Origin of the sequence: Streptomyces sp. NPDC008121, assembly GCF_042957155.1 — a bacterium.
GTDB lineage: Bacteria > Actinomycetota > Actinomycetes > Streptomycetales > Streptomycetaceae > Streptomyces.
The window spans coordinates 1-57,671 of record NZ_JBIBHT010000011.1; the positions used below are offsets into that span (position 1 = coordinate 1).

The 57,671-nt window shown below is 67.4% G+C and carries 33 protein-coding genes and 4 pseudogenes (1 of these 37 running past the window's edge); 13 read left to right on the forward strand and 24 right to left on the reverse strand.

Features of this window, described 5'->3' with window-relative positions; translation table 11 throughout:
* Window positions 1–2,895: RHS repeat-associated core domain-containing protein (locus ACFZBD_RS31040; protein ID WP_391146159.1), on the forward strand; the 2,895-nt coding region annotated here is incomplete at its 5' end.
* Window positions 2,896–3,138: 243 nt separating this feature from the next.
* Complete coding sequence (locus tag ACFZBD_RS31045; protein WP_391146162.1) at window positions 3,139–3,480, forward strand: STAS domain-containing protein; 342 nt, start codon at window positions 3,139–3,141, stop codon at window positions 3,478–3,480.
* Between the two features lie 280 nt (window positions 3,481–3,760).
* Here ACFZBD_RS31045 and ACFZBD_RS31050 read toward each other — a convergent pair whose 3' ends face one another.
* Window positions 3,761–4,207, reverse strand: coding sequence for a hypothetical protein (locus tag ACFZBD_RS31050; protein ID WP_391146164.1), 447 nt, complete (start codon window positions 4,205–4,207; stop codon window positions 3,761–3,763).
* Between the two features lie 658 nt (window positions 4,208–4,865).
* Between ACFZBD_RS31050 and ACFZBD_RS31055 the strand changes: the two genes are divergently transcribed.
* Window positions 4,866–5,921: a serine hydrolase gene (locus ACFZBD_RS31055; protein ID WP_391146254.1), complete on the forward strand. Its 1,056-nt coding sequence runs from the start codon at window positions 4,866–4,868 to the stop codon at window positions 5,919–5,921.
* 271 nt (window positions 5,922–6,192) lie between these two features.
* On the opposite strand, the gene ACFZBD_RS31060 is transcribed toward ACFZBD_RS31055, so the two are convergent.
* Entirely contained in the window at window positions 6,193–6,627 is a 435-nt protein-coding gene (locus tag ACFZBD_RS31060; protein ID WP_391146166.1) for a peptidase inhibitor family I36 protein, read from the reverse strand.
* A 573-nt stretch (window positions 6,628–7,200) separates the two neighbouring features.
* On the opposite strand from ACFZBD_RS31060, the gene ACFZBD_RS31065 reads away from it, so the two are divergent.
* On the forward strand, window positions 7,201–7,428 hold the full coding sequence (locus ACFZBD_RS31065; RefSeq protein ID WP_391146169.1) for a hypothetical protein: 228 nt from the start codon (window positions 7,201–7,203) through the stop codon (window positions 7,426–7,428).
* Window positions 7,429–8,139: 711 nt separating this feature from the next.
* Here the strand turns inward: ACFZBD_RS31065 and ACFZBD_RS31070 are convergent.
* From ACFZBD_RS31070 to ACFZBD_RS31110, 9 genes are all read right to left on the reverse strand, one after another.
* Window positions 8,140–8,661, reverse strand: coding sequence for a VOC family protein (locus ACFZBD_RS31070; protein ID WP_391146171.1), 522 nt, complete (start codon window positions 8,659–8,661; stop codon window positions 8,140–8,142).
* 75 nt (window positions 8,662–8,736) lie between these two features.
* On the reverse strand, window positions 8,737–10,107 hold the full coding sequence (locus tag ACFZBD_RS31075; RefSeq protein WP_391146175.1) for a tryptophan 2,3-dioxygenase family protein: 1,371 nt from the start codon (window positions 10,105–10,107) through the stop codon (window positions 8,737–8,739).
* Window positions 10,104–11,339 (reverse strand): beta-ketoacyl synthase N-terminal-like domain-containing protein, encoded by a 1,236-nt coding sequence (locus ACFZBD_RS31080; RefSeq protein WP_391146178.1) that lies wholly within the window; start codon window positions 11,337–11,339, stop codon window positions 10,104–10,106. The genes ACFZBD_RS31075 and ACFZBD_RS31080 overlap by 4 nt, the downstream gene beginning before the upstream one ends.
* Window positions 11,336–12,652: a beta-ketoacyl synthase N-terminal-like domain-containing protein gene (locus ACFZBD_RS31085; RefSeq protein WP_391146181.1), complete on the reverse strand. Its 1,317-nt coding sequence runs from the start codon at window positions 12,650–12,652 to the stop codon at window positions 11,336–11,338. Before ACFZBD_RS31085 ends, ACFZBD_RS31080 begins: the two co-directional genes overlap by 4 nt.
* Window positions 12,598–14,010 carry an FAD-binding protein gene (locus ACFZBD_RS31090; RefSeq protein WP_391146183.1) on the reverse strand — a complete coding sequence of 471 codons (1,413 nt, stop codon included), beginning with the start codon at window positions 14,008–14,010 and terminating at the stop codon, window positions 12,598–12,600. Before ACFZBD_RS31090 ends, ACFZBD_RS31085 begins: the two co-directional genes overlap by 55 nt.
* A 157-nt stretch (window positions 14,011–14,167) precedes the next feature.
* The gene (locus ACFZBD_RS31095; protein WP_391146185.1) at window positions 14,168–15,505 is read right to left on the reverse strand and encodes an aminotransferase class III-fold pyridoxal phosphate-dependent enzyme; all 1,338 of its coding nucleotides are present in this window, start codon (window positions 15,503–15,505) and stop codon (window positions 14,168–14,170) included.
* Window positions 15,502–17,844: a cupin domain-containing protein gene (locus ACFZBD_RS31100; protein WP_391146188.1), complete on the reverse strand. Its 2,343-nt coding sequence runs from the start codon at window positions 17,842–17,844 to the stop codon at window positions 15,502–15,504. Before ACFZBD_RS31100 ends, ACFZBD_RS31095 begins: the two co-directional genes overlap by 4 nt.
* Before the next feature lie 53 nt (window positions 17,845–17,897).
* Window positions 17,898–18,062 carry a hypothetical protein gene (locus ACFZBD_RS31105; RefSeq protein ID WP_391146191.1) on the reverse strand — a complete coding sequence of 55 codons (165 nt, stop codon included), beginning with the start codon at window positions 18,060–18,062 and terminating at the stop codon, window positions 17,898–17,900.
* A gap of 50 nt (window positions 18,063–18,112) precedes the next feature.
* Window positions 18,113–19,456, reverse strand: coding sequence for a phenylacetate--CoA ligase family protein (locus tag ACFZBD_RS31110; RefSeq protein ID WP_391146194.1), 1,344 nt, complete (start codon window positions 19,454–19,456; stop codon window positions 18,113–18,115).
* Between the two features lie 129 nt (window positions 19,457–19,585).
* Here ACFZBD_RS31110 and ACFZBD_RS31115 point away from each other — a divergent pair, with 129 nt between their 5' ends.
* Complete coding sequence (locus ACFZBD_RS31115; protein ID WP_391146197.1) at window positions 19,586–21,013, forward strand: FAD-binding protein; 1,428 nt, start codon at window positions 19,586–19,588, stop codon at window positions 21,011–21,013.
* The gene (locus tag ACFZBD_RS31120; protein ID WP_391146200.1) at window positions 21,010–21,864 is read left to right on the forward strand and encodes an alpha/beta fold hydrolase; all 855 of its coding nucleotides are present in this window, start codon (window positions 21,010–21,012) and stop codon (window positions 21,862–21,864) included. The genes ACFZBD_RS31115 and ACFZBD_RS31120 overlap by 4 nt, the downstream gene beginning before the upstream one ends.
* 524 nt (window positions 21,865–22,388) lie before the next feature.
* Here the strand turns inward: ACFZBD_RS31120 and ACFZBD_RS31125 are convergent.
* The gene (locus ACFZBD_RS31125) at window positions 22,389–22,934 is read right to left on the reverse strand and encodes a hypothetical protein (RefSeq protein ID WP_391146202.1); all 546 of its coding nucleotides are present in this window, start codon (window positions 22,932–22,934) and stop codon (window positions 22,389–22,391) included.
* Between the two features lie 1,258 nt (window positions 22,935–24,192).
* Here ACFZBD_RS31125 and ACFZBD_RS31130 point away from each other — a divergent pair.
* Together ACFZBD_RS31130 and ACFZBD_RS31135 are read left to right on the forward strand one after the other, a co-directional pair.
* The gene (locus ACFZBD_RS31130) at window positions 24,193–24,648 is read left to right on the forward strand and encodes a hypothetical protein (RefSeq protein WP_391146206.1); all 456 of its coding nucleotides are present in this window, start codon (window positions 24,193–24,195) and stop codon (window positions 24,646–24,648) included.
* Window positions 24,649–25,114: 466 nt separating this feature from the next.
* Window positions 25,115–25,201: pseudogene (locus ACFZBD_RS31135) on the forward strand (IS200/IS605 family transposase); the annotation flags it as partial.
* 390 nt (window positions 25,202–25,591) lie between these two features.
* On the opposite strand, the gene ACFZBD_RS31140 reads toward ACFZBD_RS31135, so the two are convergent.
* The 3 genes from ACFZBD_RS31140 to ACFZBD_RS31150 are packed head-to-tail and all read right to left on the reverse strand — an operon-like array spanning window position 25,592 to window position 28,201.
* Window positions 25,592–27,106, reverse strand: a complete 1,515-nt coding sequence (locus tag ACFZBD_RS31140) for a hypothetical protein (RefSeq protein WP_391146209.1) — start codon at window positions 27,104–27,106, stop codon at window positions 25,592–25,594.
* On the reverse strand, window positions 27,000–27,818 hold the full coding sequence (locus ACFZBD_RS31145; protein WP_391146255.1) for a group II intron maturase-specific domain-containing protein: 819 nt from the start codon (window positions 27,816–27,818) through the stop codon (window positions 27,000–27,002). Before ACFZBD_RS31145 ends, ACFZBD_RS31140 begins: the two co-directional genes overlap by 107 nt.
* Before the next feature lie 17 nt (window positions 27,819–27,835).
* Window positions 27,836–28,201, reverse strand: a complete 366-nt coding sequence (locus ACFZBD_RS31150; RefSeq protein WP_391146211.1) for a reverse transcriptase domain-containing protein — start codon at window positions 28,199–28,201, stop codon at window positions 27,836–27,838.
* A gap of 637 nt (window positions 28,202–28,838) precedes the next feature.
* Between ACFZBD_RS31150 and ACFZBD_RS31155 the strand changes: the two genes are divergently transcribed.
* Window positions 28,839–29,315, forward strand: a complete 477-nt coding sequence (locus tag ACFZBD_RS31155; protein ID WP_391146214.1) for a hypothetical protein — start codon at window positions 28,839–28,841, stop codon at window positions 29,313–29,315.
* A gap of 177 nt (window positions 29,316–29,492) precedes the next feature.
* Here ACFZBD_RS31155 and ACFZBD_RS31160 read toward each other — a convergent pair whose 3' ends face one another.
* The 3 genes from ACFZBD_RS31160 to ACFZBD_RS31170 all read right to left on the reverse strand — a co-directional run bounded on the left by ACFZBD_RS31160 (window position 29,493) and on the right by ACFZBD_RS31170 (window position 32,597).
* A complete protein-coding gene (locus tag ACFZBD_RS31160) occupies window positions 29,493–29,759 on the reverse strand; it encodes a hypothetical protein (RefSeq protein ID WP_391146216.1) in 267 nt (88 codons plus the stop codon).
* Between the two features lie 1,121 nt (window positions 29,760–30,880).
* Entirely contained in the window at window positions 30,881–31,243 is a 363-nt protein-coding gene (locus ACFZBD_RS31165; protein WP_391146217.1) for a nuclear transport factor 2 family protein, read from the reverse strand.
* Window positions 31,244–32,054: 811 nt separating this feature from the next.
* Entirely contained in the window at window positions 32,055–32,597 is a 543-nt protein-coding gene (locus tag ACFZBD_RS31170) for a DapH/DapD/GlmU-related protein (protein WP_391146218.1), read from the reverse strand.
* 101 nt (window positions 32,598–32,698) lie between these two features.
* Here ACFZBD_RS31170 and ACFZBD_RS31175 point away from each other — a divergent pair.
* Window positions 32,699–33,594, forward strand: a pseudogene (locus ACFZBD_RS31175) (IS982 family transposase).
* A 2,373-nt stretch (window positions 33,595–35,967) separates the two neighbouring features.
* Window positions 35,968–36,339 carry a recombinase family protein gene (locus ACFZBD_RS31180; RefSeq protein ID WP_391146220.1) on the forward strand — a complete coding sequence of 124 codons (372 nt, stop codon included), beginning with the start codon at window positions 35,968–35,970 and terminating at the stop codon, window positions 36,337–36,339.
* Window positions 36,340–36,622: 283 nt separating this feature from the next.
* On the opposite strand, the gene ACFZBD_RS31185 is transcribed toward ACFZBD_RS31180, so the two are convergent.
* Window positions 36,623–41,695 (reverse strand): RHS repeat-associated core domain-containing protein, encoded by a 5,073-nt coding sequence (locus tag ACFZBD_RS31185; RefSeq protein WP_391146222.1) that lies wholly within the window; start codon window positions 41,693–41,695, stop codon window positions 36,623–36,625.
* Between the two features lie 1,750 nt (window positions 41,696–43,445).
* Between ACFZBD_RS31185 and ACFZBD_RS31190 the strand changes: the two genes are divergently transcribed.
* Window positions 43,446–48,104: an RHS repeat-associated core domain-containing protein gene (locus ACFZBD_RS31190; RefSeq protein WP_391146225.1), complete on the forward strand. Its 4,659-nt coding sequence runs from the start codon at window positions 43,446–43,448 to the stop codon at window positions 48,102–48,104.
* A 431-nt stretch (window positions 48,105–48,535) separates the two neighbouring features.
* Window positions 48,536–48,845 (forward strand): annotated as a pseudogene (locus ACFZBD_RS31195) (glycosyltransferase); the annotation flags it as partial.
* A gap of 996 nt (window positions 48,846–49,841) precedes the next feature.
* Here the strand turns inward: ACFZBD_RS31195 and ACFZBD_RS31200 are convergent.
* The 5 genes and pseudogenes from ACFZBD_RS31200 to ACFZBD_RS31220 form a co-directional block, all read right to left on the reverse strand.
* Window positions 49,842–52,739: a hypothetical protein gene (locus ACFZBD_RS31200; RefSeq protein WP_391146228.1), complete on the reverse strand. Its 2,898-nt coding sequence runs from the start codon at window positions 52,737–52,739 to the stop codon at window positions 49,842–49,844.
* 480 nt (window positions 52,740–53,219) lie between these two features.
* The gene (locus ACFZBD_RS31205; RefSeq protein ID WP_391146231.1) at window positions 53,220–53,693 is read right to left on the reverse strand and encodes an integrase core domain-containing protein; all 474 of its coding nucleotides are present in this window, start codon (window positions 53,691–53,693) and stop codon (window positions 53,220–53,222) included.
* Between the two features lie 306 nt (window positions 53,694–53,999).
* Entirely contained in the window at window positions 54,000–54,176 is a 177-nt protein-coding gene (locus tag ACFZBD_RS31210) for a hypothetical protein (RefSeq protein WP_391146234.1), read from the reverse strand.
* Between the two features lie 127 nt (window positions 54,177–54,303).
* Window positions 54,304–55,077, reverse strand: a pseudogene (locus ACFZBD_RS31215) (IS5/IS1182 family transposase).
* A gap of 93 nt (window positions 55,078–55,170) precedes the next feature.
* Window positions 55,171–57,671 carry the 3' portion of a hypothetical protein gene (locus tag ACFZBD_RS31220; protein WP_391146235.1) on the reverse strand. The gene runs 391 nt beyond the window's last position, so only the last 2,501 of its 2,892 coding nucleotides appear in the window; its start codon lies beyond the right edge, outside the window; it ends in the stop codon at window positions 55,171–55,173.

The following is a 57,671-nucleotide window of genomic DNA, read 5'->3' on the forward strand; positions in this document are numbered from 1 at the left end:
TCGGTGTCGCAGGATGTGGCGGTCACCCCGTCTTACGGCACGGCGGGTGCGGTGGAGAGCACCACCCTCACCCCGAAGGACACCGCCGCTTTCCCGGGGGGGCCGGTCACCGCCACCAGCCCCCGCGACCTGACCGGCGCACCCGTGGTCAAAACCCTCACCCCCGGACAGGACCGTGAGGCAGGCCGCTCGGGGACCACTGTGGTCCGCGACGCCGCCGGCCGGGTGAGTGAGGAATACCGTCCTGACGGGAAGAAGACCGTGTTCTCCTACACCCCGTCCGGACAGGTCAAAGAGGCCGTCTCCCCCGGCGGCATAAAGACCTCCTACCGGTATGACGACAAGACCGGCCACGTCCTTGAAGTGGCTGTCACCTCCGCGGACGGGAAGACGACGGAGAAGACCGGCTACAGCTACGACCCGCACACCGGCGCCGTCACCGAAGTGTTCAGCCCCGGCGACCGGGACGCCACGCTGATCAGCTACGCCTATGACGCCGACGGCAACACCACCTCCGTCACTTACCCTGACGGCAAGACCGTCCGGCAGGAATACGGCGACCACGGCCTGCTGGCAAAGTCCACCGACACCGCCGGGCTGACCACCTTCTACACCTACCACCCTGACGGCACCATCCGCGAGGCCGTCCAGCACGAACGCGACGACAGCGAAAGCCCGGTCAGAGCGAAGGTTGCTTACACCTACGACGGCCTCGGCCGGATCATCAAGACCGACCGCGGCAACGGGGTGGTCACCGAAACCGAGTTCACCGGCGCCCACCAGATCCGGCACGAGAAAACCACCCGCGACGGCCACCTGGTCACCGAGGCCGCCTACACCTACGACGCCCACGGCAGCCTCACCCAGCGCACCGACACCCGCCCCCAGGCCGGCCCCGGCGGTGCCCCCGGCCCTGCGGTGACCACGACCACCCGCTACACCTACGACGCCTACAACCGCCTCACCGGATCAGAAATCCTCGGCGCGGGCGGGGAAAAGCTCACCACCAGCCGCTATGAGCTGAACGTCTCCGGCGACGTCGTGAAAACCGAGACCACCCCCCACACCGGAGACCAGGCAGGCAAGACAGAAGTCACCGGGCACGGCATCGACAACAGCGGCCGGCTCACCACCCTCACCGTCGGCGGCCGGGAACACACGCAGGCTTTCGACACCGACGGCAACCTCACCACCGCACACGACGGCACCACCTGGACCTACAACCTCCACGGCCAGCCCGCCACCTCCACCACCCCCGACGGCACCCACACCCGCTACACCTACTGGGCCGACGGCACCCGCGCCACCACCACCGAAACTACCGGGAGCCCCGGGACGGCACACGGAAACACCAGCGGTGGCGGAACCGGCAGCACCACCACGGCCCCGCAGGAACACACCACCCGCCTCTACTACACCCCCGACGGCACCATCCTCAACGACACCCACACCAGTGGGGGCACAGGTGAAGCAGGCACCGGTACAGAGGATGCCCCTACAGGCGAAAACGGAGGCGAAGGCTCTCAGGCGGCGGTGACGGCGTCGTATCTGATGGCCGGCACCCGCCAGGCCCGCACCCTCACCGGCCAGGGCGCAGACACCGCCTCCCCGACCGGCGCCGGATACCTCATCCAGGACCGGCACGGAAACACCACCGCCCTCACCACCAGCGACGGCCAGGTATCCCAGGCCTGGCAGTACACCGACTACGGCCAGCACACCAGCCCCGGCAGCCTGCCCCAGACCCCCGGCAGCACAGCCGGCACAGCACCGGCAGGCCCGGCCGGTGCCGCACGTAATCCCTTCACCTACGCCGGCGAATACACCAGCCCCGACGGCACCCAGTACCTCAAGGCACGCCTCTACGACACCTCCACCGGACGCTTCACCACCCCCGACCCCGCCCCCCAGCACAACCGCTACCAGGCCTTCGGCGCCAACCCCGTCACCAACATCGACCCCGAAGGCACCACCGAAATCCCCGACTGGGGCGGCTACCTCATCATGGGCCTCACCCTCGCCGCCGCCGTCATCACCACCGCCATCACCGTCGCCACCGCAGGCGCCGGCACCCCCCTCGCCATCGCCCTCATCGGCGCAGCCCTCGACCTCGCCTCCACCGCCCTCGACACCGCCGCCATGGCCACCGGACGCACCCAGATCAACGACCCCCTCAACATCGCATCCATCACCCTCGGTACCGCAGGCCTCACCCTCGGCGTCGGAAGCGCCCTGCACAAACCGTTACGGAAAATGCTGTCCGATGCCAGTAAGGCCGCAAAAGCAACCAGAGAGACAGAGAAGGCAGTGGCACGCATGGAGGTGCGGATCAGAATTAACTCCGGAGTCGAGGAAGCTGGAAACGAGTTTTTCATGCTTCCGGAAACCGGAGGTGGAGGTTTTGGCAGGCAAGCGTGGGCAGCGATTAGACGAGGGACGAGAGAAAGGGGGATCTCGGGTCCGTGCCAGGTGATAGCAGCAGCCCTTGTCTCCACGTTCTCCGGGGCGGGAGCCCGCCCGAGGAAGAGTGTAATGGTCACAAGTAAAGATCTGATGGATTTCGGGGAACGCACCCTGGTGAGGGGAGGGAGCGAGCGCGACGTTCTTACGGCTATGGAATCACAGCCAAAGAGAAGGCTATTCGCACTCGCGATGACCCGCGAGAAACCAGACGGTATATCCGGGCATGTCGAATTAATATGGAAAGGGAAGGATTACACTGCACGCAATCGCATATTCAAGACTGCGGGCGGAGGCTACGCCGCCCTGGGATCACTCCCAAGAGAGTACTCCCACGGACTGCTATCGCCCCCGCAATACTGGCTTATTGACACCGGAATTGAAAAGCTCCCGAAGGAAGACTTCCGGGCGGCAATTCTAGGGAATGCGGTATAGCGCAGGAAGTTTTACTGGCGGCGTATCGCGCGGGCAGGCCGGTCTGGCGCTCTGGGCGCGTGCGTGACACGCTCTTGGATAGAGCCTGGGGCTGACGGGGCAGCCCCAGCGCTGCCGACGGCCCTCCCGCGAGGTGGACGCTCGGATGGTCCCAGTCGTTACTGCATCCGCTCGTGTGCCAGACCGTTCCCGCGATACTGAGAAAGCGCCCGCGGCGGACCTCGATCCGAACGGCGGACAGCCATGCACTCCCTCCACATCGACGTCACCGCACAGCCTGGCCGGGTTGTTGTGACTGTGGCCGGCGAACTCGACACGTCCGCATGCCTTCATATCACCGAGGTCACCGACGCCCTCGACATACGCGGCCAGACACTAACTCTGGACCTGTCGTGTGTGCCCTTCATGCACTCCAGCGCCCTCGACATGCTTCTTGACCTGCGCCGCCGCGCTCGCGCCGAGGGCGCGACGCTGGAACTGTTCGGCATCCCCGCGCAGGCGGCACGCCTGCTGGACAGCACCGGCACGCGCCACCTGTTCACCGTGCGCGCTCCCACCTGGCCTAGTGACTCCTCCCCTTCCTGAAGGACTCCGTTGGAGGAGGGGGTGTCCCGCTGTGCCTGGTTGGCGTTGCGACGGATAGCCCGGCCCGTAGAACGTGAGTGCCCCGACGACGTCGGCGTGCGCTGGCGGCCGCAGCTAGCGGCGAGCCGATGGCATGGTGCGGGCACTGTTGCCTGGCCGGACGGAAGGCGTAGAACCTACGTCCAGCCGCACCGGGACCCGCCCGCGCACCTTACCCCTCCACAAATACCCCGCGGCCGGGCTACCGGGCGGCTTTCGGCACCGGAGGTTAAGGAACAAGCTAAGGGATGAGCTTGCTGACGGAGGCGATGAAGTCGCCGTCCCACGGGTTGAGCGGGTCGCCGTACATAACCAGTATGAAACGCTGCTCGGAGGTAAGGCGGAAGCCGACGTCACGCCAGTTCTCCACAGAGGGCTTCCCGCTCATGGGAATTACACGGTTCTCCAGGACGTCGAGGAGGTAAAATTCGCCGCCGGCGCAGTTCTGCGGCTCGGACCAGAGCTCGTAATTCGCGGTGGTGTTGCTCTCCGGCCGCTCTGTGCGGTAAATGGCCGCAATGTCTGTGAGGGCGTAGCCCTCGTCCGTGGTGATGACGTGCTTCGTTTCTATCGCGCAGGCAGGAGCTGCATGGGTGGCGGGGACGGCTTGGGCTGCCTGGACGCCCAGCGTGCCGGTAGCCGCGACAGCTGCGACAGTTGCGGCGAAGGTGGCCAGCTTGTGTGTCATCCGCATGGGCACCTCGTTGTATTCGTGAAGTGAAGGGCGCTGTCCCGCCCGAGACGGCACTCTCTTTGCGGCGGCATCGTGGCACGTCCGCTTTTCGGCTTTTCCACCGGACTATTTTCCACAGGTCCTTGCAAGGTCGGGTTGATCTTGTGCGGCGGCTGGTAGGCGGGTATGTGCCGTTCGGGCGTGCGGGGCCGGGACTTCCCTGCGTTGTACAGGCGGTGGATGTCCTCCGGCATCCCACCGTTCTGAATTCCGGCGAAGGTCACCCGGTATGTCATGACCAACCTGCGTACGCGAAGGCGCTGCCTCAGCTCACCGGCCGTACCGCCAGAGCAATTTCGGGTGCCGGCCGTACGTGCCCGGGCAGCCGGAGCCGGGCGCGTGGGCGGTTGCGGTCTTTCCGCCTGGGGGCGGGTACTGTCCCCGCTTGCGGGGACAAAAGCGGGGATACACCGTTGTATGACAGCGGCAGCGCAGTACCGGGTGGTGCCGCGTACCCCCGTGAGGTGGACACAGTATGCGACCCCTGCTCCGCAGCACCGCTGTCCTGCATGCCTGTGCGGTCCGCGCCGCGGCTGTGCCTGTGGCGCTGGTTATGGCAAGTGGTCTCCTTACGGCAGCAGCGGGGGCAGAGGAGACGCCGGGTGTGGACCGGATGCTGCAGCAGCGGCTGCGTGAGCTGGTGAACGGGCCTCAGGCACCGCCGGGAGCTATTGCGGTCCTGGACCGGAACGGAAGTGTCCAGGTCTATCAGGCAGGGACGGCGCAGCGCGGGACCAAGCAGCCTCTGCGTACCGGTGACTATATGAGGATTGCCGGCATCTCGAAGGCGTTCAGCGGGGCGGTGGCTCTGGGGCTGGTCAGCCAGGGCAGACTGGGGCTTGACGATACGCTCGGCAAGCGCGTGCCCGCTTTGCCGAAGGCGTGGCACCAGGTGACGCTGAGGCAGCTTCTCAGCCATACAAGCGGGCTGCCCGAGTATTCACAGTCGCCCGAATTCCAGCGCATCTTCGGTGAAAACCCCCGGCACACTTTCAATTCACAGCAGCTTCTGAAGTTCGCCGCAAAACAGCCTCTCCGGTTCCCGCCCGGAACGAAATACGCTTATTCTAATTCGGACAATGTGGCTGCTGCTCTGATCAGCGAAGCCGCGTCAGGGGCCCGCTACGATGCCCTTCTGAAGAAGTATGTGTACCAGCCGCTCGGCCTGAAGAACACAAGCCTGCCGTCCGGATACCGTATTCTGCATCCTTACATGCACGGCTATGATCCCGCCGATAGCGGTTCGGGGGCGCCTCGTGATGTAAGCGAACTGTTCTCCATGTCCGGGCCATGGGCGGCCGCGGGCATGGTATCCACTCCCCGGGACCTCACCGCTTTCATCCGCGCCTACGCCAGGGGCAGCCTGCTCAGCCCGGCGATCCGCAGCCAGCAGCTGGCCTTCGTCCCGGGCAGGAAGGCTGACACCCCTGGTCCGGGCGCCAACGCCGCCGGCCTGGGCCTGTACCAGTACACCACCCGGTGCGGGACGGTCTACGGGCACACCGGAAGTCTTTTCGGCTATACCCAGCTCGCAGCGGCCACACCGGACGGGAAGCGTTCCATCACGTTCACTATCACCGCCCGGGCGAATGAGAACACCAGGCCCTCCATTCTGAAGAAGCTCCGGCAAACGCAGGAGGAAGCCGTCTGTGCCCTGCTGCGGGGCTGAGGAGAGCTCACCGCCGGGGCAGCAGGCCTTCCGGAGGCGTGGCCGCTGTCCGGTCTCAGGGTCCAGTGCCCGACAGTTTCAGCAGAATGGGTGCGGACTGCTTCACGGACGGGCGGGCTGGTTCCAGCTCGGTGACGGTCTTCTCGGCCGTCGCCTTGTGGCGGGACGGATGGTCACCTGGCCGCGGTGCGCAGGGCTCTGCCCGTGCCCCGGGCAGCAGCCGCGGGTACGCGCCGCCCGGCGCCCTTCCCCTTCAGCGCGGGGGCTCTGGTCAACAGGATGATACGGACGACGCCAGGTCGTTCTCATCCGCGGCCACCGCAGAAACGTCGCTTTCCGGTCTCATTACACGGGCGATCCCCGCAAAATTGGGGTCGGGGTACCAGCAGTACCGCTCGGTGCTCATGTTCCGCCACGACGACATCTGATCGTCTATACCGAGACTTCCGCCCAGGTTATTCAGATCGAACCCGGCCCGTACAGCGATTCCTCCGCCCAGAAAATTGATTTCCCGGTAGAAGCATATATGCTTCGGGAAGCAGGACGTCTGCGTGACAGGTATGTGAAGCACTTCGGGTGAGGCCGCAGTCGAGGCCGGGGCAAGGAACATACCTGCGACAGAAACGGCTGCAGCAACGGAAACCCTGAAAAGGGTCACGGATCCCTCCGGATGAAGTCGTTTGTGCCGGAATCCCGGCAAGGTCATTGTGTATTCACCTCGGCAGGGAGAGCGACGCAGGTGAGCTGATGGAGTGAATTCAGCCGCTGTCTGCTGGTCAGGCAGCCGGCTGGCCCGGCCCGTGAAAGGCCGGGCTGAGATACCGGCCGTCCTGCTGGCCGGCGGGCAGACCCCGATGGGGTGGGTGGGCGCCTGGCGCACGCCTGCAGTCCGCACTCCGTTGTTGTGACATGGTGTCAGCAGCGCCCGGCAGCGGGCCGCGTCACCGCTGATACGCCGTCGGCGGCCGGGGCGCGCGGCGGGCAGTGTCCGCAATCGCGGCACCCACGCTGCTCCTCGGGAGAGGGCTGCTGCGGCCCCGCCAGCACTGGCTGGGCCTGCCCCGGTGTGTCATCAGGGAGCCGGCCGGTCAGACCTCACGCACAGCGGGTGCGGCCGGCAGGGCATAGGCGGGCGCCACCGGGGCCGCGGCACAGGCCGGGCAGCTCTGCTGCAGCCTCCTGCAGGCACAGCGCAGTGCCTGCAGGCCGGAGAATGGGCTGCTGTGCGCGGGGGAGCCCGCCGTGGCGGAGAGGCGCCGGCGGCGGGATGGTGGGGGGGATGGCAGCACTAATCATGGTGGACGAGCCCTCGGAGACTGGTGGGCGGCGGGTGAGTGTGATGCGCCAGGGCCGTGAAGAGTGTTTGGGGACGGCTTTCTCCGATCACGACGTGATCGTCTTCCTGCAGGCGGCGGGGCTGAGCGATCCGGACGAGATACTGGATGATCCGCGCTGGGTCCAGTGGCTCGGGGGCCGGGTCTGGAATCCGTCGCATCGCCGGGGCTGAAGCATGAGGGCGGGGGCTCTGGCATCCAGAGCCCCCGCACAGGCGGCCGCGTGTCTCCGTCGTGACAGAGGTGCACCTCACGCGTCCGGCCTCTATAACGAGTGGTCTGCTGCTGTGTTACGCCCGGCGGCCGGGCGGGGCGGTCGTTCAGTGCGGCAGTGCTGGGCCGCTTCTTACCGGACAGCAGCGAGGACGGCCCTGCCCCGGTGGCAGGGGGTGTTGCGGAACTTGTTCCGGCCGGCGGATGCGGCCCTCTCCCGGCGGGCAGGATGCTCAGCGTGGCGGCTCTTGCCGGCCGCCGGGAGGTGAACGCGAAGACCCCCGTCCCGGGTCTGCGGGATGCTTCCCGGCTTGCGCAGGCAGCCGGCCGGCCGGGGCAGAAGGGCCCAGGGGTCCCGGTGCTTCTCATGTCATTCCTCTTTGCGGTGCCTGCCAGCCCGGGAGCACTGGCAGGCAGGCCTCTCCCCCGTGCCGCAGCAGGGGCGCCGCCCTTCGCGGCGCGGGTCAGGACCGGCCGGGGACTGCCCGTGCCGGGGCCGCCGCTGGTGTGCTGCTCAGGTGCTGGCCGCGGCGCCGGGGAGCGGTCGTAACGGGCCGGTGCTGCAGAGACGCAGGATGCGCGGGCCGGTTCGCGTGTACGGGCTCTCCGGCGGGCGGTCAGGCCCCGGAAAGCGCCCGGATTCTGCGGAGAGCGGCTGCCGTTCCCGGGGGTCAGGTCTGGGCGGGAGGCACGGGGGGCCAGTCTTTCACCAGCCATCCGGGCAGCGGTTCGCCCGGCTGTGTCACCGGCAGGTTCTCGTCGTGGTCGTCGCGTCCCTGGGCGAAGATGTGCACTGCGTCGGGGATCTCGTAGTAGAACTCCAGTACGTTGCCGTCGGGGTCTTTTACATACATGCTCCGCTGGTTGACGTGGTCCGAAGCGGAAAGGATCTTGACGTTGCGGTCCTGCAGCAGCTGGTACATCTGGCGCATCGCGTCCCAGCTCTCCATGAGGAACGCGATATGCACGAGGCCGATGTGGTCTTCCCTGGGCTTCTGTGCGTTTTCGGGGTCCGGGTGCCGGGCCAGGTCGAGGTTATGGAAGTCCTCGCCGAGGGTCATGAAGGTGCAGACCTCCGGGTGGTCCGGGTCGTCCTCCATGATGCGCATGCCGAGAATGCTGCTGTAGAAGTCGCGTGATCTGTCCAGATCTGCGGTGCGGAGCAGAACGTGGCCGAGCTTTTTGATCAGCATTTTCTCACCGTCCTGGAATGATTGGTGCGGGATCTGGTGTGCTGAGGGGGCTGGCTCCGGGCCCTGGCTTTGGTGTCAGAGGTAGTCCCGGGCGCGCCACAGTGCGGGGAACATGCGTCCCCAGTTCAGGGTGTGGGAAAGGAAGGGCCGGCCGTCGGCGGGGCCGTCTGGGCGGCCGGACATGCCAAGGCCCCGGCGCTGGCCGCCCATCATCCGGTCGACCATGCCTATGTGCACCACTCTCCAGGTGTCCCATGCCTGTTCCAGGTCGAGCAGTGCGTCCATGAGCGCCAGAAGTCCCGGGAGGCCGGGGGGGTCCTGGTTGGCGCGTAGCAGGGAGGCCAGGCGGGCCGCTACGGCGTCCTGGGTGCCGTCGCCGGTGAGGGACTCTTCAGCCAGCCGTGCGAGCAGTTCCTCGTTGAGTGAGGGTCTGGCGTACTGGGCGGCCAGGTCCGGGGTCATGAGGCCGTATCGCCCGAGCCTGGCGAAGAGACGGTCATCCCGGATGAGGGAGAGCTCGAAGGCCCGGAACTGCACGCTTTCGGCTCCGCTTCCGGTGCGGAGTTCGGGGCGGAACCGCATGTATTCTGCCGGCGTCATTGTCTGCGGGATTTTGATGCTTTCCACGAAAAGCCACATGGTGCCCGCCAGACGTGCGGCCAGGGATGCCGCCTGCACGAGGGAGCAGTTCCCGCGCAGGTGCCGGCGGAGTTCCTCTACGGCGGCAAGGGCAGCGTGGAACCACAGTTCTGGCCCCTGGTGCGCGGTCATGAACATCAGCGGGTCGTTGACGTCCGCGATGCTGGCGGCGGCGGTGCTTGCAGAGTGGTAGCGGGCCAGTGTGTCATCGGCGGCAGCGAGCAGTGCTGTGATGTCGATGAGCTGGGTTATGCCGAGCTCCGGCCGGGGGCCGGGCAGGGCGCGCAGCACCCGTCTGAAGCTGTCCTGGAGGCGGGCGGCGGCGGCTTCGGCCCAGGCGGGCGCTGCGGGCGGTGTGCTGGCGGGGAAGAGTGTGCTGATGGTCTGTTCCGGGTCCACCTGGAAGGTGAGGGCCCAGATGTCCGGGTCGGTCCGGCTGAGGAGCTCTGCGTGGCGCGTGAGGAGGTCGTCGACGGTTCTCAGGCGTCTGCGGAGTTTGGCTGTGCGGTGCTCGTCGCTGCAGGAGGTGATGAGCTGCAGGTCGCGCTGGCGCAGTCTCCACCACAGGGCGGCCGAGGCCAGTCCGCAGATGAGGAACTGGTCGCTGGCGGTGCGGCCGGCCGCGGTGGTGCTGATGACGCGCTGGGGCTGGATGTACTGGCAGTAGTCGCTGGTGCTGGTGCCGCCGCGCAGGCTGTGCGGGCAGGCCGGCGCGGGACTCGGCTGGCCGGGGCGGGGGGCTGGGGCTGGCGGAGTGGGGGCGTCCGGGTCTCCCCGGCTGGTGGAGGCGGTGTTGTGTGTGGTCATTTCTGTTCCTTTGGTGCTGTTAGTGGTGCGCGCACGGTTACGGCGAAGCTGAGGCCTTCATGTGAGTGGGCGAGGACCGCGGCGGTGCCGGAGCGGAGGGGCTGGCGCTGGGTGACGAGGGTGATGCCGAGGGCGGGGTCGGGTACCAGGGCTGGTGCGCAGGGGGGAAGTTCGCCGTGGCGCAGGGCGAGCAGGGCGCAGGCCAGTTCGGTGGGGAAGCTGGCGCCTTGCAGGTGGCCGTAGAGGGATTTCGGTGTGCACAGGGGGGTTGCGGGGGCTGCGGTGCCCAGTGCTGTGCGGATGGCGTGTGCTTCGTTCTGGTCGCCGTGAGGGGTTCCGCAGCTTTCGGGGAAGACGGCGCCGATCTGCGGGGGTGCCAGGCCGGCCTGGGTCAGGGATGCTGTGAGGGCTGTGGCGGTTCCGTCTGCGGCGGGCGTGGTCGTGGCCATGGCGGAGGATTCGATGGTGCCGTAGATGCGGGCGCCGCGTTGGCGGGCGTGTCCGGCTGATTCGAGCACGAGTATGGTGCTGCCTTCGCCGAGTACGGTGCCTGTCCGCTGCCGGTCGAACGGCAGGTAGGCGGTGGCAGGGTCGTGTGAGGGTGCCAGGCTGTCTGCTGCGCCGTGGAAGGCGATGCCCAGGGGGGTGAGGGAGGCTTCCGAGCCTCCGGCGAGGACGACATCGTTGCGCCCGGAGAGGATTGACCTGACGGCCTGGTGGACAGCGCTTGCCCCGCTGGCCCGGCCGGCGGCGTAGGTTCTGCTGAACCCCCGCAGTGCGTGCCGGATGCTGATCTGTCCCAGCGCAGCGCCGGCGAACCAGCCGGTGCCCACGCTGCGGCCCATGGCTGGTGCGCTGGTGCGGTACAGGCTGTCCAGGCCGTTTTCCAGGTCTGACCAGCTTCCGGATCCGATGCCGAGGCTGACGCCGCAGCGCAGCGGGTCGTGGGCGGCTGCTTCCAGCCCGGCGTCGCTGAGGGCCATGGCGGCGGCGGCGAGTGCGAACTGGGCCAGGGGGCCGGTCTGTGCGCACTGTCTGGCTGTCATGAACTCGTGTGCGGGGAATGCGTGGATCTGGCCTGCGACGTGTGCCGGGCTGAGGGTGTGGTTGAAGCGGGTGAGGGGGGTGATGGCCGGTTTTCCGGCGAGGACGGCGCGGAAGAAGGGTTCTGTTCCGGTGCCGCAGGGGTTGACGATGCCGATGCCGGTGACGGCGACTGCGGGGGTGGTCATGCTGTGAGGTTCTTGGTGCTGGCCGAGCGCAGGACGGCGGCGGAGTGGTAGCCCCCGAGGCCGCTTGCGGTGATCAGGGCCGTCTGGATGTCTGCGGGGCGGGCGTGGTGCGGCACGTAGTCGAGGTCGCAGTCGGGGTCGGGTATGCCGATGTTGATGGTCGGGGGCAGCATCGCCCAGCGCATCGCGCCGGCGGCGGCGATCACGCTGTGCAGGTTGGCGGGGGCGTGGGCGTGTCCGAGGACTGACTTGACGGAGATGACGGGTGTGCCGGGTGCCCGGGGGCCGAATACGGTGTGGAAGGCCCTGGTTTCGAATACATCGTTCTGCCGGGTGCCGGTGCCGTGGGCGAAGACGCAGTCTATTTCGCTGCTGTCGGTGGCGGCGTCGTGGAGCGCGCCGCGTACTGTCTCGGCCATCGCTGCGCCGTCGGGGGGCAGGTGGGTCATGTGGTAGGCGTTCATGAGGCTGTGGAATCCCGTTATCTCGGCGTATGCGGGGCGCTGGCGGGTGCGGGCGTGTTCCATCTCCTCGATGACGAGGCAGGCGCTGCCTTCGGAGACGACGAATCCGGACCTGTCCTGGGAGAAGGGGCGTGAGGCGCCGCGGGCCGGTCCCGGGTAGCGGGAGAGCACGCCGAGGGCGTCCATCATGGCGCACGGCAGTTCGCTGAGCAGGGAGTCGGCGGCTCCGACGAGCATGACCGGTGCTGTTCCCTCGCGGATCAGGTCGACGGCGAGGCCGAGGGCGTCGAGGCCGGTGCTGCATCCGGTGGACAGCGCCAGGCAGGGGCCGTGCATCTGGCGGGCCCGGGCGAAGCTGGCGGGGATGTGGTCGATGGAGACGGCGTTGTAGAACTCCGGCCGGGCGCGGTGTCCCTGCAGGGGGGCTTGGCCGTTGTCTGTTGCCCGCTGGTATGCGTACTGCACCTCGCAGATGCCTCCCAGGGTGGAGGAGAAGATGTAGCCGGCGTCGTGCAGGTGGGGCAGTGCCGCGTCTGCGGCTGCCATGGCGGAGCTGGCCGCCGCCAGGCGCTCGAGCCTGCTGTGGCCGGCTGCATCGTCAAGGGCGGTGCTGCTGGCTTGGCTGAGGGGGGCGCTGACGGTGCTGGCGAGGCCGAGGCTTGCCATCCGGGGGTCCTGGCGCACCTGGGAGTTTCCGGAGAAGACGGTCTGCCAGAACTGGGTCAGGCCGGTTCCTCCGGGAGCGAGCATTCCTATACCTGTGATGACAGCGCGCAGGCGGTTCATGTGTGCCGTCACCGCCGGGGCAGGATGTTGGCGTTGTGACGGAAGAGGTTGTCCGGGTCCCATGCGGTCTTGATGCGGGTGAGGCGTTCGTACGTCGGTTCGCCGTAGGAGCGCCGCACTGCGTCGGTGTCCAGGTTTGCGCTGATGTTGAGGTAGCGGCCGGTGCCGGCGTAGCCGTCGATGACATCCATGGCGGCGTGGATCCAGTCCCGGTTGGCTTCGTCGTCGGCCGGGTCGTCCCACATGGCGTCCATGTAGCACATCCACACCGCTTCGCGGTGGCTGAAGGCTGTGGCGTGCCAGGGCACGCGGTTGGCTGCGGCGCCCAGCCGGGTGAAGGCGCAGTAGGAGTGTCTGGAGGGAGGGTTGCTGGCGTGTTCGAGGAATCTGCGGGCCATGGGGTCGGGCAGGTCTGCCAGGAAGGCTGTGGAGGTGTAGGTGCGGCGGCCTGAGAGGTTGGCGGGGTCCAGGATGGACTGCAGCTGGGTGTAGGGCATCGGCTGGACGCGGTCGGCCAGCGGCTGGCCTGCTTCGCGCATCGGCCTGAGGATCCTCTCCCCCTTGGCCAGGTCTGGGCCGGTGTAGATGAGCAGGAGGACGGCGACGGGCCGGCTGTGGAGGTGCGCGGGGACGAGCGGTTCGGCGGGAGGGCCGGGGAGGTAGACCGAGCCGCTGACCTCGGCGGGGGCGTTCTGCATGAACTCGCGGTAGTGCTGTACGAGTTCTGCGGCTTGCTCCATGGGGTAGCTGACTCCGCCGGCGAGCACGTCACCGAGCTCGTGCAGGCGGTAGGTGAGCTCGGTGACGGCCCCGAAGTTGCCGCCGCCGCCGCGAAGCGCCCACATGAGGTCTGGGTCGGAGTCGTCGCTCACCTTGATGACATTGCCGTCCGCGGTGACCAGTTCGGCGCTGGTGAGGTTGTCCACGCACAGTCCGTGCAGGGAGGACAGCCAGCCCTGGCCGCCGCCCAGTGTCAGTCCGCCGATACCGGTGTGGGTGATCCGTCCTCCGGGGGTGGCCAGCCCGTACGCCTCGTTGGCTGCGTCGACGGCACCCCACAGGGCGCCGCCGCCGGCGCGGCAGAGCCGGCGCTGGGGGTCGACACGGACATGTCCTATGCGGGAGAGGTCCATCACCAGGGTGCCTGCGACGGCGCGTCCTGCGACTCCGTGGCCGCCGCAGCGCACCGAGAGGTCGAGGCCCTGCTCGCGTGCGAAGGTGACCGCTGTGGCGGCGTCCTGTGCGTCCAGGGGCTGTGCGATCAGCGGGGGCCGGTGCTGTACCGCGCCGTTGTGGGTCTTGCGTGCCTCGTCGTATCCGCCGGCGCCGGGCCGCAGGAGCCGGCCCCTCAGGCGGGCGGCGAGCAGGTCAGCCTGTGCAGGGGATATGGGTTCGGACTCGTCGGCAGCCCACGTTGGCATGCCCATCACCTTCTTGTCGCATGGCGGAGCAGACGGTGCAGAATCGCCACGCCCTGCGGCCGGGTCCTGGCCGTGTGGTCGGAGGTCCGGTTCCGTGAGTGCGGCGGGGGGTGCAGCATGGCGGCTGCCGGGCGGTACTGTGCGCAAGGGCCGGGGGTCAGGGAGCCCACTGGCTGAGGACGTCGGTTATGGCTTCGACGATGCGGGTTCCCTGCTCTTCTGTGAGTACCAGCGGCGGGCACACCATGACGGCTGTGGCCTGGGTGGCGACGATGACGCCGCGCTCACGGATTTTCAGGGCAATCTGCATGCCTGCTGTCCCGCTGAGGTGGATGCCGATCATCATGCCAACTCCGCGCACGTGCTCGACACAGGGCAGTTCTTCCAGCGGCTGCAGGCGTTTGAGCAGCCAGGCTCCCGTCTGCTGCGCTCGCTGCAGCAGCCCTTCACGTTCGATGATGTCGATGTTCGCGTGCGCGACAGCGCAGGTGGCAGGGTGGCCGGCGAAGGTGAAGGAGTGGGGGAACAGCTTGCCGTCCATCATCTCCAGCACGCGTCTTCCGACGAGGACGGCGCCGATGGGTGCGTAGCCGCTCGACAGCCCTTTGGAGGTGACGAGGATGTCGGGGCATGCCTGGTATTTTTCCGCGGCGAACCAGTGGCCCAGCCGGCCGAATGCTGTGACCACCTCATCTGAGATGTAGAGGATCTGGTGGCGTTGCAGCACTTCACGGAACCGGGGCCAGTAGTTGTCGGGTGGCGGGATGACGCTTCCGGCGCCGCTCATGCCGCCGGGGACGGGGTCGCCGATGAAGGCGGCAATCCGCTGGGGCCCGATCCGGGCGATGGTGTGTTCCAGTTCGGCGATCAGCAGGTCCGTGGCCTGCTCGCTTGTGTCGTATCCGGGGGCCGAGAGGTGGGTGAAGCCCTCGGGCAGGGGGCCGAATCCTGTTTTGAGCCGGTCGATACCGGTTGCGGCAAGGGCCAGGAAGGTGCAGCCGTGGTAGGCGTTTTCGCGGGCCAGTATCACTGTGCGGCCGGGGTTTCCGCTGTGATAGTGAGCCATGCGGGCGAGCTTGATTGCTGTCTCGTTGCCCATCGCGCCGCCGTGGGTGAAGAACACTTTTGCGTCCTGCAGTCCCGGGGGGGCTATGCCGATCAGGCGTTCGGCGAGTTTGATGGCCGGCTCGTTGGAGTAGTCGCGGATGAAGGTGTAGAACCCGAGTCTGGACATCTGTTCAGCTGCCGCGGCGGAGAGCTCTTCGCGCCCGTGGCCTACCTGGCAGGTCCACCAGGCGGCGGCGCCGTCGACGTATTCCCTGCCGGTCACGTCCCAGACCAGGGCCCCCTGGCCGCGGTCCAGGATCAGCGGCGGTGGCGTCGCCCCGGCCACCGAGTGCGGGTGGAAGCAGTACCTGGCATCGCGTTCGGCCAGGCTGGTGTACCGGCTGGCACCGCTGCTGTCTGCGGTGCCGGCCGGCGGGTCGGCGGTCATAGTGCTCCTTCGGCGGGGTTCGGTGGAGGGGAAGAGCGCGGGTGCATGGGCGGGCCGACGTATTCCCAGTCGTAGCGGGCTGCTGTCTGTCTGATCAGCTCTGGGCCAGGGGTCTGGCCGCGGCGGTAGAAGGCCGCGATGTCAGCGTGGAACTGCTCGAAGCCTGCAGGGGAGAACAGTCCGAGGAGCCGCGCTGAGACGTCGCCTTCGAGTGTGAAGGCGTGGGCTACTCCGCGTGGCACGAAGATGAAGCTGCCGGGCTGGGCGAGCACTTCGTGATCGCCCAGAAGGAGCCGCAGCTGGCCGGAGAGAAGGTAGAAGGCCTCGTCGCTGCGGGGGTGGCGGTGCACGGGAGGCCCCTGGTCCCCGGGGAACAGCTCCGATTCCAGGAAGGAGAATCTGCCGTCTGTGCGGTCACCGCCGATCTTGAGCTGCACGGTGCGGTGGGTCACCGCCTCTGCGGCACGGGACCAGTCCAGGCCTTCGCCCGGCCCGAGGACAAGGGGGCGGTTCATGTGTTCTCCTTCGTCCCGTCCGGCCGGCCGGGCCGGGCCGGCAGCTGCGGGCAGGCGGGTGGTGCGGGCCGCGGGCCTGTCCAGGACCAGGTCTGCACGTCCTGCGAGCAGGAGGGTCTCCGCCTGGCGCGGGGCGCAGGGGGTCATGACCGGGACACCGCTTCGCAGCCGGACCTGGCCGGCCGTGCGGAGGTCCCAGTCGGAGAGGTTCAGCACGTCACAGCCCAGGCCTGCCAGCTGCGCGGCAGCCGAGAGCAGGTGTTCGCGGGCCAGGCCGGGAAGCTGGCCGTCGCCGGCATGTACCCGCAGGGACAGGGGACGTTCCTGCGGCCACGTGCGGCGGACAGCCCTGCACAGCGCTGGCGCGTCGCGTGTGCTCACGGCCAGCTCGATCAGGTCGGCCTGCGCGCCCAGGGCCGTCCGCACCTGGCTGTCCAGCTCCTCGTGTCCCAGGGCCGGGTCCCACGGGACACTGATGCCCACCGGAGCGCCGGTCTGCGTGCGCAGAGCGGAGAGCGCTTCCTGCGCACACGAGAGCGACCCTGTCTCGGCCAGGACCAGGGCCGGCTGCCCCAGGTCCGCCTGGGGTCCAGGTCCGCAGCCGGGCCACGGCACGGCTGTGACAGTCCGCCCTTGCAGCAGGAGCTGGCGCAGGCGCAGGGGTGCGCGCACACCGGTCTCCCTGCCCGCAGGAGCGCCGGTTTCAGCGGCCTGTGCGGCTTCTTCGGCGAACTGGCCGCGGACGGTTTCGACGAGCCCGGCATCGCGCCGCGCCAGGGAGTCAGCGCTGACCGTCCCGGTGCGGGTCAGGAGGCTGAAGGCGAACTGCTCCGGCGGCTGGTGCAGGCAGTCCCTCGCGTCGGCGAACCAGTCCGCACTGGCCTGGGCAGCCTGCTGGCGGCGTTCTACTGCGGGCCTGCGCTCTGCCTCGTAGCCGTCAAGGGCCTGTGCCAGGTCGTCGGTGCCGTGTACGCGGGTGGCCAGCGCCAGAGCGTCGGCCAGTGCCAGCTGGGTCCCTGAGCCGACCGAGTAGTGACTGGTGTGTGCTGCGTCGCCCAGCAGCACGATGTTGCCGTGGTGCCACCGGCGGGTGTGCACGGTGGGGAAACTCAGCCACTGGGAACTGTTGTGGAACAGCGGGTGGCCGTTGAGGACGGGCGCCAGCAGCTGTCTGCAGAATGCGACTGCGGCCGGGTCGGATCCGTCCGGGCCTGGCGCCGCAGGCCAGTTGCTGGCGGCCTTGCGCAGTGCGCTCCAGGCGGTCTCATCCGTCTCAACGACGAACGTGCTCTTTGATGCCTCATAGGGGTAGCTGTGGACCCGGAAGAGGCCGTGGGGGGTGTCGAGGAAGTAGAACGCGAAGGCCGGCAGCGGCAGCGTGCTGCCCAGCCAGATGTACCGGCTCGGACCAGAGGTCACCGTCGTCATGAAGATGTCGCTGTAGCAGTCTCTGGTCTGGCTGCCGGCTCCGTCAGCGGCAACGACGAGGTCGGCTTTCCTTGACAGTACGTGCGCTCTGGGTGCTTGCCGGCCGTCGTGGACCCGGACGCCCAGGGACGCGGCCCGGCTGCGGAGCACGGCGAGCAGAGTCCGCCGGTCAACGGCGCCGAATCCCTGGCCGGACGCCCGCAGGTGGTCATGCTCGCGGTGCACGTCGATGTGATCCCACCGGATCATGCGCTGGGCGACCAGCTGGTGGGTCTGCGGGTCTGCCGCCGCGAGCGCGGACATAGCAGTGTCCGACAGGACAACGCCGAAACCGTATGCAGAGCCAGGAGCGCGGCGCTCGAAAACAGTGATTTCGTGCCGGGGTCCGAGCATCATCAGCTGGATGGCGAAGTACAGGCCTGCCGGCCCGCCGCCGACGACAGAGACTCTCACGCCCGCTCACCGCCCTGTAAGACCGGCGGCTCGTAAGCGCAGTGCACGGCCAGGGTGTCGAGGACCTGGGCAAGCTGGGCGGTGGCGCTGCTCAGCCCTGCGGCCGTCGCAGGGGGAAGGTCCTCGGCCAGGAGAGCGGTCAGGCCCTCATAATGCTGCATCAAATGGAGTTCCACAGGAGACAGCTGACGGCCCAGCAGGTCAGTGGGCATCACAGCCCCTTGGTGCGCAGGTCGGTCATTCTTTTCGCCTTGAGTTCGAACCGGGGAAGCTCGCCTTCTGAGGCCAGCTCGACCGCGAAGTTCAGGCCCTCGTGTGTGTAGCGCAGGCGCTGGTGCAGGCCGTCTTTCACCTGCGGCCAGTGCGGAAGACAGCCGGAAGCCAGCTCGACGCGCAGGCGTATCTGGTCGAGGCCGTCCTCTGTGTAGACGTCCGTCTGGAATTCGGTCACCCGCGGGAACTCACGGACAATCGCCTCGACTGAAGCGGGATAGACATTGGTTCCCCTGACCAGCAGCATGTCGTCTGCGCGGCCCAGGATGCCTCCCTCGTAGAGGTCGAAACCGCGTCCGCACCCGCAGGTGTCTGCCGGGATACGGCGCACCAGGTCAGCTGACCTGTAGCGGATCAGGGGGATGGTGCCGCGTCCGAAGGAGGTGACCACTCGTTCGCCGGTTTCTCCGTAGGCGGCTTCCTGGAGGGAGTCCTGGCTGAGGACCTCTTCCATGACGTGGTCCTCGATGATGTGGGTGCCCCCCGGCTGGCGGCTGCACTCGAAGGTGGTGATGGAACCGACCTCTGTCATGCCCGCGGTGTCGTAGGCCCTGGCTCCCCACAGTGACTCGATGAGTGCCTTCGTCCTGGGGATGGAGCCGGCTGGTTCGCCGGACAGGATGAGGGTCCTGACTGCTGACGCGGCCAGGTCGATACCCAGCTGCCGGGCCTCGTGCGCCATGCGGATGGCGTAGGTGGGAGTGGACGCCACGACAGTGGCGCCCAGTTCAGTGATCTGGCGGACCCGGCTGGCGGTGGGCTGCGCGCCGCCGGGGACAGTGAGGGCACCGATCTTCTCCAGGGCGTAGTGCAGGCCCCAGAAGCCGATGAACGAGCCGTACCCGAAGGCGACATAGGCGAGATCGTCCCGCCGTACGCCGCAGCCCCACAGGCCGTAGCACCACATCTCGGCTATCCATGCCCAGCTGCGCTGGTCGTCAACGGCCCGCAGGGGGACGGCACCGCTGGTACCCGAGGTTGTATGCAGCCGCGTGGCGCGGGTGACGTCACAGGTAAGCAGGTCACCATAGGGCGGCTGCCGGTCCTGGGCGCGCATCCAGTCCTGCCTGCTGAGCAGCGGTATGCGCTGCACGTCCGCCTTCGACCGCAGCTGGCTGGGACAGAAGCCGGCAGCGAGAAATGACTTGGCATAGAAAGGGCTGCGCTGCGCTGCCCACGCACACAGAATGCGCAGTCTGGACAGCTGCAGAGCGCTGAGCTCGTCACGCGGGAGGGTTTCTGTCTTCGGATTCCAGTATTCTGACCGCGCAGAATTGATCATTGCTATCGCATCGCTAACAGGGCGGCAAGTTTTACAGAAAGGCGGGGGCCGCCAAGTTCGCGGCCGCAGACGTGAAGCTGTGCGTGCGTCAAGTAGGCTAGTGGGCAGCCTCATTGATCGGAAGAGCAGATGATGAATAACCGGAAGATTGTTTCCGCGCGCCTGTCAGCAGCACAGCAGACACTGCTGGCGAATTTGATCAGAGGGGAGGTTCTGCTGCCCAGTGACCCGCGTTTCGGGCAGGCGGCGCAGGTGTTCAACGCGCGCATAAAAGCGCACCCGAAGGCAATCGTACGGGCAAGAGATGTCGATGACGTCGTGCAGACCGTTCAGTTCTGTACGGGCGAAGGGCTCACGCCCTCTGTCCGGGCTGGCGGGCACGGAGTGCTCGGCCATGCCGTGGCAGGCGATATCGTGATCGACTTAAGCCGCTGGTCGTCCGTCACCGTTGATCCTGGGCGCCAGGTGGCCCGGATCGGCGCCGGAGCCCGGTGGCAGGACGTCGATGCCACCGCCTGGAGCAGCGGTCTGCTCACCCCCGGGGCCCGGATCAGCCATATCGGCGTGGCCGGGTTCACTCTGGGAGGCGGTGAAGGCTGGCTGTCACGGCGCTACGGACTCGCCGCCGACAACCTCATCCGGGCTGAGCTGGTCTGTGCCGACGGTACACGGGTCGTGGCTGCGGATCACAGCGAGCCCGGGCTGACCGCATGCCTGCGCGGCAGCGGGGGCAACTTCGGCGTGGTGACAGCCTTGTGGCAGCAACTCCACCGGCCCCCGCGGGTACTGCTCGGCGGACGGCTCCTGTTCAGCGGCCGTCATGCCCGCCAGGCCCTGCTCGCCTACAGCAGCTTCATGCGCTGCGCGCCGGAAGTCCTGAGCGGCAGCATCGCCTTTGTCACCTGCGGCCAGGAGCCCGGCCTGCCCGCCTCCCTGCGGGGCCAGCCGGCGGTGGCGATCAACATCACTGTCATGTGCGACGACGAGAGCACCGGCCAGAAGTACCTCGACCCGCTGCGCAGACTCGCAGTGCGCCCGGTAGCCGATTCCGTCGCACCTGTCGCCTATCCGCATCTGCAGACCATGCTCGACGGCCACAACCAGCCCGGCTACCGGCAGCATTCCGCCGCCCGCTACCTCCCCGAGCTGTCAGGCGCGGTCATCGACGCACTGGAGGAAGCCTGGTCCCGGCGCCCGGGACCGCGCGCCCAGTTCTCCCTGGCGTGGCAGGACGCCGCAGTCGCGCGCGGCTCCAGCCGGACGAGTGTCTTCCCGCACCGCACCCCCGCCTGGTCGCTGTACATGATGTCCCGCTGGACGAACCCGGCCGACGACGTGCTCCATACCGGATGGATACGCCAGTTCAAGCAGGACCTGGCGCCCTTCGCTGAGCAGGGCTGCTACCTGAATATGGACGACGACCACTCCCCCGCCGCTGTGCGCCGTTCCTTCAGACCGCACCACCGCCGCATCGCCGAGAGCAAGCAGCACTGGGACCCCGCCAACATCTTCCGGCACACCGCCAACATCCCGCCTGCGCCGGAAGCCTGCCCGTGAGCGCCCGGCTGCTCAGGATCGCAGACCGGACGGTCTTCACCGAGGAAAGCGGCGATGGTGCGCCGGTCATCATGGTGCACGGACTGGGCGGCACCTCAAGCTGTTTCGAGCCGCTGGCAGCCGGTCTCAGCCGGCAGTACCGCACCATCCGCTACGACTTCAACGGACACGGCCGCACACCGCTGCGGCCTCCCGTGACCATCGGCTCCCTCACGGATGAGCTCGAAGCTCTGGTTGCCACGATGGCGGACCGGCCGGTGTGTGTCATCGCCCATTCCATGGGGACGCTCATCGCCCTGCAGCTTGCAGCGGACCGGCCGGAGATGATCGACCGCATGGTCCTGATCAGCCCCGTGCGCGGGGCGTCCCCCGCCGCCGGACAGGCGATGTCTGACAGGGCGGCACTGGCCCGTTCTCAGGGGATGGCCGCCATAGCGGAGTCAGCACTCACATCGGGGACATCCCGCTCAGCACGCGAATCCAACCCTCTGCTCACCGCGCTCATCCGTGAACTCCTGCTGGGACAGGACAGCGAGGCGTATGCGCAGGCGTGCGAAGCACGCGCAGGTGCACGCGACTGTGATCTGCGTGGCGTCGGGGCGCCAGTCCTGCTGCTGTCCGGCAGTGAAGACCCGCTCAGCAGTGCGGAGCTGACGGCACGCCTCACCCGTGAGATGCCGCAGGCACGCCAGGTCACCCTTGCCCGGTGCGGCCACTGGCCCCTCATCGAAAGGGCACCAGCCGTGCTGGCCGCCGTTTCAGCATTCCTGCAGAGTGACGCCCTGCCAGGACAGGCGGATGACCGGGCGGCTCACCAGCACGACCGGCCGGTCCCGCCCGGCTACGAGTGAACCCTCGCCGTACGTGCCTGCGGAAGATGACGACCTGTTCAGGCGGCGCGGCAGGGACGCGGCAGAGCCCTCATCACACCAGCGCGCGAGGGCCTGCTGGCCCGGACTCTTCCGCACCGACAGAGCGGCGGCCCGGCTGATCCGCCGGTGTTTCCGGACGGCCGTGCGTCCCCCGGGCCGTCTCCGGCCTTTTGTTCTCCAGCCCGCCCGCGGGCACGCTGCTGTCCGGGAAGGCAGACAACGCGCGGCGCGGAGCTGCTGGAGCGAGCCGGACTGCAACCGCGCCCTCCGTCCTATATGAAGATCTCCAGCTGGAGATGAGGCGAGGCGCAGACGGAGGCGGGCTGGCAGCGGCTGGCCGGCGGTTCGTGCTCTGCTGGCTGGCAGGGGGCCCGCCGGCTGACCGGGCAGGAGCCCGTCGGCCGATCGAGTGGGCTGCCTGCCTCAGATGGGTTGTGACCACGGCATACGTGAAGCAGAAACCGGTAGCGCATGCGGGCATCTACTCATCCCTACCGGCTGATCTAGGCAGTTTCAGCCGACGGGCATTGCACCGACGGGTTCCAGGGTTCATACATTCCTTCGGGGTTATGCTGCCAGACCCACACGTGAAGGTCATAATGCACCGGTTCTCCCGGGTGGTGGCCAGGCATGGGGCCCTCGAAAGGAACATTGAGCAGCGAGGGCGGGTTCGCGTTTGGAGTGCTCACATCCTGGTCCTCATCCAGCACAACGTATTCCACGCCGACCAACCGCAGCTTCCCGTTCTCATGAGGCTCGTAAAGCAGCACCTCGGGCTGGAGGGGATCCACCGACGGATCCAGCACCCGGTCCAGGCGCACGAAGTGAATCCCCATCGCCCCTTCGTCGGATTCCTCGCAGTGAACCGTTGACACGAAGCCGTCCGCGATGGCTCTTTCAACTGAATGGTACTGGGCGGTGGCCTTCCGTATCTGCGCCAGGCTGCCCTCTTCGCCGGGCGCCTGCGCAGCGGCGACGCCTGACCCGCAGAGGGCTCCTCCCAGCAAAGCCGACGCTCCGAGAAGCGCACAGCGACTAGTCAGTCGCATGACGGGCCTCCTCTGTACAAACTTTGACTACTCTCAAGGGAAACACGCTGCACGGCCGCCGTAAACAGTTTCCGCATCTGGGCCGGATTTTTCTGTATGCAGTGATCCAGACAGGCGGGTTCCCAGCAGGATCAGCTGGGAGACGGCCCACAGCAAGGAGCAGTACGCAGCAGAGTGCAGGCGGGATGCCGCCGCGGCCCGACCGGCACGTGCCTGGTCTCGCGGCAATGCTCCTCGGCCTCCCAGCGCCGGCCGCAGTCCTGGACCAAGCGCTCGAAGCGAGCGTGCCGGCCTTCGCTACCGCATTTCCTCGGCAGCCGTCGCATTGGCTTCCCCGGCCGTGCAAGCCTCACCGTGCACCGCACGCCCGCCGTCCCGAGACGACGGCCGGGACACCAGCCGGCCAGGGAGCGGTCTCGGGGCGCCTTTTCGACCTCCTGGCAATGACCCCAGTGGTGCCCGGCCTTCCCCGCGTCCGTCCCGGCCCGCAATTCCGGCACCGGTCCCCCTCCGACGTGGTGTTGTGTCCCAGCAGACGACCTCGCCGACGCATCCATACGAGCGATTCAGTTCGCGTATCCCGATCAGCGGCCGAGTCGTCGCGGGGTGCCGGGCGGCCGATCAGCGGAAGCCACATCATCAGCTATCGGGTGACAGCCATACCCAGCACCCCTGGGTGCCCCGATCCTGCGAATGACCGGAACGGCCCACAACATATGGACCGGTGAGCGCGAGGCGGGGACCTTGACCCAATGCGGAACGCGGGATACCGGCTTCGGCCCCGTACGCCGGAAACGGTCCGAGAGGAGGCCTGCAGCATTGACCTACGGACGGCTTGATGCGGGGACGTTCTGCCGGGCCCCCCGGCGGATCACCGATACATCGGCCGGAGACACCTGACGGAGCAGGACTCAGGGGGATGGCCCAACCCGCCCGCATAGCGGCCGATCAGGGGAAACAGATCAGCCCTGCCGGCTGGTTCACTGGAATCACTAAAGGACCGAAAGAATTCCTGTTGCAGCCCTGAGCACGCAGGCCGGTGACAGACGAGAACAGCACTGCAGGAAGCGCTGCGACGCCGGATTCCCAGCCGGGTACCGGGTGCTGCAATTAGCTAGGCAGAAGACTCGGAAGGGATGAACTGATGCGGAATTCTGGCAGGGTTGTTTCGGCATGGATTTTGGCATCCTGTTTGACTGCAGGAGCGGCGGGAGCGGCTTCAGCCGCCAGTCAGCCGCCTTCATATCTTGTACCTGCAGTGTCCGGCTCCCCTGCTGACATAGTTGCAGCTGACCCTGATGCCAGCGACGCCGAGAAGCAGGGAGTTTACAACACGGTCCGCGTCATCAATAGGACCGGAAAGAATCTTGAGCTCTCTAAAATTGACATCAGAAACCCTGAGGATGGTCCAGGGAGGCCTTACAGCGAGGCTGTGGTGAACAGCGCGAGGCTCTGGAGCCCCCGCGCAGGAGATGTACTCCTGGCAGGCGCCGAGAAGTCATACGGGGTTACCTACTGGGCTAATGGATCCAACCCGAAGGTATATCTCACATTCAAGGATTCCAGCAAGCTGAATAGAGCTGTCTACGCAACGGAGTCCAAGCTGTATGGCCATTCGAAGCAGACGATTGTCTATGGGAATGACTTTGAGGTGAAGGAGGAATCATCGGGGCCCGGCAAAGAAACCGTACTCAGCATCAAGAATCATGGGTGACTCTCTCCGCCCCCGCCTCGTGATCAGAGTCTTATGGGATTCACCAGGGCAGCGGGCGGATGCGGTCGGACGGGCCGCGGCGGCGGCCTGCGGGATGCAGTGGGCACCGCGCGGTCGCGTGCGGTGCCCACGAGGCCGGTTGTGTCCGGCAGCGGGGCGGAGGCGGGGATTTCGTTGGTCTTGCCGGCGGTGGCCGGGCGGGGGGACGTTGCCGGCGTGGTCCGTCGCGGCGGGCAGGGTGACGTACGAGGTGGTGGCGGTTGGCGAGCCGCGCAGCACTCATCCGTCGGCCTCGGTCGCCCGCAGCCAGCCTGCACGCCCCCCGGGTGTCTGTCACCAGGTACCGGCGTGAGGTCTTCGGCGACGCCATGCTGAACCGGTGCGAAGCGCTCATGCGGGAGGTGTGCGAGAAGTCCGGAGCCGAGCTGTGCGAGTTAGCGGCGAGGGCAGCCACGTGCACCTGTCCGTGCACTGCCCGCCGAAGACCGCCCTGCCGGAACTGGCCGACACCCTGAAGGGCGTCAGCTCCCGCTGCCTGCGCGCCGGATACACCAGCCGCATCCACCGGATCGGCACGGGGTCCGTCTTCGGGGCACCCTCGTACGTCGTTGCGCTCCTCGCGGCGGGATGCCCCCGAGCACCGTTCAGACTGCACCGGAAACCAGAAGCAGCCTGCCTGACCGCCATGACGCAGGCGCAGGGCACTTTGGCGCTGCGCCTCCGCTTTCCGGACCGCATTCCCGCCCGGCCTGAAGGCGGGATTCGCTGCGAAGATCAGGCGATGAGTCTTCGACACTCACATGATCACCGAGACCGTGCCTGCACGTCGCTCACTCCCCGCCCGGCAGGGGCACACTGCCTGCTTCCGTGCCACTCCGGCGAACCGGACGAAGCTCAGTCTTGCAAGGGACCCTGCCCTCCAGCTCCAGGGAGGGCAGGGTTTTCAATGCTTTCCCTCTCCCCGCATGCGCGGAGCCTTGCGGGCCTGGAGCAGAGTGGCGCGGGTGAGCTCTGTGCCCTGCTGGTGTCTTTCGCTGAACAGCCTGGTGAGGCCCGTAGGAGCGTTACGGTGCTTGTGCAGGGTGACGGTGGTGCTGAGGCGGTCCAGGATCTGGTCGACGACGGCTGCGGCCTCGCTTGCCCGGTCGCCCCAGCTGTCGCCCCACCACAGGTACTCGGTCGGTGTGCACGGAGCGGGGTGCACATGTCCGTCGCTGGTGGTAACCCACAGAGTGTGGTGCAGCACGACTGAGGCGAGTTCCGCGCCGCCGCCCGGGAGGGACAGGGGGGTATAGAACCTCCAGACGTGTCTGCTGTCGGCGCCGTGGGTACGCAGGACGGGCATGCCGGTGAGCGGATCAGTGAAATACGCCTCCGCTTTGTCGTTCTGCGCGAGCACGGCGTGGGCGGCGGCCGGGCGGCACTCTGTCAGGCGGCAGGCCCACCGGTCGCTGACAGTGCCGCTCTCGACTGGGACCTCAATGACGGCGCCGAAGGGCAGCAGGTCCGGTTCGCGGTCAAGGGCAACTTCGAGCGCGGCAACGGCGTGGGCGTGGGGGTGCAGCGCGAGTCTGCGCCAGCCGGTCTTCAGAACCCTGCGCTCCCCCTCGCGCGGCAGGGGGTGGCGGCTGGTATCCAGCACGGCGCCGGCGATGACCGGGTTAGGTATCTCGCCCTCTCTGCCCTTGCAGAAGATCTCAATCTCGCGGCGCGTCTCGCGGACCCGGTCGTTGTGGATGCTGTTGGCCATGTCCCTCAGGGCTGCTGACGCAATGGTGTCGAAGACGCCGCTGGCTGCGGCCCTGTGCAGAATGATCTCCTGGTCGCTGAGCGGAATGCTGACTACGGCTGCCTGGGCACCTGGCTCCCAGTGGCGGATCGCATGCGGCAGGCGCAGCAGGCGCGGCCACCAGGGCAGGACCTGGCCGGCAAGGGCCGCGATGTCGCCCCAGCTGACCTCGTATTCAATGCCTGGCTGTGCAGTGTCGGCGGCTACCAGGGCGGGTCCGTGGAAGCCCATGTCCCCGTAGAGGGCGCAGACGCTGACGACGCCTTCCTCGTTGCCGCTGGCGTGGATGGCGGTAGCGAGAGCGGTGGCGACCCTGGAGTCGTCGCAGTGCACGATGCGGAGTACACCGATGCTGGTGTGCCAGTCCAGTGCGGGGCCGCGCAGGGTGTCTCTGTAGCCGAGCCAGCGTGCTGGAGCGGGGCTTCCAGGGAGGGGACGCAGCAGCGCGGCCCCGCGGGAAGTGAACTCTGCGGTCTCAGCAGCCCAGGAGTAGACCTCGGCGCCGTCCCATACCTCTTGAGGTTCTGGGCGTTCCCGCGGGCTGTACGGATTCTCCACCGGCTCAGGAAACATGGCGTATTTCCGCACCAGCCGCCACATTCCGAACGCGTTCACGCCCAGTAGTTTCTGCACTTCTGCCCTGGACAGGTAGCTCCTGCTCACGCCCATACCCGCTGCTCCTACCGTCCGGTGACAGGACCACCGTGGCCCTCGTGGTGCAGATCATGAGGCGGCGGGCCGGGTAGCGTGCCGGATCCGCCTGGCTTGCCCGGTTCCCTACCCGTTTTGGCCGAGAAACGTCCAGTCGGCACCGCAAGGCCCATTGTGTCCCCGGAGAGCGGTTGCGGGCAGCGAGCCGTCCGGGGAGCGGCGGGTATGTCACCGGGCTGATTTCCGCTCCCGGCCTGCGGGCGTGCGTTGCGAGACGGCAGCCTCCCGCTGGGCCGGGCGTCTGGCGTCCGGCATGGCAGGGGAGCAGAGGGGTGTCTGTTGAGTCGGCGCGGAGCGCGGTGCCGGTGTTGCCACCGGTCCGATTCTCCGTGCCGCTCGCCGAACCCGGCGTACCCGTCTCCGAGTACCGGGCTCTCCACGGACTCTGCCGTTCAGGCGTGGTTGAGGCGGTCCAGGGGCCGGGGATCGTGTTGGCTCTGTATCGGTAGCGGGTGGCCGCCACCGCCTGGAGGTCGAACAGCTCGGTCCCGTCCGCTGAGGGCCTTTGCCACCGACCGCTGTGGCCGGTAAGCCGTCGGCGGACGTCCTTCCGCTTCCAGCGATGCAGTGCCATCCACCAGCTGCTCACCCGGTGCCACGTGAAGCTGGCCAGGGAACTCAGGGTGGCTGTGCAGACCGCGTGCTTGAAGTAGTTGGCCCAGCCGCGCATGGTCTGGCTGAGCCTGATCAGCACGTCCCTGGGATTCTGCTGCGACGTTCTGCCGTAAGGGCACGGATCTTGTCCTTCAGCTGCTGGATGGGCCGGACGGCGGTGAAGGTGCAGACGTGCCGCTTGTCCGTTCCCCGCTTGCGGTGCCGCTGAATGCGGAACCCGAGAAAGCCGAACCCGCCCGGCATGTGCATCACCTGGTTCTTGGCCTCAGAGAGGCGAAGGCCGAGCGGTTGCAACACGTCGGCGATGTCCTCGCGCAGCGCTTCGGCGTCATCGCGTTCGCCGTCGGTCAGGACGACGAAGTCGTCCGCGTAGCGGACGATTCGCCAGTTCGGACGTTCAGCGGCACGGCGACGCCTGCGCAGGTGACCGGTGGCCATCTCCCCGCCCGGCTCCCACGGCCTGGTCAGGTGCTCATCGAGCGCCGGCAGGTCCTCGCGTACTCCTTTCCGTATCGCTTGCCGGGTCGGCACCATCTGGCAGTGCTGATACGTCCCGGCTTTGCCAGGGCCGCTTGCCACCCTCCCCAGCGCCTCCCGGGTCGGGCTGCCCTCAGCTTCAACCGCCCTGCTGCGACAGGACGGCGATGGCGTCCTTCACCGCCAGTCGAGCAACTCGCGCTTTACGGCGCACCTATGGCTGCCGTCAAGGATGCGGTGTCCGCCAGCAGCGGCCGACCTGGCTCACCCTGGCCCGCGGGCGCGAAGGCCGGGTGACCGAGCCGCGCCGCCCGGACGGCAGGAACAATGCCCACAGCTGCACATCCGGCGGCCAGGCCAGCCACACAGTGCCGCCGGACGGCACCGACTGGCACGTGCGGACTGCGCCGGCCCGGAGCCGCGCGCCATCGCACACGGGCTGGCCGTTGCACCGGGGGGCAGACTCCTCCCAGCAAACCGGGCGGGTACCCGGACGGCACAATTCTCAGCTTGCCCCGCGGGTCGCCGAGGGCCTCAGCCGGCCAAAAGCGTAGGTTCCAGTCCGGCAAGCAGTCAGCAGGAATAGAGGAGATCAGTTATGCGGCGCAGAATTGCAGCCACGGCTGCGGTGGTCAGCTCGCTGGGTATCGCGCTTGGCCTGTCCTCTGCAGCGCAGGGGAACGGAGCGCCGTCGCCGAACGCTGGTACTGGCGGCGCAAGCAGCATTACTGGCTACTGGATGGGCACTGACCCGCTCGACGGCGGTGACTCGCGCAGGGGATTCACCCGAAACGCGGACGGCACCATCGCAATGGCGGGCAGGGATTCGTACCTCACCCTGTGCGACCGCACCGACCGAGGACTGGCTGCATTCTCAGACGGCGCAGTCAAAGGGCGCACAGTCACCACAGACCGTTTCGAAATCACATGCTTCAACAACGGAAACTCCGTCACCTTGCGCGCGGAGTACGAGCTGATCAGCCCTGTCCTCCTGCGGGAAAACCTCACCACCCTCGAAGGGGAACCGGTAACTGAAATCCTCTTTCACAAGGTGAGCGCCACCCGAGGCCATTGACGTATTCCCTGCCCGGTCCCGCGCCGGGTCCCGCAGCCGCGTTGTGTGTGCGCCGGGGGAAACTACCCGGCGCCGGGGAAGAGCGTGCATTGCTGTGTGCAGACATGCACCAGAGCATGCCGTCTCCAGGAGCGGGGCTGCGAAGCATGTCGCTGGGACGCGGGAGGAAGGGCCGGCTTACGGCATCGCCATGACTTCTGCGATTTCCCGCTCGAGGTCCGCTGTCGGCAGCACCGGAACCCTCAGCAGTTCGATACCCGTGAAACGGCTGCGGCCGTCGCCGGAGCGGGCCATGAGTTTGCCGCTGGGCGACCACCACATGTCCAGCACACCGAGAAACTTCTCGCACGCCAGGCGGGCCGCGAACGCCTTCAGCCCGCACTCAGCTGTAATTCCAGAAGCGGAACGGCAGGGCCTGCCGTCACTCATCAGAATCAGGCTCATTGTCCTGTTCTCCTCTCCGCACCGCGGCCCTGCACAGGCCCCAGGTACTGTCTGTCTACGATCTGCGCAGCGCGACGCGGGAAAGCCAGCTGGCACGCCCCGGTTCCCCGGGCCGGCTCTCCATGACACCGCGGCGGGAAGATCCTGCCGCAGCGGAAAGCCTCGCTGAAAGTCCTATCCTGGCCCGCATCCCTCGAGGCACATACGGTCGGTCGGCTACACCGGCGGCTTGAAGAATGTTCCGCCGGCTGGCCCCCCGCAGCACCCCCGGTGGCTGCAGCCCTGTACAGGCAGCTCCCGTGGCTTTGTCCGGCTGGTCAGGAAGACTGCGCGGCCCTCGTTCTCCTTCACCCCGCCGGCTGCCTCACATCCGGTGTCCAGGACCAGAGGCGGAACACCACGCCGGACACGGGAGGACTGAGGGCGGCAAATGCTGCGCGGACCCTTGCGGATCCCCGCGGGCAGCCGCGGCGGTACTGGGTACGCCATCACCGTCACCTCCCATGCGGGGCGAACAGGGAAGCTACTGGTGGCGCTGCACTGGCCCTCTCCCGCCGGACCTCCCCATACTCCCGGCGCCGGACGGACACCGTGAGCCGGAAGCACACCCGCAGAACCGCCTGCACCGCTGCTGGCCTGTCCGCGCACCAGGGGGAACCCCAGGACACCGCCCTGGCCCCTGCGAGACCGCTGGCCCGCCGAAAACAGGATCCCCTGGCGGGCGCGGCCTCTCCGGGGCAAGACCGCTCCCGGAACCGGCACCCCCACGGGCCCGGACAGCGGACGGGGGAACGGGCTGGGCAGCACGGCCCTCAGCCACGCTCGTGCCGGCGCCACGAGCATGGCTGAACGTCCGGGACCTGTCCTGCAAGCCCTTTCCCGCCGGCCCGGCCCCTCTCGCACCTCACATCCATCCCCGGTGACCAGGATCCAGCTCTGCTGAGCCTGCCTCCCACGTGCACGAGAGGGCTTGCAGGCTGCCGCTGCGGCCGGCCAGCCCGGGCCCGTAGCACGTACGGGGCGCCGCCCGCAGTGCCCTTACGCCCGGGGCTGCGCTCATCCCGGCCTGAAGCCCAACAGGCTTCCGGAATGCATCCCCGCCCGCCGGCGGGAAGCTTCGTTCAGCTGGTCGGGGCCAGGGTGTAATGGAAGGTCTGCGCCTGGATCAGCCCGTCGCGGAAGATGAATACGTCTACGCCGTGCGCCGCGTGATTGTGGCCGGAGCCGGCCGCCGACCATTCCAGGAACAGGAAGTCTCCAGCAAAGGTCTGGACCTTCAGGTCCCACCTGGCCCGGGGAAGGTCTGCGAAGAGCTCAGCGAAGCCCTCGCGGATGCCCTCCCTGCCTACGCGCACTCCTCGGGGAGTAACCAGCATGGCGTTCTCGGCGAAGTTTGCTGCGATCGCGTCAAGGTCCTCGGATTCCAGGGCCTTGCCGTGGCTGGTAAAGATTTCCTGCGGGCTGCGTGCGGACACGTCGTACACAGAGCATTTCCCTTCGTATAGCAGATCAGCGGCGGCCGTGCCGTGCTGGCCGACAGCCTGGCGGCACGTCACACCCGGCGCCGGGGTCTGGCCCGTTTACCGGGGAGGAACTGCCTGCGGCGTGCGGGCTGAGCAGAGGGCCGGATTCCTGCCCTGGCAGCGGACGTGCCTCGGGCGCAGGCGGTCTGCCCGCTGCAGATGCCCGCTCTGACTGCAGGGCATCTGCCTGCAAGGTGCAAGCAGGGCCCGCAGCACTGAGGAAGCACGGACACTCCGCACGCGGCAACACCTGCGCGCAGGCTGCCGCCCAGCGCGCAACAAGGGCTCAGATGCACGGCGACAGGAATCTCATCATCCGGCTGGATGGGCGCTTTGATCAGCATCCGCCTTAGCGGTAGCAGCATGGACACAGCAGTTGGTCAGCACTGAGATCCCACCACGTACACCGGTCAGCGCACGAGGGACGATCAGCTGACAGACCAGAGGATCCAGGCGCTTCAAACGGATAGCACGACAGGGCGGACGGGTGGCTGCCCGGCTGGCACAGAAGCTGCAGGACGTTCTGGGCCGCCAGCTGTGAGGGCCGGTCTTACGGGCGGAGCGCCGGGCTCGGTGCCCTCGCCGCATACTGCACACGAATGAACGACTCAGAACACTAGATGATCAATTCCAAGGGGTCGGCGAGCGAGCGGAGGGTCTCTTGCCCCCTGGACTGGAGCCAGCAGTTTCGGGGAGAGACTCCGGACTTCCGATGTGGTTTACGGCTGCATGCGGGCAGGCGGGCGGGCTCGGCGTGACCCCGAAGAGGCCATCACCACTTTCGGTGCACGGTTGCCTTACTTCCGGTCACCAAGCTTGCCGGCGGGACGTCATCGGCAACGACCGCGCCCGCGGCGACCACGGCGTCGCGGCCGATGCTGACGCCGGGCAGGATCGTGGCACCGGCGCCGATCCATACATTCTCCGCCACGTCGATGGGTGCGCCGGTGAGGTACAGCCGCCGCTCCCCGGGATCGACCGGGTGGCCGCTGGTGATAAACGTGGCCTTCGGTCCGATCATCACGCGCTCGCCGAGCCGGATGCCGGCGTAGTCCAGGAACGTGCAGTTCTGGTTGATGAAGACGCGCTCTGCGAGGTCGAGGTTCAGGCCATGGTCCGTGTAGAAGGGCGGATAGACCGTGACTTCCGGCGGCAGTGGCTTGCCAAGGATCTGTTCGAACAGTTCCGCCTTGCCCGCTTCGTCTTCGAAAGGCAGGACGTTCAGGCGGGAGGTGAGCTCGGTGACCTGCAGGACCCTCTCGGCCATGGCCTGGAACTCGGCGCTGTGGATGCGCATGAGACGGTCGCTGGACATGCCGCGATCCTTTCTGTGTGCAGGTGACTGGCGACTCACCGGACGGTCAAAAGTCAGGGGGTGCCGACGGAGACAGGAACGAGGGTGCCCAGGATCGTTTTGTGACGAACAACCTGGACACCCTCGCGACGGCACTCTATGTGAAGACCGACGACCTGCTGAAAGCGTCTCCGCATCTGGCGCCGTGGCGGCCGGCCGTGGGGATCGCCCCGCAACTCACCGGCGCCGAACTCGTGACGCTGGCAGTGATGCAGGCCATGCCTGGCTTCACCTCCGAGGCCAGGCTCACCTGCCGGCACCTCTTCCCGCACCTGCCCCAGCAGCCCGGTTACAGCAAGCGCCTGCGCAAGGCCGCCGCGCTGCTGCGGCGGCTCACCCGGCTGCTGGCCGCCGAAACCTCGGTATGGAGCGACGGCGTGTGGATCGTGGACCCACGCGGTGGATTGCGGCCGCTCCCGCGAGACCGTCAAACGCTCCGACCTGGCCGGATGGGCCGAATACGGATACTGCGCCAGCCACAGTCGATTCTTCTGGGGCCTGCGGCTGCATCTGGTGTGCACCCTTCAGGGTCTGCCCATCGCATTCGCCCTGACCGGGGCCAAGGCCGACGAACGCGAGACCCTGCTTGACCTCCTGGCCGCCGAAACCGGACCTCATCACCCGCCGTCCCGGACAGGCCCTGATCGGCGACAAGAACTACTTCGGCCGAGCATTCGAACACCAACTCGCCGAACAGGACGTCCAGTTGCTGCGGCCGACCCGCGAGGGCGAACGTGAGCGGCCCGGCGCCCGCCTGTTCAAACCCTTGAGGCAGATCATCGAGTCGATCAACGAGATGCTCAAGGGCCAGCTCGACCTCGAACGACACCGAGGCCGCACACCCGGCGGCGTCATCGCCCGCGTCGTGCAGCGCATCCTCGCGCTGACGGTCGCGGTCTGGCACAACGACGCCACCGGACAGGACGTCCTACGGTCACTGACCGCCTACGATCACTGACCCCTTGGAATAGATCATCTAGCCGGGTATGCGGCGTCACGTCTCCCCTGCCGGGCCGGCAGTTCCCATTGACACTCCCGCATGAGCCGGCGGCACGGCGCACCCCGCCAGCGAGCGCTCGCAGACGGCAACAGGATGGCGGGGGCCCAGGCGGCCGCACGCCCTGGCACCACTGCCACTCCTGGACTCCCGAGCCAGGGGGCAGCGTTGAGCCCGCAGCAGAGGCACCGGGCGGTGCGGGGCGGCAGTGCTTTGGCTGCTCAGGGGTGCAGCCGCCACCAGAGCCGGTGTCGCTCCTGTGGCCAGAACAGCACGCCGTGACACGCTGCTGGCCGCGCCCTGGTCCGTATTCCTTCACAGGATTCGGGGCACCGTCCTGGCAGGGCGTGCCGGCCTATGCGGCTCTTAACGGGCCTGCCCGCCTCGTGGACGGCGTGGCCACCGGCGCCGGGTGGCATCGCTGTCGGCCGGAGCCGCAGGAGAGGAGAAGCCGCCGGGAACTCCTGGGGCTGGGGGCGGCGGCATGGGAGTTGCGGGTGTTTCTGGGCCGGCGGGCACCGGCCACACCGGGCGGGCGATGACCCTGGCGTGCAGTATGAGCGACGCGCATGCCCCACAGACCTCCTCCACGCTCCATACCTGGCCTACGGCCGGGTCATGACGCAGAATCAGCACGGCGTTTCCCGTGCAGGGCGCCGGAGCAGCCTCGTGGGCGGCGCACTGGCGGGCACGGCAGTGACAGGCTGCGCCGGGCCGCAGGGTGGCGGCCCTGGCGTGAGCGGCGGCATGAGCGGCAGCGAATGTGCGCAAGGCCGCCAGGTCTTTAGACCTCGGCGGCATTCTGCATGCGGCGGTGGAGCAGGTAACTGCGGCGGTGCGGTCGCCGTATCCGGTCAGCCGCACGGTCCAGAACCGCCCGGGGACGCGTACGGTGCCAGGGTCGCGGCTGGTTTCACGTGAAGAGCTCGTCACAGGCGCTCCGTTCGGGTTACTGAGAGAAATATCCGCTCTACTATGAGCCACCGGGCTGCCGGGACGCAGCGCGCCAGGCGGATGCTGTCGAGCGGCGGCAGGGGCCCTGTATCTGCGGGCGGGCGGGACAGCGGGGAGCAGCGGGAGCTGAAGCAGGCCGGGCGCAATAGTGCCCGGGGGGCTGCCGGTCGGCAAGGGCGCTCGGGCAGAAGCGGCTGCTGTATCTCCGGCGGGCCAGCGGCATGCGGTACCTCGTCCAGTGTCTTCGGTCTCGGGTGCCTGGGCGGTCAGCGGCCTGTTTCCGGCCATACGGGCTGCGGAATATGGCGCCCGGAGCCACTGCACAGCGGGGCCCCTGGGACCGGGACGTCCAACGGCTGCTGCTACGGCTGGCCTTGGGAGTACCAGGACTGTGCGCAGACGGCCGCCGGGCCGTTCCGTTCACGGTGTCGCCTTGGTTCCCGCGGGGCGGCCCGGCGCCGGTGCCGGTTCTGCGTGCACTGGTGCGCTGGCGGGCACGGCAAGCCAGCAGCGGACTCAGGAGTACCAGTACGTCCGCTGCCCGCCTGCCGGCGGCGCCACCCCTGGGCCTCTCGCACGGGGAGCGGTCTGCAGCGGGGGGGGGCAGGCGGCGGGAGTCTGGCGGACCTTGTGGAGTCTGGAGAGGCAGTGGCAGCGTGCAGGGGTCCCTGTCCGGGTTCCTGCAGCGCTGCACATGCCGGACAGCAGCTTCGGCTGGGCATGCGTCATGCTCAGCTGACGGGCAGGACTGGCGCAGTCTGCGTGCACCTGCGCCGGGCCGTTTCTCCCGGAGCTGGCTCCAGGACTGCCCGATGCCGGAATCGCTTGCGGAGCTGGATGCCGGGGAACCGTGAGGCCTGGTCCGGCAGGGTACTGCATTGACACGGCAGGCATCTCGCCGCGCGGCCGGCCCGGGCGGCGGGCTGCCGCCGGCTCAGCCTTCGGGGCAGGCGCCTCCCGGCAGCTGCGTGGCCCCTGCGGCGGCGTGACAGCCGTCAACTGGTGCTGCAGACGCCTGCAGCACCAGATGACGGACAGGCCCTCACACCCGGCGGGCGGCCTGCCTACGGTCAGGGCCGCTGCGGCTCTGACCGTACCCGGGGGCTATCGGCTGCCTTTTAAGTGGGCGCGCCGGTCCGGCCGCACTCCGGGAACAGGGCTGTTGCCCGCGCGCGGGTTCGGGTGGGGCTCATGCGGCACGGGCCGGCGCCCCGGCTGGGCCCGCAGTTCCGCCGGCCCTGGGCGGGCAGGGCACTCCTGCTTCAGCGCACCGCCTTTATACGGCAGCGGCACCCGTCCTTGCGCTCACGGCCGGGCGGCCGTATGCCGGTGCTGTGAAAGCTCCGGATGCAGGGGGCAGTCTGTGGGAAAGTGACCGCCATGGATCTCGCATACTGCAGACTTAGCACTACCGCGCAGGACCTCGCTCGGCAGATCCATGCCGTGCGCGCAGCCGGAGTGGCCGAGGAGCATGTCTACGTCGATATGGGCACAGGGGTTGCCGCGCAGCGGCAGGGACTGACGGCATTACTCGCCTTTGCGCGGCCTGGTGACCGGATTAATGTAGTCGGCCTTGACCGGCTGGGCAGTGATTTACGCGAAACCCTCGCTCTTGTCCACAGCCTCGCGGCACGCGGCATATTTCTGCGGACGCTCGGCGGCAGGTTCTCCGCTGACATCAGAGCACCCCGGCCTGCTGGCCGCACCTTCGGCAAGGCGCGCGGTGCCGGGCACCTGCGGAGCCGGGCCTGAGGTACTCCCCCGGGCCGGCCTGCCGCCCTGCGGTGCGCGGCGTCTGCTTGTCGCTCGCGGCAGTGCCGGGGCAGGACGTCCTGACGGCTGTGGGCTGCCTGTCTCGCAGGCTGTGCTCTCTTCCGGGCCGTTTCCGGCTGGCGGGTCTCCGGGTTTGCGGGCTTCGGTATCAGCGCCGTCCGATGCCGGTTTACCGGCATGGGGCGGCCAGGGCCGCTCCGGCCGGCCGGCCCTGGGGGGTTCGGGGTCTGCTGGATCTGTGTTCCAGCAGACCCCCGCATACTCAGAACTGATAGAAGTCCGGGTAAATGCGGTATATATTCTGCAGGCCGCCGTCCGGCGGCGCGGCATCCAGCACAATAATTTCTTCGAGCGTTTCGATGGGGAATTCCTGGATCTCCTTCATGACCTCCTCTTTGGTGACGGTTGTTTCTGCCAGGTTGAGGACGATCCGCTTGGCCTGCCTTGTGACTTTATCGTCGATAGTGTTGTATATCATTTTCAGTTTCCCGAAGGGGGTGTAGCAGTCGGCGTATTTTCCCCCGATCAGGTAGTCGGGCTTTGCGCCGCTGGCAAGTGCTGGCGGATTCTGCATGATGTCGAAGCCCGCTATGGCAAGGCGGCGCGCTGCATCGTTCTCCCTGATGATGGAGAGAGCTCCGGTGTCCTTGGCGCCGTTCAGCTTCGCGCGTCCCCTGGCTGACAGCTGCGGGATGGGAGTTACTGTGCCTCGCGGTCTGGCATCGGGGTTGAATGCGTGCGAGGGCAGGCTGGGGGACCAGCCGGGCGTCTGCGGGGCTGTTCCCCCGGCCGCCGGGGCGGGCTGCGTCAGCTGCCCGGGCAGTCCTGCCGGAGAGCTGGGGCTGCCAGCGAAGTCATCCAGTTCGATGTATTTGGCTGCAGCCGGGCCGCGCTGGGCCGCCTTGGCGATGCCGCTGCCGATGCCGAGGGCAAGGCCGGCGGCGCCGAGGGCCAGAGCAGTGATGGTGAGGGGATCGTCGATCTGGTCGCGGCCGGTGCCGATCGCGGCGGCGTCAAGGACGCCCGAGGCGGCGTCGAGGACTGCTCCGGCCAGCGCGATGACGGTGCCGACGCCGAAGGGGCCGGTGGTGGCGGCGGTTGCGGCCAGGGTGACCAGGGCTGCAGCGGTGGTGAAGCCCCAGATGAGCCAGCTTGCCCAGTCGGGGATCTCGGTTGTGCCCTGGGGGTCGATGCGGTTGACCGGGTTGGCACCCATGGCCTGGTAGCGGTTGAACTGCGGCGCGGCGTCGGCGGTGGTGAAGCGTTTGGTGACGGGGTCGTAGATGCGTGTCCTGAGGTACTGGGTGCCTTCCGGGCCGGTGTGCTCGCCGGCGTAGGTGAAGGGGTTGCGGGCAGCTCCCGCCGGCTGCTGGCTGCCAGGAGCGTGGGGGGCGCCGGCCGGGCCGGCGTTCTGGCCGTAGTCGGTGTAGTTCCAGGCCTGGACGGTTTCGCCGCTGTTGCTGCTGAGGGCGGTGGTGCTCCCGTGGCGGTCGGTGATGAGGTAGCCCTCGCCGGTGGCGGCGGCCTGCTGTGCGCCGTCTCCGGTGAGGATGCGGGCGTGGCGGGTGCCGGCCATGAGATAGGAGGCGGTGATCCCGGCCCTCTGCTGTGCGTGTGCAGGACCGTCGGTGCTGGTGTGGGTGTCGTTGAGGAGGAGGCCGCCGGGGCTGTAGTGGAATGTGGTGGTCCGGCCGGGGTCGGTGCCGCCGGGCGGGAGTTCGGTGGCGGTGGCACGGGTGCCGTCGGCCCAGTAGGTGTAGCGGGTGGTCTTTCCGCCGGGGGCGGTGGCGGTGAGGGGCTGGTTGTGCAGGTTGTAGGTGTAGGTGGTGCCGTCGTGGCCGGTGGTCAGGTTTCCTTCGCTGTCGAAGGTCTGGGGGTGCTGCTGGCCGTCGGTGGTGAGGGCGGTCAGCCGTCCTGAGGTGTCGATGGTGTGCTCGGTGACCGAGGTTTTGCTGCTGTGCGTGGTTTCGGTCCGGGTGACGTCGCCGGCGATGTTCACGGTGTAGCGGGTGGCGCCCAGCTGGCGGCCGTCAGCGTCGAGGACCTGGGAGGAGAGCAGCCGGTTGTAGGCGTCGTAGCTGTAACGGGTCGTGGTGGTGGTGTGCTGCTCCGGTGTGCCGTCTGGCCGTGCTGCGGGGCGGGTGTCGGTGCGCTGGGTGAGGTTGTTGTGGCTGTCGTAGGTGTAGGACGCTTCAGAGACGAGGCTGCCGCTGCGTGTGGTTTTCTCGTGCCTGATCTGGCTTGCGCTGGTGTATTGCGTCTGTGTGGTCGTGCCGTTGCCGCGGTCGGTACTGGTAATGCGGCCGAGCCCGTCGTAGGTGTAGGTGACGCTGGCCTTGACGGGGCTGGCAGTGTCATCGCGTTCGTGCTGGACGGCTTTGCTGAGGGTGCCGTCGGGGTTGTAGGCGTAGAAGGTGGTCAGGCCTGCAGCGTCGGTGACTTTCTGCAGCTGGCCGCTGTCAGCGAACTTCTGCCGGATGGCGGTGCCGTCGGGGTAGGCGGCCTCGGTGACGTTGCCGTCCGCGTCGTAGGTGTAGCTGATCCTGGTGGCGGCTTCGTTGCCGGGGTCGTAGACGCCGGTGAGGGCACCGGTGTGCTCGTCGTAGCTGTAGGCAGTCTTTTCCGTGGTTCTGCCGTCGGCTGAGATGTGCTCGGCCTGCAGGAGCTGGCCGGTTCTGGCGTGGTAGCGGTAGAGCGTCCTGGTGCCGCCCGGCGACACTGCCTGGCTGGCCTGGCCGCCGGAGGTGTAGCTGTAGGCGGTCTTCCTGCCGTCCGGCCGGCGCTGCTCGGTCACCCGGCCGGCGCTGTCGCGGACCAGGGCGAGGCCGGACCGGCCGCTGCTGGTGTCCTGGCCGGGCGTGAGCGTTTTGACCACCGGTGCGCCGGTGAGGTCGGTCGGCACGGTGGCGGTGATCTCCTCCCCGGGGAAGGTGGGGGAAGCGGGGGTGAGGGTGGTGTCCGGGACAGTCCCGGCGCTGCCGTAGGTGTGAGCGGCGGTGATGTCCTGGAATACCGACCGCGCTGTCCGGCCGAGGCTGTCATAGGTCTTGCTGCTGGCGGACTGCCGGGTGCCGTCGGCGAACGCCGTGGCCTGGGAGAGGGGGCGCCCGGACTGGTCGGATATTTCGGTGCTGGCGGCGGCGGCCCGGGCCGGGTCTGTTTCACCGGCGGGCAGGGTCAGCGTGGTGACGGAGGAAGTGTCTGCGGTCGCGGCGTCGGCGTAGAGGGTGAGCTGGGTCAGGCCGCTGGGGGCGACCGTCCTGACCGGCCGGCCGAGGTCATCGCTGGTGGTGACGGTGATCCGGCCGGCGCTGTCAGTGACCCGGGCGGTGCGTCCTTGGTCTTCGAACTGCACGGTCTGCAGGGTGCGGGCTGCGGGATCGCCGGTCAGTTCACCATTGCGGACGTTGTCCGTCTGCTTGACTATCCGGCCGAGCAGGTCCCGCTCCTGCACCGTCACATGGTTCCTGCCGTCCTTGCCCGGCGTGCTGACGGTGGTCGTTGTGGGGGTGTAGGAGGTGCGGGTGAGCAGGCCTCCGCCGTCCGGCCCTCCCGGTGTCTTGTGGGTGGTGACGCGGCCTGCCTGGTCGTAGGTGATGCTGGTGGTGCGGCCCTGGGTATCGGTGGTGCTGACGGTGTGTCCTGTGACGAGGTCGGTGGTCTGGGTGCTGGTGCCGGCCGCGGTTTTCACGGTGTCGGTGCGGGTGTGGGCGCTGGTGCTGATGACCGTGCCGTAGGTTCTGGTGATCTCCTCCGGGCCGTCGGTGGTGTCCGGCTCTGCGTCCGGGGCCCAGGTGGAGGTCTGTGCGGTGAGTTCACCGTGGCCGCTGACTGTGAACCTGGTGACGCTGCGGGCTGATGGCTGCTCTTCGCCCTTGTTCTTCACCAGCTGGCGGGATGCAGCGATGCTTCTGCGGTCCTGGGAGGGGGTGTTCTCGGTGATGGTCTGGGCGCCGTCGCTGCCGGTGACGGTGGTCCGCAGCGGCAGGCCGTAGCCTGCCGGCGTGCCCGGTGCGCCGGCTCCTCCTGCCTGGGGGCCGGGTGCGGTGGGGTCGTACTCGGTGACCGTGGTGGCGCCGGTGATGTCGGTGCGCCGGGTCTGGCGTCCGTGGTCGTCGAACTGCGCGGTCTCTGTGGTGGTGCGGGTACGGCCGGTGGCGGGATCGTGGACGGTGACGGTGGCCTTTGACGGTTTGCTGAAGTTCGCGGGAAGGCCGGCGGGGGCGGGGGGTGTCTGCCCGCCGTCCCGTTCGCCTGCGTATTCGAGTTTCTGGGTCCTCACCGGTTTCAGTTCACCCTGCATATTCAGCAGTGCGGTGCGTTCCTTGAGGAGGTGGAGGCTGTTGAACACGGAGCGGACGGTGGACCGCCCGTCGGACAGCTCGGTGGTGTAGCGGTAGTCGGCGTCGGCAGAGTCGAACAGTTCATCGGCCGAGGTGTACTGGCCGCTTCCGGTGAAGTCATGTCCCGCGTGCTCGCCTTCGGCGCCGAGCCTGAAGGTGCGTTCCGCGGTCAGGTTCCTGCCGTCCCTGTCAGTGACCTTCACGGAGGAGGTGACGGGAAAGCCGTGCGGCTGGGCGTAGCTGATGCGGGTTGATGAGCCGGCAGGAGCGTCGATGCGGGTCAGCAGCCGGCCTGGCATGCCGGCGGGCGCATAGTCCCAGGCCAGGGCCGTGGTCTGGTTTTCCGGATACACCACGGAGACCAGCCGCCCTTCTGACAGGTGCAGGACGGTGGTGGGCTGTTTGCCGTCGCTGCGCTGCGGTGAGGTGACGGTGACCTGGTTTTCAAGGCTGTAGTCGAATATGACGGCCTGTCCGTAGGCGTCGACGGCTTTCTCCAGGCGGTGCTGGCCGCCTCGCAGCTCCCAGGCATAGGCACTCTGGTTGCCGAAGGCGTCCTCCTCGGCGGTCAGGTCGCCTGCGGCGGAGAAGAAGCTTCTGTGCCCGTCGCTCCTGGTGAGCACCCACTTGTAGCTGCGCGCGATGCCCTCCAGCCCGGGGCGCGGTGCCAGGGTTCCGGGGGCCTCGCGGAAGGAGAGGTCTTTGAGGAGATAGCGCTTGAGGCCGGTGCCGGAGGTGTCTGCGGGGCTGATGGGGAAGCTGCCGCCGGGGGTGTGGAGGGCGCCGCCGTCGGCAGGGTCTACGTATGCCTTGCCCAGGCCGATGCCCTGCCCCAGTGAGAAGCGGTCTGCACCCGCGCCTGCTGCGGTCTGGTCATAGGCGAGGGCGAGTTCTACGGCAGTCTGGCCGCGGCCGGGAAGGGACACCAGCGGCAGAGCGGTGGTGAACGCGCCCGTCTGCTCATTGATCTGGCCCGCAGCGCCGCCGCCCATCGCGACCGCTCCCGAGAGTCCCGCCGCGCTTTGCAGGGCAGTGGCGGTTGCGGGTGCTGCGGGCAGCGTCACCGGAACCACCGTCCCCGCCATTACCACCGCCGTCGCCAGAGCGGTGCGGCGAAGCCAGCCCGTCCGGTGGTGCCGGCCGCTGCCGGAAGGGACCACGGCGGGGGACGCAGGCTGGTATGACATGGCAACTCCGCGCTAAGACGTGGGCATGGCGTGCTCACTGAACCTGAAGGAGGCCGGGCACGGCATCCTGTGATAGGCCAGGTTCTGGTTCTGTCCCGGGCCGGCCGGATACTGCACGCACCCCGGCCGGCCGGCCACCGTAGCGGGATCCGGCGGCGGCTCTCCTCTCGCTTGGTGCGCCGGGGCTGCGGGCAGGGCCGGCCTGGCTGCAGGTGCGGGCCTTTGCGGGCACGGTGCCATCTGGGGCAGGGTGCATCCGGATCAGTTCACGCTGGCGGCCGCACTCCCGGCGAGGGTGGGGACCGCCCCCTTGAGGCGGCCGGTCCGCACCGGGCTGGGGCCCCGGCGTTCCTGGGCCGTGGTCTGCGGAGGAAACGCAGCATCCCGGCTCGCCGCTCCGCTGCTGCCCGGAACCGGCCGTACCGCCCCCGGCGGGAGCATATGACCCTGCGTCACCGCGCGCGCTCTTCTTCGCCGGTGCAGGCCACCGCCTGCCCTCTGGGGGCGGGGCGTCCGTGATGCACTGGCCCGGCGGAGGGGCGGGAGCCTGCCGTGTGCCGGGCATGGCGTCTCCGCGGGCGCAGGGTACTGGCCTGGCTCCGCCAGGGCGGCCCCGCCCGTCGTCCGCCCGGGCGGACAGGCAGGACACGGGGCGGGTGCCCGGCGGCAGAGCCGGGACGCAGAGCAGGCAAACGCCACGGGCGTGCTGCTGTTCTGACTGCGGCTGTCTGGCCGCCAGGTGGCCCCGCGCAGGAGAGCGGCACCGCCCCCGGGCAGGGGCTGTCCGCAATCCTGGCCGTACGGCCCCGGCTAGTTGCCGTACCCGGCCTGAGCAGTGCAGGGGCCGGCCGGCTGACCACCGCAGGGCATAGGCCAGCCGACACTGGCGGGCGTCCCGTTCGTGCCGCTGATACGGATCCTTGACCTGATGTGTGCTCACGCTGCTTTTGCTGCCGGTTTCCGCAGCGCTCGCCCCGCTCCTGCGCGGCCGTCCCGGTACGGCAGATGGCTGCGCCTTGTGGCACTGGTGACCGCGGTGGTGATGGCGGCCACGGCCGTGCCGGCGTCAGGCGGCGCCAGCAGCGCCGCTGCTGCTGAGCCGGGGGCCGGGGTGTCAGGCGCGGTGGCGATGGGCGGCGGCATCCAGGGGCGGATTGATGAGATGACCGGCCGGTTTCATACCGCTTTTCCTCTGGCGTCGCTGCCGGGCCGCGGCTCAGCTGCTGTCTCGCTGGTGCTGGTGTATGACCAGGCGGCTGCAGGTGCGGGCGCGGACCGCTACGGCCTGGGGACCGGCATGAATGTGGGTGTGCCGTGGGTGGATCCCGGTGGCGGCGGCATGCTCCATACCGCGTCCGCCGGCAGCTTTGCTGTGGATGCGGCGGATCTCTCCGGCCCTGGTCTGAAGCGGTATCTGCTCAGGGACATCTCCTTCCGGCGGGCTCCCGGCACTCTGCCGGCACGTCCCGGGCTGGAAGATGCACTGCGGGCCTACCGGTGGGTGCTGTCCCGTGCCGACGGCAGCCGGAGTTTCTTCTCAGCGGCCGGCGACCTGGTGGCAGATACCGACCGGTTCGGTCACGAAACCGCATACCAGTGGGAGCTGCACGGCGAGCAGCACCGCCTGGTGCGGGTCACAGACGCCTACGGGCAGGCCGTCACCTTCGACTACGGTACCGAGGGCCAGGTGACAGTGACCTCACCGGTGCGCAGTGACGGCCAGCAGCCCGTCGTGGTACTGAGGCTGGACGATGGCCGTCTGGCCTCGGTCACCGATGCGGCGGGACAGAAGACGGCACTGGCCTACGGCAGCATTCCCGCAGGGATGCCGGGGCGGCTCCTTACCGCAGTCCACGCGCCCGCCGGCGCGGTGACGCGGATCGGTTATGCCGAGCCGCACGGATTTCCCGTGGCCGCTTCCCTGAAGGTCACCGACGGGGCAGGCAGGAACCTGACCGCGGAGCGGACCTTCACCCTGGATGTGAACGGCGAGCATGCAGGCCATGACTTCACCGGCCGCGGCCAGTACGCCTCCGCAGACGAGCTGTTCGACTCCGCCGACCCCGACTACCGGTATGCCACTGAGCTGTCCGACGGCCGTTCCACCGTCCGTTCGGTGTTCAACAGCCTGCACCTGCTCAAAGAGCGCACCGCCCTGCTGAACGTGCAGGGTGACATGCAGCCGGTCCGCACACAGCAGCTGCGGTACGAGGGTGAACGGGACGGCGGTCAGGTGCCTCCTGCAGCGTCTGACCTGCCGGCGAACTACGCCAAGCCCGTCGCTGTGACTGTCACCGTGCATGACCCCGCAACCGGCACCAGCAGAACGGCGACAGAATCTGCAAAATTCGATGTTCACGGCCGTCAGGTGGAACGCACCGGTGTCACCGGCGCGACGACCGTCACCGCATACGACCCCCCCGCACTGCACACCCCCGGCGGTGGCGGTCCTGCGGGATACGGGCTGCCGCTGCGGACAGTTGTCACCGGCCATGACGGCGCGCAGGCCATCACCGAGAACACGCTTTCTGCCGACCGCAGGAGTGTCGTCAGCACCACGGAGTCGGTGAAGAACGCCGGCGAGAGCAAGCCGTCGGCGCGCACGAGCACCCGGTTCACGGTCAGCACGCAGGGTGAGGTCACCCAGAAGACTGTCGCCTGGGCCGAAGGAGCAGAACCGGAAGGCGCCCAGGGCCCTGACAGCATCACCGAAATCTACGCCAGCACCATCGACACAGCCAGGCACCTGCGCACCGACACGGTGAAGAACGCGGCCGGGGCCAGCAGCCAGGCCACTGACCTGGTCACCGGACAGGTGGTCAGGGCTACGGACGCTGAAGGCCGCACCGTGGAACGGTCTTTCGACGGAGCCGGGCGCGTCATCGCAGAGAGGGCACCGGGCGGACCGGACGGCAAGGGCCTTGTCACCACCACCTCCTACACGCCCGCCACGACGACCGTGAGCACGCCGGGACAGGACGGCAGGCAGCACATCACTGTGGAGGAGCGGGACCTGCTGGGCCGCGTCATCAGGCAGACGGACAATGTCCGCAACGGTGAGCTGACCGGCGATCCCGCGGCACGCACTCTGCAGACCGTGCAGTTCGAAGACCAGGGCCGCACCGCAAAAGTCACCGATCAAGCCGGCCGGACCACCGTCACCACCAGCGATGACCTCGGACGGCAGGTCAAAGCCGTCGCACCGAACGGCATGACCGAGCTGACCGCCTACGCCGATGCCGCTGCCGGCGGCACCTCCACAGTCACCGCACTGACCCTGCCCGCGGGCGTGAGCGACCCCGCCAGGGCGGTCTCCGCCAGCACCGGGACCCTCGACCCGGCCGGGCGGCCCGTCGCCGCCGGGACGTCGTTCGCCGACGGCACCAGGCAGTCCGGGACCAGCCACTCCTACGACAGTCTCGGCAGGGTGTCTGAGTCGGTGTCGGGTGATGTGGCTGTCACGCCGTCTTACGGCGCCGCCGGTGCGGTGGAAAGCACCGTCCTCACCCCGAAGGACACCAGCACCTTCCCCGGCGGCACGGTCACCGCCGCCATGCCCAAGGACCTGACCGGCGCACCTGTCGTCAAGACTCTTGCTCCCGGCCGGGAAGCGGGCGCGGGCCGCTCGGGTACAGCCCTGGTACGGGACGAGGCCGGGCGGGTCACCGAGGAGTCCCGTCCGGACGGGAAGAAGACGGTGTTCACCTACACCCCCGGCGGACGGCTGAAGGAATCTGTCTCCCCCGGCGGCATCCGGACGTCCTACCGGTATGACGGGAACACCGGCCAGGTTCTCCAGATCACGGTCACCTCGGCGGACGGCAAGCGCACGGAGAAGACCGGCTACACCTACGACCCCCACACCGGCGCTGTCACCAGCGTGTTCGACCCGGACGACAGGGCCGGCACGCTCATCGCCTACCGCTATGACGCAGACGGCCATGTCACCCACGCCGCCTACCCCGACGGCACCGCCGTCCGGCAGGAATTCGGCGACAACGGGCAGCTGCGCAAAACCACCGACGCGGCCGGACTGACCACCTTCTACGCCTACAGCCCCGACGGCACCCTCGCCGGGGCCGTCCAGCGCGCAAGCGATGACACAGACAGCCCGGTGAAGGCACAGGTCGCCTACACCTACGACGGGCTCGGCCGCATTACCAAAGTGGACCGCGGCAACGGCGTCATCACCGAAACCGGATACACCGGCGCCCACCAGATCAGCCGTGAGAAGACCACAAAGGACGGCCGGCCCCTCTCCGAAGCGGCCTACACCTACGACAGCCACAACAGCCTCACCCAGCGCACCGACACCCGCCCCCAGCCCAGGGCTGACGGCACCCCCGGCGAGCCGGTGACCACCACCACCCGCTACACCTACGACGCCTACAACCGGCTCACCGGATCAGAAGTCTCCAGCCCCGGCGGCCGCAAGCTCACCACCACCGCCTACACCCTCAACGTCGCCGGCGACGTCGTAAAAACCGGGGTCACCCCCCACACCGGCGTACAGGCCGGGAAGACCACCGTCACCGTTCACAGCATCGACTCCTCCGGCCGGCTCACCGCCGTCACCACAGACGGCCGCCAGCACCCCCAGACTTTCGACACCGACGGAAACCTGCTCACCAGCCACACCGGCACCTCCTGGACCTACAGCCTCCACGGCCAGCCCGTCACCCAGACCACCCCCGACGGCACCCTCACCCGCTACACCTACTGGGCCGACGGCACCCGCGCCACGGCCCAGACCACCCCCGCTGGCAGCAGCGGGCAGGAACACCTCACCCGCTTCCACTACACCCCCGACGGCACCCTCCTCAACGACACCCACACCACCCCCGCAGCAGGACAGGACCACGACGGGGACCCCGGCAACACGCTCACCGCCTCGTATCTCCTCGCCGGCACCCGCCACGCCCGCACCCTCACCGGCCCCGGGGCGGACCAGGCCGCCGCGACCGGCGCCGGATACCTGGTCACCGACCGCCACGGCAGCACCACCGCCCTCACCGCCACCGGCAGCGGCGAGACCAGCCAGGTCTGGCAGTACACCGACTACGGACAGCACGCAGACCACACCGGCACTCCCCTGACCGCCGGCGGCCGTCCGCCCGCCAGCCCGGCAGGCGCAGCCCGCCAGCCCTTCACCTTCGCCGGCGAACACACCAGCCCTGAGGGCACCCAGTACCTGAAAACCCGCACCTACGACCCCGCCACCGGGCGGTTCACCACCGCCGACAACGCACCCCAGTTCAACCGCTACCAGGCCATGGGCGCCAACCCCGTCAACCGCATCGACCCCGAAGGCACCACCGACATCCCTGACTGGGGCAGCTACCTCATCATGGGCCTCACCGCCGCCGCCACCATCATCAGCACCATCGCCACCTGGGGCACTACAGCCCCCGCCATGGCCATCGCCATCGCCGGCGCCGTCCTCGACCTCGCCTCCACCGCACTCGACACCGCCGCTACAGCAACCGGCCGCACCCGCATCGACGACCCCCTCAGCATCGCCTCCCTCACCCTCGGCGCCCTCGGCGCCGTCCTCGGTATCGGCAGCGCTGCCGGGGCCCTCATGAAGACCCGCATCGCAGCCCCCGCCGCCACCGAGCTCGAAAACTTCGCCTCCCCGGCGCGCCTCTCACCCCAGGTACTGGCAGAAGGAGCGGAAAACGCGGCCGGGACTAAACTGGTGGCACAAAAAACAGTTATTACAGGAGAAATACAGCACGACCCCCCGACAGGGGTACACGGAACACCCGCAGAAGCACCCGCCGGAGGGCAGTCCGGGACAGACGAGACTATAGGCACCATGCAGCAGCACGAGAGATACGAGAGGGCGAGAACCTCTCTTTTCTCAAGAATAGACCGCCACTATGCACAGTTCCGTAAAATCACGGCTGTGGAGCAGCGCCTCTACAAAAAGGCTGCCACAAAGCTAAGGAGTATGGTCCAGAACCGGCCGCTGGCAGGCTACCAGCAAGAGAAGGCCGTAATGTTACGTACCAGGATTGAAGTGCTGCACGCATCAATGGCCGGGTATGCCACGGCCCTCCGTTACGCCGCGCTGGAGTACGATGCAGTTTCCCACCACCTTGCCGGCAGGCGCATACTGATGGACTACCGCGACATGCTGCAGGCGGACCTCAGCGACCTGGCCAGCGACGACGCCGTACTGGTCGATGCATGGCTGGAAGCCAATACGTGAGCCATAACGCCACGGAACCCAATTCATCCCGCCTCTGAGCTTGATCTGCAACCTGTGTATTGCCGGTGTGCGGTGATGCTCTCCTCGCGTCTGGCAGTCTTCCCCGCGTCGTAGCGGGACGCCGGCCTGTGGTTCATAAAGCCTGGCGGCCGGACCGGGCTTGCCGGGTCCCCGTGCTCGGGCGGGTAGGGCGGCCTTCGGCCGGAGGTTCCGAGATCCGCGGCGGTCACGCGCCGGGGCGAGTCCTTGGCAAGGGGGCGTGTGAGGCGGAGGCGGGCGCGGGCAGGATGATGAGCCAGGCCCACCGGTCGGCGGCCTGGGGGCTGAGGGGTCGGGCGGGTCCAGGTGAGGGGCTGTTGAACAGCCCCTCACCTGGTGCGCTCGAGGTCACAGGTGGGGTCGTCTGCGTGCCCGCGAACGGGCAATCGAAGAGCCACCTGCGGCTGCTTACACGGGCCGGCTGGCTGACGAGAAGGGCGCCGAAGCCCTGATCCGCAGCCTGGCCACGGTCCCACGGCGTCGAACTGTCCATCGCCGCCCCCGGGGCCCAGTTCCACCCCGCGAGCACCGCTGCCGCAGCGGGCCGGGGCGCAGGCCGCTGCCTCGGCTGGCTCCGCCGCACCCAATGCGGAAGGCATTCGCCGAGCATGACGTCCTCGGGATGCCGTCGACGGCTCTGGAGGCGACAGGCCTGACCGCGCTGAAGCCCAAGCCTGCAGGCTGCCCGTCCAGCCGAAGCCGTACATCAGACGCTGCCGGAGGTTCACCTCCCGGATATGCTGACGCAGCTTCAGGATCCGTTCGTATGTTCACGCGTGTGACAGGCCCGAGCGACGGCGGGGCAGACACTCATCTCCCCCCTCTTGTTCGCTCGTCCCGGTCTCGCCTCAGGCTCTATCTTCAGCTCGGCAATCCCGCGGCAGATCATGAAGATGGCCCTGCTCGGTAGCCGCAGGTCTGCGACAACATCAGGTTTCTGCCAGAGCAGGGCCACGGGGACTGGAGCGTTACGGCAGGTCTGGATACCGATCAACCCGATGAGCTGGTAGCACGGGTTCGTCAAGAGCTCGTGGAAGATCCGGAATCGCCGGTGATGCCAGGCCGGTTGTGGGCGCTGGGGTTGTACAAGCCGCTCGTGCCAGCGCTGTTCCCGCTGCGCCAGAACTCGGTTCAGCAGGCCGCCGCGCAGCTGTCCGGCATCAGGCGGCCGTCTCCATGCGGTGGACGGCCTTGCTGCGATGGTGACCTGCGGGTTCACCCCGTGTCTGCGGTGCTTGCCCGGGAGGTCTGCCCGGCGGTCGCCGGCATGGCCGCATTCCGCAGGTGCGCCGTCCAGCAGGACGTACCGTGCATTCGCCGTCCGCAGGGCCGCGGCCAGGCCCGCCAGCCCGGCCCGCAGGTGTTTCCGCCACAAGCACGGATGCAGGCGTGTGCGGAGCCCGCGCTGATCCCGGACCCGGCCGCAGTCGCGCAAGCGGGTCGTTCCTGCAGGTACCCCAAGGCGGCCAGGGCCCTGCCGACAGGCGGCAGCTTGCACCAGCGGTCGCCCTCCGGGTGACGGTCAGCGCCGTGACCCGCTCCAGTGCGTGCGGGACGTCGCGTACGGCACGACAAGAAGCCAGCGAGGCCCCCGCGCTGAAGAGCACGGACATCAGACATCCCGCTCAACAACCCGAGGGCCTCGCTCGTCACACATCTATCCCTGTCACCCGGTCAGGGGCCGGCTGAAAAGGCTCACTACTGGGCGGAGAAATCGACAATTTCAATTTGATCACCGTGGCTGACCATGATTCCGTGAATCTTTGAACTCCATTCATTCTTGCTCTCCACCTCCGCGGTATTCCTGTTGATCACCGCGATGGAAGATTTTTTCAGCGGCTCGCCGCTCGGGAACCTGCCGAGGTCCACTCCAGGGGCAAGCAGAGGAAGGCTGGACGTGCCTGTGATCACTTGCGTGCGCAGGGAAATACCTATAGCGGTCGCTTCATGCGACTGGAAAAGAGCGGGCCCGACCCTGGTATCTGCGATGCGGCAGGCTCCTTCTTTGCAGGAATCCGTCGGGCTCTGCTTTTCTACCTCGACACCTATCCCGCCCGGCACCGGCACAGGCCTCAGTTTCGCCGCCCGGGGGCTGACGGCAATAGTCGATGAGAAAGCAAAAGGCTTTCCTTCCGTGTTCTGGAAGTACGCCGTGAACTTCTGGTCACGGGCAGCGTTAGCTGTGGTGAGGTACGCCCTGAACCTTTCCGATCCGGAGGCACTCATAAGGAAGTCATCCTCATTCACATAAGGTCCCGGAAGGGAGGAAATCGCAGCGTGCGAGTACGGGTTGTCCACATCGAGCAGCCCCGTAAGAAGCATCTTTCCTTCCCCTCGGTAGAAGACCCTGTCGTACTCAGGCCTTGACGCGTCAAGGGCAGGTGAGGTCCTCGGCTTCAGAGCGACCTCCACCGGCTCCTGGTCGATTCCGTTAGCCCGGAGGGGGCTCTCAGTGATAGGCCGGAGGAACGACAGGGTCAGCTCTTCCGTACCGAGAGAAGGAGCTGGTAGATCCCGCAGTACGACGGGCTGGGAGACCATTCCACCGGACTGAACGCGGATTCCGGTGTACTGCCTGGCGTCCTTTACATTCTCCCAGTAGAAGCTGCTCTTTCCCAAAGTCACCGTGTCGCCTGTCAGTGCAGGAGCGGTAACCGGCTTGAGTTTGCCCAAATCCTCCCACACAAGCCCGTTCGTAGTGCCCTGGACGGTCATTGCGGGAAGCTGGGTGCCAGTGAGGTCATTGTCTGCTCCTGGCACCTTCCATGCAGCGTCAGTAACATCGAAGCGGTAGACAGGACGGGCCGGGTCGCCGTCAGGTGACGTGGTCGTCAGGCGTTTGCCTGCGACTTGCGGTGCGCGAACGGCCTCCGGTGCCCCAGCCGCGAGGCTCACAACCAGCTGCTGCTGGCCGGACCCGATGTCGCCCAGATTCTCGGCAGTGATCTTCAGGACACCACTGCCTACCTGCTCCACCGCGCCGAGCTGGCTTCCCTGCTGCTTCAGCTTCACGACGCTGCGCATGCCAGGCTCGCCGACTGGCTGTACCTCTATGTAGCCGAAGCGCCTCTCCTCCGTTCCGCACGCCCCCGCGGGACCGGAGGTCAGAACCACTGACGCGAAGTCGGCAGACTTCTCACTGGCGCGGATGGGAGTAAAGGAGGAGGAAGGGAACGGAGGCAACTGGCCCACCTGGATATTCGACCAACAGCCCTTGTCACCGGAATCACTGGCCTTGAGGCGAGCTTCCAGCTTCTTGCCTGTCGTGTTCACTACCGACAGGCGCAGACTCTTGTATCCGGGGAACCATGAGCGCATCTCAAAATCAGGCACCGTCTTGCTTGCTCTTCCTGAACTAAGCAGATCGATGGCTTCCAGAAGGTCACCGGAACGGTGTACGAGTACCTGGTTCGTGTCAGTCTCCCGCGATCCGACTACCAGATGCAGCTCACCGTTACTGCCGACTTTGACGAAAGAAAGCCGTGCGGCAGGTCCGATGGGGGCCGAGTGCAGCAACTCCTGGCCGCTGGAGGTGTCGCGTATCTGCAGAGACTCGAGCCTCCCGTCTTTCTGCTTCTCGTGCCACCAGCTCACGGCCAGGCGCTGATTTTCGTCATCGAAGGCGAAAGCAGTCGGCGCCTTGATCTCACCGCTGTCGAAGTGGGCACTCTCGACCTGCTGCCACAGGCCCTTTTTCGCAGCAGGATCCACCATGTACAGGGAGTGCGTACTGTAGTCCTCGTAGTCATATGCGAGCCGCCCGATGGCGAGGCCCGTTACTTTATTTCCCTCGGGAGTCTTTACCGAGCCTTCGCCGCTGAACTTCACAGCAGTCACCAGGTCGCGGCCCCAGGTCATGTATGACCAGCGCTTCCAGTCTTCATATACCGCGCCCTGGAATCCCAAGTCTGAAGTACTGTAAAGGCGCACCCCACCCGCACTCTGACCGACAGCCAGGGTCTCTACACCGTTCACCACCCCCACGTCGAGGGAGGTGACAATAGGAGCTCTATTTATGTCGCCGTCAATACGAACAAGAGGCACGACTTTAGTATCGACCTGCCTCATATCGTGCCTGGTGTCGATTTTTACCAGAGCTGCAGCATAAAAGTCCGGCACCTTTCCAAGAATGCCGGCCACATAAAGGTTCCCGTCCTTGCCTGCGGAGATCTTCGTACCGGTCAACCCGGCCCTGTCGGCCCACCCGTGATGAGCCCACGGGTCGGCAAGCACGCCTCTCGGGGGTTTCCATTCACCGAGGCTGAGGGTGGTCTCCTTGAGCTTGTCGCCCTTGCCGTCATATATCCGCAGCTTGACCGAGGAGCCGTTCAGGCCTGTGACAGCTTCTTCTAGGACTGCGCGCTGGTCGTGGCCCAGCCCCAGGAAGTCCCCCGTGACCTCGTTGGTCTTCAGCGCCGGCAGCCGTGCCGACTCATCCACCGCAATCCCCGCAGCCGCAGCCCCCACCTGCTGCTCGGCAGCCTCCCCGGCCGCCCACACAGGAGACGCCGGCAACGCCAGAGGCCCCGCTGCCGCCATAGCCATCACCGCCAGCGCCACACGACGCCAGCCACGCTTCCCAGCCAGACCCGACACCCAGCACTCCCAACAGACGATTCACAACGCTTCCAGTCCACTACAGCCCCGCCCCCCCGCTTCCCGCACCAGCCAATCGCCCCCCCCGCCGGCCCACAAACCCCTCACCCGCAGGCAGGACAGGAGCGGGGGGCGAGGTGGCAGGCGGGTGGGCGGGGCGCGCTGCTGTCCGGCCAGGGAACCGGCACATCAGTGCACATCAGGTTCTGTCTGAAGCCGAGCCGGCCGCCCCTCGGCATGCCGTCCTCAACCACACCCCACCCGAACTGGGGCTTCCGGGCCAGCTGTGGACGCGGGGGCTGATAGGCGAGCAGATCTCAAGCTGTACCGGGTCCGCTTAGCCGAGCCGGGGATAGGCACGTACTCAAGCACTGGGGTCCAGAGACCGGACAAACGGGCCGTTGAGCAGGGTCCGGGGGCGGTCCGGGTCAGGGCGAGGGTGAGGGTGTTCCGATTCGACGGACACCCTTGGTGTGGTGGTCAGGCTGCGAGGGCGGTCTCGTATTCGGCAGGATTGCGGTAGCCGAGGCTGCTGTGGAGCCGGGGAACGTTGTACCAGCTCTGGATCCACTCGGATATCGCGCTGCGTGCAGCGGCCCTGCTGGGCCAGGGCCGACTGTCGAGGAGCTCGTTCCTCAGCGTGGGAAGAACGATTCGGCGAGCGTGTTGTCCCAGCACTGACCGGTGCGGCCGGTCGGCAGCCCGATGCCGAGATCCGTTGCCGGGGCCGTGAGCTGGCGGCTGGTGGACTGGCAGCCGCGGTCGCAGTGGCCATATCACCGACCGGGCCTGCTGACGGGTCCGGCAGGCCGCTGTGAGGGCGTCAGCGACGGGCTCGGTTCGCAGACAGCCGACGACGGTGGCCCAGCCGGCGACGCGGGGGGGGGCGATGTCGATGACGGCCGCCAGCAGAACCAGCCTTCTTCGGTGGCGATGTACGTGAAGTCGCCGCACCAGCGGGTGCCGATGGCGCCTGAGCCGGGCTGGAGGTGGAAAAGAACCAGGTCAGGGCGGGTGGCCGCGTGGGGACCGGGGATTGGCGGTGCGGCGCCGGCCCGTGAGGCTGGCCTGCCGCATGAGACCTGCGGCCCGGAGGCGCCCGCAGTCGGCGCCTCCGGGCTCCAGGACAGCGGGTCCAGGAGTTCCGCTGCGGCAGGCGTAGTAGGCGGTACGGGAGACCTTAAGCAGTCCACAGGCCCGTTTGACGCTGGGGCCGGCGGTCTCCTCCGCCTCGGTCAACGGGTCCCGGTTCACCGGGTCTCATCGAAGACTGCCGTAGCACACCCGTTTCTCGCGTTCGCTGCTGGTCAGGCTTTCGCGTTCGCCGGCGTCGGCCTGGGCCTGACGGACCCAGTCGCAGACCGCGGTCCCGGTCAGGCCGGATTCCTTGGTGACCTGACCGACCGAGCGGTCACCCCGCCAGGCACAGATCGGCAATCTCGGACTTGAGCTGCGGCGTGAACGAGCGGCGAGGACGCGGCTTCTTCTTCCCCATGCTCTCTCCATGATGAACATCATCCTTCCGGGGCCGAAACCCCTGATCTCCAATGTCCGTCAAAGCGGATCAAGCCCATCCTGAACAGTCGCAGGCCAGCAGGGTGCAGATGGCTTGGACGGTGCGGCTGGTGTGCCGGGTAGAGCAGCGTGCTCTGCGTGCGGTACGCCAGGACTTGAGCCGGCGAAGGCCCGTTCCCGGGTCTCAGCCGGGCATAGTGGCGGCTGGACTGCTGGTAGTGCCCGGTTTGTTCGCGTTGCTGGCAGCAGGGGATGCGGACGGTGGAGCCGGCGCCTTGGCAAGCGCTGTCCGCACGAGGATTTGCTGGGTGGGGCGGGCAAGGACGATGCAGGGGGCCCGCGGCAGCCCAGCATGGCCCGGGGGAACCAAAGCGGTGTGCCGTCCGGCCGGGCGGTGGTCTGGCCGTTCATCCGTGCTGCCTGCGCTTTTGGGGAATACCCAGGCAGTGCGGCCCGTCCGCCGCAATGCGGCCGGTGGGGACCAGCGGGCCGTCGGCGGCGGCGAAGCCGCCCTCGCCCAGGCCGGTCAGGGCCTCACGCAGGCCCGGCCGCTCGGCCAGGACGTCCAGGGTCCCGTCGGTGCAACGCCAGACCGTCGCGGCCGCCATACCGGGCCCGGCCGCGAGGGGAGGGGCAAGCGTCTCGGTCTTCCGAAGGCGGGCCAGCCCGAGGAGCGCCTGTCTGAAGCAGCCGAGCCGTCACCACAGCAAGTTCAGTTCACGCGTAGACCAGCCAGGGAGCATGCTTGACGAGCTCATACCAGACATCGGGCATGGAATAACCACGGAACCAGCAGAGCTCCCGGTTGTAGGCAGTGTCGAATGGAATCAACACCGCCGACGACCGGGAGCTCTGTCACCCACCACCCAAGCCGACCAGGCCTTCTAGCCCTTCAAGGAGGCAGGATGAAATGAGCTCACTGCACTGGAACGTCCTGCAATTCGATGTAGTCACCATGGGTAACTAGCGCTCCATGAGCCACCGACATGGTGGAAGCCGGGATCTGCGCCGTGGTCCCGTTGAACACCTGAATCCCAGAAGACTCTAGTTTTTCGCCGCGCCCCAGCAGATCCGGAGCTCTGAGCGGAAGAGCGCCGGAGCCGGTAATTGCGCGCGATTCGAAAAGAATTCCCATGTCCACCGCACTGCCGTTGGGGGGCTGGAACAGGACCGGCCTCTCACCCCTGGAGGGCTCAGCCAGTCTGCAGTCGGCGACACAGTTCGCAACTGTAATTCCTTTGGAGGTGTTTATTGCTGGTTTTACCGGACTGCCTGCGACAGACAGCTCACCACTGGCGCTCGCACCCTCGAGGTGGGCAACTATCTTTTTCGTCTGAGTGCTAGTGGTGCTCAGGTAGGTGCGGAACCGTGTTGAAGTTGAATCTCCGTCGTTACTATAGAGCCCGGCCTCGACATTTACGGTCACATGCTGCGCCGGATACCTGGAATCCATAAGTCCAGTAATAAGGGAGTGGAATTCATCGCGAAAGTATACGCGATTATACTCGGGGGCCGTCTTCGCGAGCGGGCCGTTGGCGCCATTGAGAACCACCTCCATCGGCTGCTGGTCCAACCCGTTCGCACGCATGCCAGCAGTAGAGGACTTTGACAAAGTAAGACTCAGGCCCGTTCGAGTCTTATCAGGTGCCGATAGCGTATCCAGCGAGACCGGGGACGAGGCTTTATCTCCGGACGTAACTCTGATTCTGGTGTACTGCTTGGCGTCTTTCGGGTTCTCCCAGTAAAAGCTGCTCCCGCCGAGGGTTACGATGTCGCCGGAAATACTCGGGGCAGTAACAGGCTTAAGCTTTCCCAGATCCTCCCAGACCAGCCCATTCATGCTTCCCTGCACCGTCATGGCCGGGATCCGTGTCTCGGTGAGATCTTTGTCGGCACCGGGGACCTTCCAGGCTGAGCCGGAAACGTCGAAGCGGTAGACCGGGCGATCCGATCCGCCACCGCCAAAGGAAGCAGCGGTCAGACGTGTCCCCGCAAGCACAGGCGCATTCTCCGCATGAGGCGCGTCTGCAGCCGAGGAAATCTGCAGCTCGAGCGCTCCTGCTCCGGTCCCGCTCTTGCTGCTCGATATCACATGCAACGCTCCGCCACCCACCGTCTCCCCGTCTGCCACGCTGAGCTGGTTGTCCTTCTGCTGCAGTTTAACAATGCTGCGCAGGCCGGGCTCCCCGGCCGGCTGAAGCTCGATGTATGCGAACTGGCGGCTTTCTGTGGCGCATTCGCCGTCCTGACCTGCGGTCAGGAGTACAGAAGCGAACTCCGCCGGCTTGCCGTCAACCGGAAGCGGAACGAAACCAGAAGGGGGGAATGCGGGCCGGTCGCCCACCTGCACGTTGGACCAGCAGCCACGGTCATCGGCGTCACCAGACTTGAGCCTGGCTTCCACCGGCTTTCCTGACTTATTTACCATCCCGAGCTGCAAGCTCTTGTAACCGGGAAACCACCGGCGCATGGATTCGTCATTGATCTGCGTACGGTCTGCGTCTTCCCTGATATCTGTGGGACGCAAAATAATGGCTTCAAATACGCCGCTGACCCTGTGCGCGAAAACCTGATTTGCACTGCTCTGCCGTGATCCGACGACGAGATGCTGCTCGTTTCCGGTTCCGGTGCGCACGAAAGACATCCGGGCAGCCGGGGCGACTGGCCCGGCTGAAGTAAACAGAGATTCACCCGAGTCCTGGTTTCTCAGCTGGATCGGTTCATTACGTTCCTCGCTTTGATTTTCGTGCCACCAGCTCACAGCCAGACGTCGATTGTCTTTGTCAAACGCAAAGGCCGACGGTGCTTTGATCTCGCCACTGCCATAGTGGGCACTCTCAACGTCCTGCCACAGAACCTTCTTTGCGGCAGGATCTGTCATATACAGGGAGTGCGTGCTGTATTTTTCACTAAGCGGATTCTCGTAAGCGATCCGACCGACTGCAAGCCCCGTAACACTGTTGTGCCCAGACCTGACCGCCCCTTCATCACTGAATTTAAGGGCAGAAACCACATCGCGGTTGTAAGGTTCCGGATAGGCGCTGCGGTTCCAGTCCTCAAACATCGCCCCATCCGTGGCCAAGTCGGAAGTCCGGTAGAAAACCACGCCACTTGCACTGCGCCCAAGTGCCACCACTTCCACCCCATCTACCATACCCACATCCAGGGCAGTTACGATGGGATGGAACCCGGGATTGAAAGGACCCGATATATGCACCTTAGACAGTTCTGCCTGCGCGACGACCCGCATATCTGCCTCCGCGCCGCCGTTCCGTGTATCAACTTTCAGCAGAATGGTCTGATATCTTCGGGTTTCGTCCCCGCCATCACCATTGCGGCCCGCGATATAGAGAAATCCATCTTTCCCTGCAGCTAGCTTATATCCGGAAAGATTCGCATGCCGCGCTAGGTTTCGGT

What these genes read in the sequence shown, in the direction of transcription:
- ACFZBD_RS31155 (WP_391146214.1), top strand. Translation starts at nt 28,839, where the DNA reads ATGCGGCGCAGAATTGCAGCCACGGCTGCGGTGGTCAGCTCGCTGGGT.
- ACFZBD_RS31140 (WP_391146209.1), bottom strand. Translation starts at nt 27,106, where the DNA reads ATGGGCGTGAGCAGGAGCTACCTGTCCAGGGCAGAAGTGCAGAAACTA.
- ACFZBD_RS31095 (WP_391146185.1), bottom strand. Translation starts at nt 15,505, where the DNA reads ATGACCGCCGACCCGCCGGCCGGCACCGCAGACAGCAGCGGTGCCAGC.
- ACFZBD_RS31180 (WP_391146220.1), top strand. Translation starts at nt 35,968, where the DNA reads ATGGATCTCGCATACTGCAGACTTAGCACTACCGCGCAGGACCTCGCT.
- ACFZBD_RS31125 (WP_391146202.1), bottom strand. Translation starts at nt 22,934, where the DNA reads ATGCGACTGACTAGTCGCTGTGCGCTTCTCGGAGCGTCGGCTTTGCTG.
- ACFZBD_RS31170 (WP_391146218.1), bottom strand. Translation starts at nt 32,597, where the DNA reads ATGTCCAGCGACCGTCTCATGCGCATCCACAGCGCCGAGTTCCAGGCC.
- ACFZBD_RS31065 (WP_391146169.1), top strand. Translation starts at nt 7,201, where the DNA reads ATGGCAGCACTAATCATGGTGGACGAGCCCTCGGAGACTGGTGGGCGG.
- ACFZBD_RS31145 (WP_391146255.1), bottom strand. Translation starts at nt 27,818, where the DNA reads ATGCGCGGCTGGGCCAACTACTTCAAGCACGCGGTCTGCACAGCCACC.
- ACFZBD_RS31045 (WP_391146162.1), top strand. Translation starts at nt 3,139, where the DNA reads ATGCACTCCCTCCACATCGACGTCACCGCACAGCCTGGCCGGGTTGTT.
- ACFZBD_RS31060 (WP_391146166.1), bottom strand. Translation starts at nt 6,627, where the DNA reads ATGACCTTGCCGGGATTCCGGCACAAACGACTTCATCCGGAGGGATCC.
- ACFZBD_RS31080 (WP_391146178.1), bottom strand. Translation starts at nt 11,339, where the DNA reads ATGACCACCCCCGCAGTCGCCGTCACCGGCATCGGCATCGTCAACCCC.
- ACFZBD_RS31090 (WP_391146183.1), bottom strand. Translation starts at nt 14,010, where the DNA reads ATGCCAACGTGGGCTGCCGACGAGTCCGAACCCATATCCCCTGCACAG.
- ACFZBD_RS31050 (WP_391146164.1), bottom strand. Translation starts at nt 4,207, where the DNA reads ATGACACACAAGCTGGCCACCTTCGCCGCAACTGTCGCAGCTGTCGCG.
- ACFZBD_RS31055 (WP_391146254.1), top strand. Translation starts at nt 4,866, where the DNA reads ATGCTGCAGCAGCGGCTGCGTGAGCTGGTGAACGGGCCTCAGGCACCG.
- ACFZBD_RS31110 (WP_391146194.1), bottom strand. Translation starts at nt 19,456, where the DNA reads ATGATCAATTCTGCGCGGTCAGAATACTGGAATCCGAAGACAGAAACC.
- ACFZBD_RS31085 (WP_391146181.1), bottom strand. Translation starts at nt 12,652, where the DNA reads ATGGGACCCGGACAACCTCTTCCGTCACAACGCCAACATCCTGCCCCG.
- ACFZBD_RS31115 (WP_391146197.1), top strand. Translation starts at nt 19,586, where the DNA reads ATGATGAATAACCGGAAGATTGTTTCCGCGCGCCTGTCAGCAGCACAG.
- ACFZBD_RS31100 (WP_391146188.1), bottom strand. Translation starts at nt 17,844, where the DNA reads ATGATGCTCGGACCCCGGCACGAAATCACTGTTTTCGAGCGCCGCGCT.
- ACFZBD_RS31075 (WP_391146175.1), bottom strand. Translation starts at nt 10,107, where the DNA reads ATGACCACACACAACACCGCCTCCACCAGCCGGGGAGACCCGGACGCC.
- ACFZBD_RS31185 (WP_391146222.1), bottom strand. Translation starts at nt 41,695, where the DNA reads ATGGGCGGCGGCGCTGCGGGCCAGATCAATGAGCAGACGGGCGCGTTC.
- ACFZBD_RS31150 (WP_391146211.1), bottom strand. Translation starts at nt 28,201, where the DNA reads ATGGCCACCGGTCACCTGCGCAGGCGTCGCCGTGCCGCTGAACGTCCG.
- ACFZBD_RS31105 (WP_391146191.1), bottom strand. Translation starts at nt 18,062, where the DNA reads ATGCAGCATTATGAGGGCCTGACCGCTCTCCTGGCCGAGGACCTTCCC.
- ACFZBD_RS31070 (WP_391146171.1), bottom strand. Translation starts at nt 8,661, where the DNA reads ATGCTGATCAAAAAGCTCGGCCACGTTCTGCTCCGCACCGCAGATCTG.
- ACFZBD_RS31160 (WP_391146216.1), bottom strand. Translation starts at nt 29,759, where the DNA reads ATGAGCCTGATTCTGATGAGTGACGGCAGGCCCTGCCGTTCCGCTTCT.